This is a genomic window from Massilia genomosp. 1 (assembly GCF_011682185.1).
Taxonomy (GTDB): Bacteria; Pseudomonadota; Gammaproteobacteria; order Burkholderiales; family Burkholderiaceae_D; genus Telluria_A; species Telluria_A rubra.
Window position 1 is genome coordinate 1 of record NZ_WHJF01000048.1, and the last position, 50,810, is coordinate 50,810.

Genomic DNA, 50,810 nt, shown 5'->3' on the forward strand with positions numbered 1-50,810 from the left:
AAACCGCTTCATTGACTGTCCCGTTCAATTGGGTAGGGACGCTATCGCCCGCGACATTCCGATTTAAGTTGAAAAACTCCGGCATCGGAAAAGTGACGCTGCGGCGGCGGTTTATGCAACATTCAGGATAGAAAGGAATGGACATCACGACCGCGCCGACGACGTGGCGCGCTTTGCCTCACTGGGGATCAGCCAGATCCGCTACCCGCTGCTGTGGGAGCGGGTGGCGCCCGCCGGCCTGGCCGGCGCCGACTGGCGCTGGTGCGACCAACGCCTGCACGCCCTGCGCGAGGCCGGCGTCACCCCCATCGCCGGTCTGGTACACCACGGCAGCGGCCCGCGCCATACCTGCCTGACCGACCCGGCCTTCGCCGCCGGGCTGGCAGAATACGCCGGCGCCGTGGCCGCGCGCTACCCGTGGATCACCGACTATACCCCGGTCAACGAACCGCTGACCACGGCGCGCTTTTCCGGCCTGTACGGGCTGTGGTACCCGCATGGCCGCGACGACCGCAGTTTCCTGCGGGCGCTGCTGATCCAGTGCCGCGCCACCGTGCTGGCGATGCGCGCGATCCGCCGGGTCAACCCGCAGGCCCGCCTGATCCAGACCGACGACCTCGGCAAAACCTACAGCACCCCCGCCATGGCCCGCTGCGCCAGCTTCTACAACGAGCGGCGCTGGCTGGCCTGGGACCTGCTGTGCGGCAAAGTCGACCCCGGACACGCCTTGTGGGGCTACCTGACCGGCCACGGCGCCGATCCGGCCGAGCTGCTCTGGTTCCGCGACAATCCCTGCCCGCCCGACATCATCGGCGTCAATTACTATGTCACCAGCGAGCGCTGGCTCGACCACCGGGTCGAACGCTACCCGGCGCATTTTCGCGGCGACGCCGATGGCGTACACTGCGCCGACATCGAAACCGCGCGCGCCCTGGCTACGCCCACGCCCGGCATCGGCCCGCTCCTGCAAGAAATCTGGGACCGCTACGGCATCGCGCTGGCGGTGACCGAGGCGCACATCGACGCCAACCGCGAAGACCAGCTGCGCTGGCTGCTGGAAGTATGGGAAGCCGGGCAGCAAGCGCGGCGCAACGGGGTCGACCTGCGCGCCGTCACCGTCTGGGCCTTGCTCGGCTCGTTCGACTGGAACTGCCTGGTGACCGCCTGCCGCGGCTATTACGAACCGGGGCCGTTCGACGTGCGCGCGCCGCTGCCGCGTCCCACCGCGCTGGCGGCCATGATGCGCGAACTGGCCGCCGGGCGCGCGCCCACCCATCCGGTGCTGCGCGGCCAGGGCTGGTGGCGGCGCGCCGGGCGCTGCCTGTGCGCGCCCGTGGCCACGCCCGAAGCGCCAACCTCGATCACAGCCGACGGGCACAGCCTGGTCGGCACGGCGTCCGCCCCGATCCTGATCGCCGGCGCCACCGGCACCCTGGGGCGCGCCTTCGCCCGCATCTGCGCGCGCCGCAACCTGGCCTACCGGCTGCTCAGCCGCCAGCAGATGGACATCGCCGACCCGGTCTCGGTGGAGCGCGCCATGCAGCGCTACCAGCCCTGGGCCGTCATCAACGCCAGCGGCTACGTGCGGGTGGACGAGGCCGAGAACGATGTCGAACGCTGCTTTCGCGACAACGTGGCCGGCCCGGCGGTGCTGGCCGCCGCCTGCGCGCGCCACCGGCTACACCTGACCACCTTTTCCAGCGACCTGGTGTTCGACGGCCGCCAGCAATGCCCGTACGTGGAAAGCGACAAGGTCACGCCGATCAATATCTACGGCAAAAGCAAGGCCGCCGCCGAGCGCGCCGTCCTCGAGCGGCAACCGGGGGCGCTGGTAGTGCGCACCAGCTCCTTCTTCGGCCCCTGGGACAGCCACAATTTCCTGACCCAGGCGCTGGCCAGCCTGGAAAGCGGCGCCCCGTTCGCGGCCGCCAGCGACATCACGGTCACGCCGACCTACGTGCCCGACCTGGTCAACGCCTGCCTCGACCTGGCCATCGACAAGGAAAGCGGGCTCTGGCACCTGACCAACGGCGACCCGCTCACCTGGGCCGAGCTGGCCGGCAAGGCGGCGCGCCAGGCCGGGGTCGACGCCAGCCGGCTCGAAGCGCAGCCGGGGGCCGCCTGCCGCTACCTGGCGCCGCGCCCGGCCTACAGTGCGCTGCACACCGAGCGCGGCATGCTCATGCCGGGCCTGGATGACGCGCTCACCCGCTATGTGCAGCTGCGTGGCGAGCAGGCGCGCGGCGATCACATCGAACTGGCGCAGCCGATTCACTGCACCGATACGCGCCGGCAGGCCGAGACCGGGAGGCGCCAGAAAGCGAGCTGAACAAATCGCCTGGCCGGGCCTGTCCTGGCCGGGCCTGTCCTGGCCGGGCCTGTCCTGGCCGGGCCTGTCCTGGCCGGGCCGGCTATTCGAGCGGCCAGAACCAGATTTCCTGGGCTTGCCAGTAGCATTCGGTGCCGCAGGCCGGACTGCCGTTCGGGTCCGGATAAACAATATCGATATGGCCCTGGTCCGGCCCCTCGTCCTGGATGCGCCAGAACGACACGATCCCGCTGCGCTTGCCGATGGCCTGGCGCGCCCGGCCGCCGCGATAAATTTCCGGCAGGCCGAGCAGGTTACGGCGTTGCAGCAGGATCGACAGGCGCGCATGGCCGGGTTCGACCAGACTGCCCTTGTACTCGCCCTTGAGGATGGCCAGGCGACCCGGCAGGCGCATGCCCGAGCGCACCAGCGCCAGGCTGATCCGGGTGGCGCAGGTATTCTGGTAGGCCGTCACGCCAATCAGGGCATCCCAGCCGATCGCCTGGTACAGCGCGCTGCGGTCGGTGGAGGCGCGGCTGGGGTAATTGGTGCGGACGGCAAAAAACGAAGGCTTCATACAGACACTCCGATCAGGCGGCAGGTCCATCATCTTGCCTCACGGATACAACCAAGCTCTTGCGCGGTCGCAAGGCAAGGCCAAGCCGCCGAGCGCCGGCGCAGCCGCGCCAGGGCGACCGTGGGCGGCCGCCCACCTTTCTGCCAGCCACAGTCATAAACGCCCGCCACGCCGCACCCCCTGTTATAAAATGGCAAGTGCGACCAACCACACGACAGGCCCCACCCCGTGCAAGAGCAACACGCCTTCCCCTTCCTGCGGGAAATCCTCCTGTTCCTCTCGTTGGCGGGCATCCTGATTCCCACCCTGCAACGCCTGCGCATCAACCAGGTGCTCGGATTCCTGGCCGTGGGCGCCCTGCTCGGCCCGTTCGGCCTGGGCCTGTTCGCCGACACCCATCCCTGGCTGGCCTACCTCACCTTCCCGCGCGCCGAAGGCGTGGTCGCGCTGGCCGAGCTGGGGGTCATGTTCCTGATGTTCATGATCGGCCTGGAACTGTCGGCCGCCCGCCTGTGGTCGCTGCGGCGCTGGGTGTTCGGCGCCGGCACGGCCCAGGTCTGCATCAGCGCCGGCCTGCTCGGCACGGCCATCTGGCTGCTCGGCTACCGCACAGAGAGCGCCGTCATCCTCGGGATCGTGCTCTCGCTCTCCTCGACCGCCGTGGTCATGCAACTGATGAACGAGCAGCACAGCACCAACACGCCGCTCGGCCAGGCCGGTTTTTCCATCCTCATGCTGCAAGACCTGGCCGTGGTGCCGCTGCTGATCCTGATCGGGGTCATGGCCAAGGGCGAGTCCGACGGCATCGTCTCGCTGGTGGCCATCACCATGGTCAAGGCGGGGGCCGCCATCGCCCTGATCTACCTGGTCGGCGGGCGCCTGATCCATCCCTTGTTCCGCATCTTCACGCGGCATCGCCAGCCCGACGTGTTCATGGCCCTGGTGCTGCTCACGACCCTCGGCATCGCCGGCCTGAGCGCGGCGGCCGGCCTGTCGATGGCGCTCGGCGCCCTGATCGCCGGCCTGCTGCTGGCCGAAACCGAATTCAAGCACGAAGTCGAGCTGATGGTCGAGCCCTTCAAAGGCTTGCTGATGGGCCTGTTCTTCATGACGGTCGGCATGGGCATGGACGCGCGCCAGGTCATCGACGCGCCGCTGTGGCTGGCCGCCGCCGTGTTCGGCCTGATCGCCATCAAGGCGCTGGTGATCGCCGTGCTGTTCCGCATCGGCGGCTTGAGCTGGGGACGCGCGCTCGAAGGCGGCCTGCTGCTCGGCCAGGGCGGCGAATTCGCCTTCATCGTGATCGGCTACGCCACTGCCAGCAAACTGGTCGACGCCGACCTGGGCGCGCGCGTCATGCTCGCCGTCGGCCTGTCCCTGTTCGTCACGCCCATGCTGGCGCGCCTGGGGCGCGAAATCGGCACGCGCTGGGAGCCGCGCGGCGACGAGCAAGCGGCCACGCCCGACCAGGCGGCCCTTAGCGCCGCGCGCGGCCACATCATCATCGCCGGTTTCGGACGCGTCGGCCAGCAACTGGCCAAGCTGCTCACGACCGAAGGCATCGGCTACATCGCGTTTGAAAACGATGCGCGCCTGGCCACCAAGATGCACGGCCAGGGCTTGCCGGTCTACTTCGGCAACGCCGCGCGCGCCGAACTGCTGCGCCACGTGAACGCCGGCGAGTCGCCGGCGATCGTGCTCACGATGGACCATCCGGCGTCGGCCCTGCACGCGGTGCGCGGCATCCGGCGCGAATTTCCCGACGTGCCGCTGCTGGTGCGCTCGCGCGACGAACAGCATGCGCGCGCGCTCAAACGCGCCGGCGCCACCATCGTCGTGCCCGAAACGCTGGAGGCGAGCCTGCAACTGTCCGCCTTCGTGCTCGAAGCGCTCGGCATGGACGAAGACCAGGTCGACCGCATCGTCGACGGTGAACGCGACCTGTTCCTGGCCACGCTCGACGCCGAAGTGCATGCCCTCAAGCGCGACCCGGCGGTATCGGCATCATGAAAAACCTGGTCGCGGCCCTGACGGTCCTGTGTACGCTGCTGGCCAGCAGCGCGCCGGCCCAGGAGGTCACCGTCTACACCAGCGCCAGTTTCGCGCCGCTGATGCTGGCCGACGGGCGCGGCATGTACCCGGACCTGATCGACTACCTGAACGAGCGCAAGCTGGGCACCTTCACTTTCCGGCTGCGCTACATGCCGCGCAAGCGCCTGCAGGTCAAGCTGGAAGACGGCAGCATCGACGGCATGGTGATCGGCATGATGCCGGAATGGTTCGACGACGTGGCGCAGAAAAAATACCTGTGGTCGGCGCCCTTCGCCAGCGACCGTTATGCGCTGGTGTCGCTGGCGGCAAAGCCGGTCAGCCCGGACGCGCCGGCCGGCCTGGCGGGCGCCTCGGTCGGCGTCACGCTCGGTTACCACTATCCCGGCATCGACGCCTGGCTGGACAGCTCGCGCATGCTGCGCAGCGAAGGGCCGAGCGACGAGAAAAACCTCGAAAAGCTGCTGCTTGGCCGGCTCGACTGCGTCGTCGTGGCCGAATCGATGGCGCGCTACTACATGCGCGCGCGCGGCATGACGGCCAGGCTGCACCTGGTCACCCTGGCCAGCGCGCCCACCGAACGGCGCATGCTGGCGCCGCACAGCCAGCGGGCCGCTTTCGACAAAGTCGCGCCGGTGCTCAAGAAACTCAAGAACGATCCAGCCTGGCAGCGCATCGTCGCCACTTATCAGTAAACAGCAAGGAGCAAGCGGCAAGCGGCAAGCGCCTATTTCAACACCTTCAGCGCCGCTTGCACGCCCCACCACGCGGCCTCCTCGAACACCGAAAAGCCCGACAGGTCGGCGTGCGCGAACACGATCGGTCCATCCGCTTCGCGTAGCGCCGCCAGGCCCGCATTGCTGCGAAAGCCGGGCAGCGGCGCCGCCATCGCATGCCCGCGCAGGGTGATCTCGACCCGCTCGACGCAGGCCGCGAACTTCCAGCCGTAGGCGCTGGCCAGGTCGGCGCCGGCCAGCGCCACCAGGTCGGCGCCGCTGGCGCTCATCATCCATGTGCGCGCCGCCGCGGGCGTGCGGTCCGACAGCGCCACGTAGGCCGAAAACACGGTCTTCCCGGGCGGCGTGACGCGGATATCCTGGTGGGTCGAGACCACGTAGCCCAGGCCCGGCTCCTGGCACACCACATTGTCCCAGGCCAGCGGTGCGTGCGGCAGCTCGCGCGGGAAATCCTTCATCAGGAAGTTCGCCACCAGCCACGGCGCGTACGATGGGGTGTGGCGTTTGACGTCGAAGCCATAGGCGCCGATGTCCTCGACCACGCGCGCGGCCACGTACAGCGGCATCGCGCAAATCGCCTTGCGCGCCCGTACCAGATAGCTGCGCGCCACGCCGCCGTCGAGCGTGAAGCACAGCGCTTCCACGCCAGCCCCGCTGCGCTTGAGCGAGAAGGCGGTGCCGGGGCGGCGCCGCACGCCCGAGGCGGCGGCCAGCTTGTCGGCGACGGCCTGCATCCCGCCCGGCCAGGTCAGCCAGGCGCCGTTGCCGGCGTTGGCCGCCTGTCCGCCGCGGCTGGCGAAGTAATGCAGCCCGGCCCATGCCGACACCTTGTCGTAACGGGTGCCGTAGTCGTCGCGGCAGCAGTAGTTCAGGTACCAGTGCAGGGTCGGCGAGCGGTAGCCCTGCTGGTCCAGCCACGCCTTGAAGGTGATGCGGTCGAGCGCATCGAAGACCGGGTCGCGCGACGAGGAGACGCTCGGGAACACGAACGCGCGCCGTGCGTCGCTGCCGCGCAGTGTGCGCAGGCGCTCGACCTCGGCGAAAAAGCGTGCGTGCTCGGCGCGCTCTTGCGCGCTCACGCCGTCGGTCGGAATCAAGCCTTCCTGCCAGCGGCCGTTGAACAACACGCGCTCCGCCGGACCGTGCAGGATGACGCGCTCGTCGTAGCAGGGCTTGTCGCCGTACGGGTCGCGCGCAATGACCCCGAGGTCGAACAGGATCTCGCGCACATGCACCGATTCGGGCGACGGCAGCGGCAGGTAATGGCCGCCGGTCGGATACGCCAGTTCGCCGAAATGGCCGCCGGCGGCATTTCCGAACGGCTGCGGCCCGTCGATCATCAGGACCTTGCGCTGGCCTTCGCGCCCGAGCTTCCAGGCCGCGGCGAGGCCGGCGATGCCCGAGCCGAGGATCACGATGTCGGTCTCGATCACCTGGCCTGGCGCCGGCAGCTTGCCGCCCTCGCGCAAGAAATGGCCTTCGGCGCGGCCCGGATAATGCACGGCCGGCGTCATTTCCAGCCATTGCCGGAACAGCCCCGCGCTGGCCGCTGCGGCTCCCGCGCCGCCGGCCAGCGCCAGGAAGGTGCGCCGGTCCATCAGCGGATCACCCTGCGCCAGTCCTGGCCGAATTCGTGCACCAGCGACTGCGTATTGAGCCGGTTCGGCGCCATGTCCAGGCGCCCCATGTCGGGCGGGAAGGCGAACATCTCGCGCGTGGTCGCTTCGTTCAGGTAGCGCATCGGCAGCCGGTAGCTGGTCGGCGGCACATAGTCATGCCCTGGCGAGGCCATGATGAAGCCCCATTCGCCGAACGAGGGCACGTAGGCATGGTACGGCCAGGTGCGCATGCCGACCTCGCGCAGGGTGGCGTCGATGGTCCAGTAGGCGTGCGGCGCAAAGAAGGGCGAGGTCGATTGCACCACCACCAGCCCCTTGGCCGCCACGTGTTTTTGCAGCATGCCGTAAAACGGCACCGAATACAGCTTGCCGAGCGCGAAGCTGGACGGATCGGGGAAGTCGACGATGGCCGCGTCGAACATCTGGTCCGTGTTTTGCAGCCAGATCGCGGCGTCGGCATTGATGACCTTGACGCGCGGGTCGGAGAACGCGCCGCCATTGAGCTTGACCAGCTCCGCGCGGGTGGTGAAGGCCTGGGTCATGGCCGGGTCCAGGTCGACCACGGTGACCTGCCTGACGTTCGGGTAGCGCAGCACTTCGCGCAGCGCCAAGCCGTCGCCGCCGCCGAGCACCAGCACCTTGCGCGCCCACGGCAAGGCTTGCAGCGCCGGATGGACCAGCGCTTCGTGGTAGCGGTATTCGTCGCGCGAAGAAAACTGCAGGTTGCCGTTGATGTACAGGCGCGTGTCATCCTTCCAGCGCGTGATCACCAGGCGCTGGTACGGAGTGGTGGTGGAGTACACGATCTGGTCGCCGAACAGGCCATGCTCGCCCCACTGCACCATGCGGTCCGACAGGGCAAAGCCGATCACCAGCGCGAACATGACGAACGAGGCGCGCAGCACGCGCCCGCCGACGTCGCTCAGTTCGGCGCGGAACGCGTACAGGGTCCAGAAGGCCACGCCGACATTGAGCATGCCGAACAAAAAGCCGGTGCGCACCAGCCCCACGTGGGGCGCCAGCACCAGCGGGAACAGCAGCGACACCGCCAGCGCGCCCAGGTAGTCGAAGGTCAGCACGCGGCTGACCAGGTCATTGAAGGCAGTGTCGCGCGCGTTCAGGGCGCGCATCACCAGCGGCACTTCCATCCCGACCAGGGCGCCGACCATGAACACCAGCACATACAAGAGGGTGCGAAAGGGCGCCGTCATCCACGAAAACGTCATGAACAGCAGCGCCGCCGAGACGCCGCCGATCAGGCCCACGGCCAGCTCGATGTCGATAAAGCGCGACAGCACATCCTCTTCGGCCACGTACCTGGAAAAGTGCGCGCCCACGCCCATCGCGAACAGGTAGCAACCGATGATGGTGGAGAACTGGAGGATCGAATCGCCCAGCAAATAGCTCGACAAGGCGCCGGCAATGAGTTCGTAGGCCAGCCCGCAGGAGGCCACCACAAACACGGACAGTATCAAAATTCTTTTGGTCATCTGGTCTTTTTTGCTCTAAGATCGTCGTGCGCTGCCAATACGACCATCTTTCAGGGGGAAACTTCGTGCCCGCCATCCTAAACTATCTGCTCTACCTTGCAACAGCGGTTGCGCTGGTGATGGCGTTTTTTGTCATCTACACGCGCATGACGCCTTACGACGAAGTGACCCTGATCCGCGGCGGCAACCACGCCGCCGCGCTGGCCCTGGGCGGCGCCCTGATCGGCTTCTCGCTGACGATCTGCTCGGCCATGCTGCATACCCGCGACTATTATCAATTCCTGGCCTGGGCGGCCGGCGCCATGCTGGTCCAGGTGCTGGTGTATTACGTCGCCACGCGCCTGCTGAAAATGGCCTCCGAGCAGATCGAAGCCGACAATTCAGCCTTCGGCGGCCTGCTCGGCGCCATCGCGGTCTCGGTCGGCCTGGTCAACGCCGGCGCCGTGTCCTGAGCCGCCCTCCCCGCCCCCGCTTAACAACGCCTTCCCACCGGAGACCGACATGTCCCTTGGCTCATTCATCAGAAAACAGTTCATCGATGTCCTGCAATGGAACGAAGATAACGATGGCGTGCTGGCATGGCGCTTTCCCATGCAGGACTTCGAAATCCAGAACGGCGCCATCCTCAACGTGCGCGAGTCGCAGATGGCGCTGTTCGTCAACGAAGGCAAGATCGCCGACGTCTTCGGCCCCGGCACCCACACGCTGACCACCAACACCTTGCCGCTGCTGACCAACCTGAAAAACTGGGACAAGTTCTTCGATTCGCCGTTCAAGTCGGATGTGTATTTCTTCAGCACGCGCGTGCAGACCGGCCGCAAATGGGGCACGCCGCAGCCGATCACGATCCGCGACGCCGACTTCGACATGATCCGCGTGCGCGCCTTCGGCATGTACTCGTACCGCGTGGCCGACCCGCGCCTGTTCTTCACCGAAATCAGCGGCACGCGCGAAGTCTACACGCGCGACGAGGTCGAAGACCAGTTGCGCGGCATCCTGATGGCCAGCATGGCCAGTTCGCTCGGCAGCGCCAAAGTCGCCTTCCTCGACATGGCCGCCAACCAGGCGCTGATGGCGCAGCAGGTCAAGGGCGACCTGTACATCGCCTTCGCGCGCTACGGCGTGGTGCTCGACGAATTCAACGTCGCCAGCGTCAGCCTGCCGGAAGAACTGCAGGCCGCGCTCGACGAACGCATCTCGGCCGGCATGAAGGGCGGCCTGTCGGGCGAGAAGATGAGCGGGTTCACGCAATTCCAGGTGGCCACCAGCATTCCGCTGGCGGCGCAGAACGAAGGCGGCCTGGCCGGCCTGGGCGCGGGCCTGGGCGCCGGTGCGATGCTGGGGCACGCCATGGCGCAAGGCATGAGCGGCTCGCTGATCCCGCAGGTGCCGCCGGCGCCGACCGCGCCCTTGCAGGCCCCCGTGGCGCCGGTCGACCCGATCGAAGAGCGCCTGACGAAACTGAAGGGATTGCTCGACAAGGGGCTGATCTCGCAAGACGACTACAACGGCACCAAGACGGAGCTGCTGAAACAACTGCTCGGCTAAATGCACATTGTTTCCTGCCCCAGCTGCGGCGCCGAAGTCCGGTTCAAATCGCACGCCGCCGTCATGGCGGTGTGCGAGTTTTGTCGCGCCACCCTGCTCAAGGATGCCGACGCCGTCAAGAACCTGGGCACCATGTCGTCCGTGCTGGAAGACTATTCGCCGATCCAGGTCGGCACCAGCGGCGTCGCCGGCGGGCGTCATTTCACGGTGGTCGGGCGCATCCAGCTGCGCTATGACAGGGGCTTGTGGAACGAGTGGTACCTGCTGTACGAGGACGGCAGCAACGCCTGGCTGGGCGACTTTTCGGGCCTGTTCACCCTCACCAGCGTGCGCGCGGTCACACTCGCCCTGCCCGGTTTCAACGCCATCGGCGTGTCGCATGCCGTCCAGATCGACGGGGAGCGCTGGCTGGCGGCGGAAAAGCGCAGCGCCGAATGCATCGCCGGCCAGGGCGAGCTGCCGTTCAGGGTTGGCGAAGGCTGGCGTATCAGGGTGGCCGACTTTCGCAGCGGCCCGCGCTTTCTCACGCTCGACTACACCGACGGCGAGGTGCCGGTGGTGTACGCCGGGGTCGCGGTCACCCTGGCCGAGATGCGCTGCCAGCTGCTGCGCGACGATGAACAGATCGGCGCCAGCGCCGGCAAATACCGCGGCAAGGTCGACGCCCTCGACTGCCCTTCGTGCGGCAGCACCATCAGCTACCTGCCGGGGGTGGCGACCAACCTGGTTTGCCCGGCCTGCAAGGCGCAGCTCGACGCCGCCGGACCCGAAGCGCGGGTGCTGGCGGCCGGCGACAAGGTCGCGCGCATGCGCACCACGATCGAGATCGGCGCGAAGGCCAACATCGGCGGCAGCCAGTGCAGCGTGATCGGCGCCATGATCTGCGATACGGACGATGGGGAAAGCTGGACCGAGTATCTGCTCTACAGCACGCGCGCGAGTTTTTTCTGGCTGGTCGAAAGCGTCGATGGCTGGCATCGGGCCGACGTCATGAGCCATTGGCCGGCGTGGCATGCGGACCAAGCCGATGTGGCTTTGGCCGACAAGGTCGAATACAAAAAATCGGCCGATTACATGGGGCGGGTGGTGGCCGCCGCGGGCGCCTTCAACTGGCGCGTGCAGGCCGGCGACCGGACCCGCACGATGGAATTCAAATACGGCAAGACCACCCTGGCGGCCGAAGTCACCGACCAGGAGATGACCTGGTCGCGCTCCAAGCCCCTGGCGACCGACCAGGTGATGGCCTGGTTCGACGACCCGGCCAAGAAAGCCGGGCCGTCCAGCGCGCCGCGGGTACCCGCCGCGCCCAGGGACGCGCCACCCGCGCGCGGGGCGCCGCTGTCGAACATCCTGTTCAAGTTTTTCTTGTGGCTGCTCGGATTGAACCTGATTCCGCTGCTGGTCAACTTCGGCACATCCGCGCTGTTCCTGCTGGTGGGGCTGGCGGCCATTTTCCTGCCGGCGGGATTCACCCGCATCGCCAACAAGGATCAGCAATGAACGAACGGTATTTACTGTACGCGATCGCGGTGACGGTGCTCACGACGATCATCATCTGGGTCGCGATGTTCGACTCCATGTCCAACCAGCACACCGGTCACGGCGGCAATCGCGGTAGCGGCGGCAGCAGCTGGAGTTCGAACAGCGGCAGTTCCGGCGGCGGTTCCGGCGGCGGGCACAAATGACGATGGCCGCGCATCGCCCGGCCGGCATTCACCTGCTGGCCGATTTTCATGGCGTCGATCCGGCGCTGCTGACGTCCGGCGCCGATATCGACGCGCTGCTGCGCGCCGGCGCGCTGGCGGCCGGGGCGCGCATCTTGCACAGCCATTTTCATAGCTTTGGCGCGGCGATGGGCGTGACCGGCGTGCTGCTGCTGGCCGAATCGCACATCTCGATCCATACCTGGCCGGAGTACGGCTTTGCGGCGGCCGATATTTTCATGTGCGGGGACGCGCAACCGCAACTGGCCTTGCGGGTGATCGAGCTGGCCTTCAAGCCGGCGTCGCGCGTGGTGCAGACCATCGAACGCGGCGTGGCGCAAGTGGACATCAAGTCACCGTAAAGCTGAAGGTGCGGCGCAGCCGCTGCCCCGGCGCCAGGATCGTCAGGCCATGCCTGGCCGGCCCGCCCGCCATGTTGTGCGCGTCGATCAGGTGGTCGACCGGCTCGAAGCAGAAAAAATCCCCAGCGGCCGGCGCATACACAATGTAATACCCGCAGTCTGCCGCCATCGACAGAGTCAGGCCATTCTCCGGCCAGCGAATGCGCGCCTTGCCATCCCAGCCTTCGAAGACATTGTCGAGCGGGCCTTGCGGGAGCGCGCGCGCAAGCGCGAACGACCACGCTTCCGGCATCGCCTGCGCATGCGCATGCGACGGCAGTTTGTCCGCCCCGGCCATCCACACGCTGCGCGCCGCCGCCTGCAAGGTCGTGCCGGGACTGCGCGGCATCCACGGATGCAAACCCAAGCCGAACGGCAGCGCCAGCACGCCGGTGTTGGTGACCTCCAGCGTCACCACCAGCGCATTGCCGCGCAAGGCGTAGTCGAGCGAGGCGCGGTACGAAAACGGCAGGCCGTCGCGGCGCTCGAGCATCAGCAGCACCTGGCTGGCCGACTGGAAGGCCACGGTCCACGGCCGCAGCCAGCCTTCGCCATGCATCGGAAACGGATCGCCCTCGCGGTTCGGCGCGATGGCGTAACGCTCGCCGCCATACGAAAAACCGGCGGCCATGCGGTTCGACCACGGCACCAGCGGAAAGCAGGCCAGCTGGTTCGGTCGCGGCATGCCGCCGCCCGCGCCGCCGGCGTACGGGCGCAGCACCGGCACCGGCGCGCCATCGCCGCCGATCCAGTCCAGGCGCGACAAGGCGCCGCCGCAACCCGGAAGGATGGCGGCGGACAGCTGCGCGCTGCGCAGCACCAGCGGCGCCAGGCTAGTTATACTGCGGCCCGGTCAGCAAGAAGCCGCCACCCTGGTAGGTGATGGTGATGTCGTCGGCCGGCGCATAGCTGCCGCCGAAGGGGAACTTGTGTTCGAACCGGGTCGAGCTGTCCTTGGCCACGAATCCGAGATGGCGCGAATGACGGTCGTCCCACCATTTTGCCTTGTTGTCCGACACGCCGAACGCAATGGTGTGGCCCACGCGCGCGGCAAACAGCGAGCAGCGCAGCGCTTCGACCAGGTCGTCCAGGCTCAGGTAGGTAATCATCATGCGCGGGTTGGCCGGCTCCGGGAAGCACGAACCGATGCGCAGGCACACGGTTTCGATGCCGAAGCGGTCGAAGTAGTAGCGCGACAGCGATTCGCCGAACACCTTGCTCACGCCGTACATGCCGTCGGGGCGCGGCGGCATGTCGGCGTCGACCAGGTCGGTGGTCTTGTAGTAGCCCATCGTGTGGTTCGAGCTGGCGAACACCACCCGCTTGACGCCGCACTTGTGGATCGCTTCGTACAGGTTGGCCGTGCCGAGGATGTTGGCCTGCATGATCGCGTCGAATGGCGCTTCGGTCGACATGCCGCCGAAGTGCAGTACCGCGTCCACGCCGTCCATCAGCGCCAGCACGGCGGCTTTGTCGGCCAGGTCGCACTGCACGACTTCTTCGCCTTCGCCGGCCGGGCCGACATCGGCCAGGTCGGACAGGCGCACGATGTCGGCCCACGGTTGGATGCGCTCGCGCAGCTGGCGTCCAAGGCCGCCGGCGGCGCCGGTCAGCAGAATGCGTTTGAAGGGTTTGCTCATGATCAGGTCACCGGTGCAGGATTGAAAAGGGTCAGGGCGTTATGCAGCTTCCAGTGTTCGGCCCAGGTCTTGCGGCCGCTGGCCACGTCGAGCATCAGCTTGAACAACTCCCAGCCGACGTCTTCGATGCTCGCTTCGCCGCTGGCGATACGGCCCGCGTTCACGTCCATCAGGTCGTGCCAGCGGCGCGCCAGGTCGTTGCGCGTGGCCACTTTGATCACCGGGCATTCGGCCAGGCCGTACGGCGTGCCGCGCCCCGTGGTAAACACGTGGATATTCATTCCCGCCGCCAGCTGCAAGGTGCCGCAGATGAAGTCACTGGCGGGAGTGGCTGCGTAGATCAGCCCTTTCTGTTTGAGTTTTTCGCCGGGCGAGAGTACGCCGGTGATCGCGGACGATCCCGACTTGACGATCGATCCCATCGCCTTTTCGACGATGTTCGACAGGCCGCCCTTCTTGTTACCCGGCGTGGTGTTGGCGCTGCGGTCGACGCCGCCGCGCGTCAGGTAGGCATCGTACCAGGCCATTTCGCGGATCATGGCCTCGGCCACGTCGGCGTTGGCGGCGCGCGAGGTCAGTTGATCGATCCCGTCGCGCACTTCCGTCACTTCCGAAAACATCACGCTGGCGCCGGCGCGCACCAGCAGATCGCTTGCGTAGCCGACCGCCGGATTGGCCGTCACGCCCGAAAACGCATCGCTGCCGCCGCACTGTACGCCCACCACCAGGTCGGACGCCGGGCAGGTTTCGCGCTGGCGCGCGTTAAGCGCCTTGAGCTGCACGTCGGCGGTGCGCATGATCGAGTCGATCATCGACTGGAAGCCCACGTGGCCGTCGTCCTGCAGGCAGACATGCGCGGGGTCGGCGCCGGAGAGGATCGGGATCGAGCCTTTCGGGAACAGGCGCGCCGGCTGCAGTTTTTCGCAGCCCAGGCTGACCACCATCGCCTGGCCGCCGAAGTTCGGGTTCTGGGTGATGTTGCGCAAGGTGCGGATCGGGATCTCGGCGCCCGGCGCATCGATCGCCACGCCGCAGCCATAGGTGTGTTCGAGTCCGACCACGTCGTCCACGTTCGGGTAGTGCGGCAACAGTTCGCCCTTGATGCGCTTGACCGCGTGTTCGACCACGCCGGAGACGCACTGTACGGTGGTGGTAATGGCCAGGATATTGCGGGTTCCGACCGAGCCGTCGGCGTTCTTGAAGCCCTGGAAGGTGTAGCCTTCGAGCGGCTCCATGACCGGGGCGGCGCGGGTGGCGAGCGGCAAGCCTGCGAGTTCGCGCGCGGCCGGCATGCGCAGCACCGCTTCCGAAATCCAGCTGCCTTTCGGCAGCGCGCGGGCGGCATAGCCGATCGTCACGTTATAGCGCGTCACCGGGTCGCCCTCGGCGAGATCGCCCAGGGCGACCTTGTGCCCCTGCGGCACGGCGTCGACCAGCACCAGTCCATCGGGAAACACCGTCCCCGCCGGCAAGCCGCCATCGTTGACCACGATGGCCACGTTGTCGGCCGCGTGCATGCGGATATGGAGCGGGTTTTTTTCCGGTGTCGTCATTTTTGGTAGCCTTGTCTGCCTGTACCCGCATGAGCCCGGAAATGGCGGGCGCCCTTGCGGTCGGTTTCGCTCAGTATGCCAGCAAACGCTAAAATCGGCTAGTCCAATTAGAGTTATTGGTCTGACCAATTTAACTTTTCCTCACAAAATGGCCAGGGCGGTCCGGCCGCGTTCCACGCTTGGCCGCAGCGGCGCGCAAGCCGATATAATTGCTGCCTGATTTGCAACAAGGCAGACACAATGACTCAAGCATTTTCGGGCATGCCCAAGGCGCTCGGCCACATCCGCGTACTCGATTTGTCGCGCGTGCTGGCCGGTCCCTGGTGCTCCCAGAACCTGGCCGATCTCGGCGCCGACGTGATCAAGATCGAACGACCCGGCGTGGGCGACGACACGCGTGCCTGGGGTCCGCCGTACGCGCGCGACGCCGACGGCAACGACACCAGCGAGGCCGCCTACTTCCTGACCGCGAACCGGGGCAAGCGTTCCGTCACGGTCGATATTGCCACGCCCGAGGGCCAGGCACTGATTCGCGACCTGGCGCGCGAAGCCGACGTGGTGCTGGAAAACTACAAGGTCGGCCAGCTGAAACGCTACGGGCTCGATTACGACAGCCTGAAAGAGATCAAGCCGGACCTGGTGTACTGCTCGGTGACCGGCTTCGGGCAGGACGGGCCGTATGCGCACCGGGCCGGCTACGACTTCCTGATCCAGGGCATGGGCGGGCTGATGTCGGTCACCGGCGAGCGCGACGACCTGCCCGGCGGCGGGCCGCAAAAAGCCGGCGTGGCGCTGACCGACCTGATGACCGGCATGTACGCCACCGTGGCGGTGCTGGCCGCGCTGACGCACCGCGACCGCACCGGGCAAGGCCAGTACATCGACATGGCGCTGCTCGATACGCAAGTGGCGATGCTGGCCAATGTGGGCAGCAATTACCTTAACAGCGGCAAGGCGCCCAAGCGCTGGGGGAATGCGCATGCGAACATCGTGCCGTACCAGACGTTTGCGTGCGCGGACGGGCATCTCATCGTCGCGACCGGGAACGACGGGCAGTACCGCAAGTTCGTGGAAGCGGGCGGGCGCGACGACTTGCTGACCGACCCGCGCTTTGCCACCAATCCGCTGCGCGTGCAGCACCGCGATGTGCTGGTGCCGCTGCTGGCGCAGATGGTGAAAACGCGCACGCGCGACGAGTGGATTGCGCAGTTGGAGGCGGTGGGGGTTCCGTGCGGGCCGATCAACGATGTCGGTGAAGTGTTCGAGAACGAGCAGGTGAAAGCGCGCGGGGTGGCCATCGAGATGGATCATCCGGCGGCCGGCAAGGTGAAGCTGGTGCGCAGCCCGATGAAACTGTCGCTCACGCCCGCGCAGGCCGACTTGCCGCCGCCGATGCTGGGGCAGCATACCGATGAAGTGCTGCGCGATCTGCTGGGGCGCAGTGAAGAAGAGATTGCGGCGCTGCGGGCGAAAGGCGCAATCTGATTCGCTGTCGTCCTGTTGTTCAACCCCGAAAGCACATGCCATGAAATTCAACCGCTACATCTCCCGGATCGACAATGACGTCCAGGACCGGTCTTCCGATGCCTGGAAGGCGCTGTGCCGCTATATCGATGAACTCGAAGCGAGCGGCGCGGACGAATTCGCGCCGCGCGAGTCACTCGGGCCCGAACTGTACGCCGGCATTTTTACGTTGCCGGAATCGATCGGCAAGCTAAAACGCGTCACCAAGGTGCATCTCTACGGTAGCAAGCTCAAGCGCATTCCACCGGAAATCGGCGACATGACGGCGTTGACGCATTTCGACGTCTACACCTCGTATGGCTTGCAGTGGTTTCCGTATGAACTGACGCGCTGCAAAAACCTGGTCAACAGCCGGGTCAGCACTCGTGCCCTGTATGGGAACTACAAGCACCGCCTGCATTTTCCGCAACTGAAGGGCAATCCGGTCCGCTATCACGGCGACACGGTCAAGTGCAGTGTTTGCGGGACCGAAACCGGCTACGACAACATCCTGCAGCTCTGGATCAGCTTAAAAGTCGGCACCGACGTGTTTCCGATGCTGGTCAACTCCTGTTCCCGGCAGTGCTCGGAGTCCTTGCCCACGCCGCATCACAACTACGTACAGCAGGCGCACCGTGGCGGCACGTCGATTGCGCAGCCGCCCGACGAAAATGCAAGGTGGCAGTTGGAACAGCTTCAGGCCAAGGAGGAACCGGTGCCAGTGCCGGTGCAGCCCCCCGCCGCCGGCGACGCCGTGGAGCAAACACCAACACACGCGCGCCCCTTGCTCAAGCCGATATGGAAAATCTGGGAGAGGTAAGCACCAGCCTTCCCACCATCGCTGCGCTTAGGCGGCCTTCAAGCCGGCCGCCTCGATCGGCGCCAGCCCGCGCAAGCGCAGCGCCATCGCCAGGGCCAGGCCGAGGGCCAGCGCCAGCAGCGCCACCACGCCATTCCAGCCGGCCGCGCTCCACACCGTCCCCGACCCCGCACCAATCACGCTCGACCCGATATAGTAGAAGAACAGGTACATGGCCGAGGCCAGTGCCTGCGGCGCCCTCGCCCGCCGCCCGACCCAGCTGCTGGTGACCGAATGCGTGCCGAAAAAACCGAAGGTAAACATACTCATCCCCGCCAAAATCACGATCAGATGGCTGGACAAGGTGAGCAGCAGCCCGGCCAGCATGATCACCATGACCATCCACAGCACGTTGCGCCGTCCGATGCGGTCGGCCAGCCGGCCGGCCCACACGGAGCTGAACATCCCGATCAGGTACAGCACCGACATGGCCCCCACCGCGCTCTGGCTCAGCTTGAACGGGGCGGCCAGCATGCGGTAGCCGATGTAGTTATACAGGCTCACGAACACGCCCATCACCAGAAATCCCAGCGCGAACAGCCACGGCATGCCGTCGTCGCGCAGATGGGTACGCGCGCCTTCCAGCAAACCACGGACGCCCGGCTTGCCGCCCCTGAAATTGTGCGACTCGGGCAAGCTGCGCGCGAACTCCCAGGCCGCGACCAAGCCGGCGCCGCCCATCGCGCCGAGCGCCAGGCGCCACGAGTAATGGTCGCTCACGACCGAGGCGATCACCCGGCCCGCCATGCCGCCAAGCGCGGTGCCGCTGATGTAGAGGCCCATCGACAGCCCGAGCGACGGCCCTTCGATTTCCTCGCTCAGGTAGGCCATGGCCACCGCCGGCATGCCGCCCATCGAAAACCCCAGCAAGGCGCGCAGCACCAGCAGTTGTGCGTAGTTCTGGGCGACGGCGGTCAGCAGCGTGAAGACGGCGGCGCCGACCAGAGAAAACGTCATCAGCTTCTTGCGGCCGATGCGGTCCGACAGCGCGCCGCTGATCACCAGCGACACCGCCAGCGCCAACGTGGCGATCGACAGCGACCAACTGCTTTGCGCCGGCGTAAGCGCGAACTGCTGCGCCAGCAGCGGCATGAGCGGCTGCACGCAATACAGGAGCGCGAAAGCGGAAAAGCCGCCGCACAGCATGGCGCGGTTGATGCGCTTGAAAGCGGCAGACGAGGAGGAAAAGCCGGCGGTAACGGCGCTCGATGGCATGATGGGCAACCCGAAGTGAATAGACTGGAGTTATCTTAGGTTTGCGCTTTTATACTGTCCAATATATATTTAAGTCGTTTCTCATACATTGAATCGATTACCGACATGGAATTTCGCCAGCTTCGCTACTTCATCGCCGTCGCCGAGGAACTGCATTTCACGCGCGCCGCCGAGCGCCTGCACATTGGCCAGCCGCCACTGAGCCACGCGATCCAGATGCTCGAAGCGGACGTCGGCGCGCAGCTGTTCGAGCGCACCAAGCGCTGGGTGAGGTTGACCGAAGCGGGCAAGCTGTTCCTGGACGATGCGCGCCGCATCGTGGCCTTGTCGGAGCAGGCGGCCAGCACCGCGCGCCGGGCCGAACGCGGCGAGGCGGGCGAACTGCGCATCGGCTTCACCTTCTCGACGCCGCTCACGCCCCTGTTTGCGAACGTGATCAACCGCTACCGCCAGCAGTATCCGGCGGTCACCTTGACGCTGCACGAAATGGCCACCGTGCCGCAGATCGAGATGCTGGCGCGGCGCGAACTCGACCTGGGATTCGTGCGCCCGCCGGAAGATACGCTGCCGGACAATATCGGCGTGACGGCGCTGCGCGAAGATCCGCTGGTGGCGGTGCTGCCCACCGGGCTGGCCCTGGCGAGAAAAGAGGCGATCGCGATCAGCGAGTTGGCCGAGCTGCCGTTCGTGATGTATCCGCACAGCGCGGGGACCGGGATTTATCCGCAGATTTTCAGGTTGTGCCGGGATGCCGGGTTCGTGCCGAGGGTGGAGCAGACGGCGGGGGAAGCGTCGACCATTATCGGGCTGGTGGCGGCGGGATGCGGGGTGTCGGTGCTGCCAGGGTCGTTCGAGCGGATCAGGATGGACGGGGTGTGCTATCGGCCGCTGCTCGATGCGGGGGCGACCACCACCTTGCTGCTGGCGCAGAGGAAGGGCGAGCATGCGCCGCTGGTGCAGGCGTTTTTGGCGTTGGCGAGCAGCGCTGCACTTTGATTCGCCCCAACCCGTCGTTCCCGCGAAGGCGGGAATCCATAGCACCTTTGCTCACAGGTGCTATGGATTCCCCCCTTCGCGGGAACGACGGAGCGAAGTACAGTGGCCTTAGCCGTAATCGGCATCGAGCTCCGACCCCGCATAATTTTCGAACTCGGCGAACAAGGTTTTCATCGCCGTGCGCGTGCGGATTTTCTGGATCACGGTGCAGTTGGTGCGGTACGATTCAATCCGCTCCGCAATCACCGGCTGGTGCTGCGCCGGGACCTGCTTCATCAGCGCCGCCCAGCCCTCTTCATAATCGGGCTTGTTCTTGCGGACCGACTTCACCAGGCGCTCAAAATCGGCCTGCCCGGTGCGCGCCACGATCCGCCCGCCGCCTTCGATCGCAAAAATGATCGCCACCGCAATCACGCCTTCGGCATTGAGGTCGGCGTCGTTGATCGGCCCCGCGTAGTGATGGCGGCGCAGCCAGCCGGCCGCGCGCACGATCGCCTGCACCGCCTTGCGCTGCCTGTACTGGACCTCGAATTTTTCGAACCCGGCCCAGTTCTGGTACGGATCGGCGCTGCAGATGTCGACGAACAAGTCCTTCAGGCGCCGCTGCGCGTACACCGGATCCTGGTCGTACTCGCCCACCAGCGAATCCTCCGGCAAGGCGGCCAGGTCGCGCACCATGCGAAAACCGGCCTGGAACGCATGCTCGGCACCTTCTTCGACCAGGAAATCGAGCGCCGTGTCGTCATCTTCTTCCCCCAGTTCGTGTTCGAGCCCCAGCGACACGCAGCCCACCGTCAGCAGCAAGGCCTTCTGGATGCCTTCGGCGGTGCGGTCGTTGGTGAACTTTTCGGCCACCATGGCGGTGATGCCGGCCAGTTCGTCGGCCAGGATCACCGACTCGTCGCCGATCGCGCGCGCGGACAGGCAGCGGATCGCCCGCACCAGCAGAGGCAGGCGCTCGACGACGATGGCCGGCAGCGTGTTTGGCGCCGCCTCCATCACGAGAAGATTCCCGTGCCGATGCTCTTGCGCACGCCGCGCTTGGGCACATTGCTGCGCGAGGACGGCACCTGCTTGCGCAAGCGGTACAGCAGTTCCTTGGTGCTGCGCATCAGGAACTGCTGCTCTTCGTCCGGGTCGTCGGTGTATTCGGCGTCGGCAATGTCGCCGCTGTGGCGGAAGTCCGGGAACAGTTCGAACAGGGCGCGGTCCCAGCCATCCTCGCTGGCCTTGGCCAGCTCGATCGCCAATGGCGCCACGTCGCTGTCGGACGAGGTCTGGCTGGTGATGTACGGGCCCTTGGCCAGTACTTCGCCGGCCAGTTCCAGCATCTCTTTCGGCGCCATCGAGAACAGGATCGCGAACACGGTCGCGCCATGATCGGTGGCCGAGGCCTCCATCAGCAGTTCGGCGCGGCGCTCCGGGTCGTCGGCCGAAAACACGATGCCGTGTACGTGCGCGAACAGGGTTTCGGCGACGCGCTCAGGGTCGTCTTCGATCATGTCGTCCGACCAGGTGGCGGCAAAAAACGCCAGGCTGTCGGCCCAGGCCTTGGGCGGCACCAGCAGGGTCGCCAGCGAGGTCTTGCCGCCGTCGAAACCGGACAAGTGCAGGGCCGTGACCTGCGGCGCGAGGGTGGAGAGCACCTCCGCCACGGCCAGGTCGCCATGCGTCTCGACCGCTTCGGAAAACGCCTGCTCGGCATGCGACAGCGAACCGGCCAGTACCAGTTCGCTGATCTGTTTCGACAGCGCGGGCAGATTGCTGTTGTCGCTCATGCTCAATCTCCTTCCTTGTCGAACATCTGGGCGAAGTCGTCGGTGACGCCGTCGTCGTCGTCGTCGTGGCGGTCGTCGCCGTCATCGTCGCGCGAGAGCTGTTCGAGCGATTCGTCGTCCTCGTCCCACAGGCGCGGGTGCTTGAACAGGAACGCGGTGATGATGGCCTGGCGCGCCAGTTCCGGATGGTTGGCGGTCATGGCGGCGTACATGGCTTCGGCATCGCCCTCGCAGGCGGCCATGGCGAAGACGTTTTCGGGGCTGCCGCCTTCGTACTCGCCCGCTTCGGCCAGCAAGCCCTTGGGATCGCTGAAGGTGATGTGATCGACCAGCGCGAAGCTCATCATGTTGACGTCTTCGATGCCGCCGCCGCTGGTGTATTCGCTCACCAGGGCACCGACCATCATGTCGTAGTTCTTGCGGTTCGGCGGGTCGCCCAAAATGCCGTCGATCTGGCCGCCGAGTTCACGCGACTGGTAGGCAAATTCGGGATGTACTTTTCTCATTTTCTGGTCCTGTTGGTAATGCGTATCGACTGTTGAAGCGAAGCGCGGACGCACGGCGCCTTGGGCAAGCGCGTGCCATGTCCGGAAGTTGGGGGCGGTGCTTACACCGGCAAGCTCACGCCATTCAGGCTGAACAGCGAACGCCACAAGGCGAACGCCTCTTCTTCCGCATCGATGATGATGCGGTGGTTGACGCTCTGGTTGTATTCCTCGCGCCTGGCCGGGTCGGACAGGATTTCGTAAGCCTTGACGATGCTCTTGAAACGCACTTCCGCACCGGGCGCGTCGTTGCGGTCCGGATGGAAACGCATCGCCAGCGAGCGGTAAACCTTCTTGATCTCGTCGTCGGTCGCATTCGGCGCCACGCCGAGGGTGGTGTATAAATTGTCCACGGGAAACTCCTGCTGCCGAAACTGTAAAGCGAGATTATCCTATAGAACGGCATCAAAGGGGCGGAACGCGGCTGCCGGTACCAGGACAGGCGCCCTTTGACTCTGATAGCAACACCTATTTGCGTTAAAATGACACAACCTTATCATTCGCAAAGCATCCCTCCATGAGCAACGAAAAAAACACTGCGGCGCCGGCTGCGAATGCCCCGTCGCCGAACTTCCTGCGCGCCATCGTCGAGCACGACCTGGCCGCCGGCGCGCACGTCCGTGAGGGCTTGCCGCCAGTTATCACCCGCTTTCCGCCCGAGCCGAACGGCTACCTGCACATCGGCCACGCCAAGTCGATCTGCGTCAACTTCGGCCTGGCGCGCGACTACCAGGGCCGCTGCCACCTGCGCTTCGACGATACCAATCCGGCCAAGGAAGAACAGGAATACGTCGACACCATCATCGACAGCGTCAAGTGGCTCGGTTTCAGCTGGGAACAACAAGGCGAGAGCCACCTGTACTACGCGAGCGACTATTTCGAGCGCCTGTACGCCATGGCCGAATACCTGATCACGGCCGGCTTCGCCTACGTGGACAGCCAGAGCGCCGACGATATCAAGAAAAACCGCGGCAATTTCGGCACGCCGGGCACCAACTCGCCCTTCCGCGACCGCACGCCCGAGGAATCGCTGGCGATGTTCCGCGACATGAAGGCAGGCAAGTACCAGGACGGGGAACACATCCTGCGCATCAAGATGGGCGCCGATTCGATGGCCTCGCCCAACATGACCAACCGCGACCCGGCCATTTACCGGATCCGCCATGCCCACCATCACCGTACCGGCGACGCCTGGTGCATTTATCCGATGTACGACTTCACGCACCCGATTTCGGACGCGCTGGAAAACATCACCCATTCGGTCTGCACGCTCGAATTCCAGGACCACCGCCCGTTCTACGACTGGCTGCTGGCCACCCTGGCCGACGGCGGCTTCTTCCAGAAGCCGCTGCCGCACCAGTACGAATTCGCGCGCCTGAACCTGACCTACGTGGTCACCAGCAAGCGCAAGCTGCGCGACATGGTGGTCAAGGGCATCGTCTCCGGCTGGGACGATCCGCGCATGCCGACCATCGTCGGCTTGCGCCGGCGCGGCTACACGCCGGAATCGATCCAGCTGTTCTGCGAGCGCATCGGCGTGTCCAAGGCCGACGGCTGGATCGACATGAGCACGCTCGAAGGCTGCCTGCGCGACGACCTCGACCCGAAAGCGCCGCGCGCCACCGCCGTGCTGCGTCCGCTGAAGTTGATTATTGATAACTTTCCGGAAGGCGAATCGGTCGAATGCAACTCGCCCGTACACCCGCACTTTCCAGAGCGCGGCCTGCGCACTTTCCCTATCACGCGCGAGCTCTGGATCGAGCAGGATGACTTCATGGAAGTGCCGTCAAAAGGTTACTTTCGGTATTTCCCGCCGATCGGCGACGCCCCCGGCAGCCGGGTGCGATTGCGCCACGGCTACGTGACCGAATGCACCGGTTTCGACAAGGATGCTGAGGGGAATGTTACCGCCGTTCATGTGAAGTATTTTGAAGACAGCAAATCGGGCACCGAAGGTTCGAACACCTACAAGGTCAAAGGTAACATTCACTGGGTCAGCGCCGCCACCGCGCTCGAAGCCGAAGTGCGCCTGTACGACCGCCTGTTCACCGAGCCGCAGCCGGACGCCGGCGGACGCGAATGGGAGCCCTTCCTCAACCCGAACGCGCTGGAAGTGGTGACGGCCTACCTGGAGCCGGGCATGAGCGCGGCCGAACCCGGCCAGCGCTTCCAGTTCGAGCGCCACGGCTACTTCGTCGCGGACCGTGTCGACTCCACCCCGGGCAAGCCGGTATTTAACAGAGTTACTACTTTGAAAGATAGCTGGGCAAAATAAACGTTGCCGAAACGCGACACTTTCGCCCCCACCGAACCCCGCCCCGGCACTGCCGCGGCGGGGTTTTTTCTATATTCAGACTTTTCCGATCTCCATACCTAGCAGGATCAATAGGTATTATGACAACTAACTTCCGGTTAATGTGGATCAAACAATGCATCGCCATTTGGGGCTACCGAAAGGAATGCAAGGCACCATGCTTACTCTAAAGACAACTATAAAAACATTTTCGATGGCTCGTCCCGCCCTTTGGGTCGGCTTGCCCTTTTCCCTGGCGGTGGGTTTGGTGCTTTACCTGGCCACCGCCAATTCTATTCAAACCGATTCGCGCGCCCGTTTCGCCGGCCTGGCGCAAAATGCCCGCAACACCATCAACGCCCGCATCAAGTCGTATACCGACGTGTTGCGTGGCACGGTGAGCGTATTCCAGATCAGCGAGCCGCTCACGCGCCGCCAGTTCCACGGCTACGTCAACGGGCTGGGACTGGCGCGCAATTTCCCGGCCATCGAAAACATCAATTTCGCCCAGATGCTGCAGGAGGCCGACCGCGATGCCTTCCTCCAGCGCGTGCGCAAGGAACGCGCGGCCGACGGCGCCGACGGGGCGGAGGAGTTCACCATCAAGCCGCCCGGGCGCCGTCCTTCCTACACGGTGGTCACCTTCGTGGAGCCGGAAGTGCGCTGGGCCGCCACGCTCGGCTACGACCTGTTCACCAATCCGCTGATCGTCGACACGCTCGACGAGCTGCGCGACACCGGCAAGCTGTTCACCTCGGGCTTGCCGATTTCCTTCATTTCGGGACCGGGCCGCACCGGGCTCGGCATGCGCCTGCCGGTCTACCGGCCGCATGCGCCGACCGCGACCGTTGCGCAGCGGCGCGCCGCTTATCTGGGCACGGTCGGGATCGCCTTCAGCGTGCAAAAGCTGGTGCAGGGCGTGATCGACGAAGTGCCGATCAAGAATGTGCGCATGATGCTGGTCGATAACGCCATCGGCCCGGACATGCTGCGCGGGCGCGTGCTGTTCGACAGCGGCGGCGGCGACGAAACGTCCCTGCCCGCCGTGCTGGGGCCGGAACGCTTCCACGCGACCTTGCCGATCGACTTCAACGGCCGCCAGTGGGACGCCACCTTCAGCGTCGCCGCGACCGAGCTGTACACGGGCTTCGAGGAATTCGCGCCGTGGCTGGCGATGATGGCCGGCTCGGTCAGCTCGATGCTGTTGTACGCCCTGTTCCATGCGCTGACCTCGTCACGGCGGCGCGCCATCAAGATGGCCAAGGGCATGACGCGCGAACTGCGCGACAGCCAGGCCAAGCTGCAACTGTCGCACCAGAACCTGCGCCGCCTGGCGGCCCACGCCGACCAGATCAAGGAAGGCGAGCGCAAGCGCATCGCGCGCGAAATCCACGACGACCTCGGCCAGAACCTGCTGGCGCTGCGCATCGAAGCGGACATGCTCAGTTCGCGCACGCGCGAGCGCCATCCGCGCCTGCACGCGCGCGCGCGCTCGACCTTGCAGCAGATCGACGCCACCATCAAGAGCGTGCGCCAGATCATCAACGACCTGCGCCCGAACGTGCTCGACCTGGGGCTGTCGGCGGCGGTCGAGTGGCAGATCGCCGAATTCAAGCGCCGCACCGGCATTGCCTGCGAACTGATCGACGAACCGAAGGAAGTGGCGCTCGGCGACCATGCGGCCACGGCCTTTTTCCGCATCCTGCAAGAATCGCTGAGCAACATCGTGCGCCATGCACAGGCCAGCCGGGTCAGGGTCGAACTCAAGCTGGGCGGCAACCGCCTGTCGATGACCGTCAGCGACAACGGCATCGGTTTGCAGGCCGGCGAACGGGCCAAGGTCGGCTCGTTCGGCCTGGTCGGCATCGAGGAGCGCATCAGCATCCTCGGCGGCTCGTTTTCCATCACCAGCGATAGCGGCGGAGGGACCACAGTCTGCGTGAGCGTCCCTTTGCACAATGAGCCCGCACGTGGCCACGCCACCGCTGCGTCCAGCAAAAATGAAACGCATGCCGCGTTTGTCTGATGACGACGGGCATTGTCCTAAACAGATTCCTCCTCGATGGCTTGCGGCACAGTCAGTGCATCCGCGATGCGCTAGGAATATCCCCGAGTAATGCTTGAGCAAAGTCAACAAGTCGGCAGCGGACCGGCGCAACATCCTCAAACAGTAACGGAAATCAATGTAATCGGGCAATTGATTGACCGAAAGAAAGAAAGGAGACAGGCAGCTTGTAGTACCGGTAACACCCGCAAGTCCAAACAGGGAATGTAGTCACATAAACCAATCACAACTCTATAAAAGAGGCCTAATCATGATGACCAACGACGCAATCAAAGCAATTTCGGAACTCGATCTGGACCCGATCAAATTCAAGCTCACCCATGCCGAATCCGGTGAAGGCTGGTCGCAGGAAAAAGCCGATGCGGTGGAAGTGGAATATCGCCGCTTCCTGTACCTGATGAAGGCATTCCCGGAAGACGAAACCGCGCCGATGATCGAAGTCGACATCTTCTGGCACTACCATATTCTGGACACCATGAAGTACGCGAAGGATTGCGAGCACGTGTTCGGCTATTTCCTGCATCACTATCCGTATGTGGGCATGAGCGGCGAAGAAGAAGATACGCAGCACCTGCAGGACTGCGGCAACCGCATGCGCGACCTGTATGAAAGCAGCTTCGGCGAAGTCTATGGCGCCCGCGCCGCCGCCTGGTGCACGCGTGCCGTGGAAGAGACGCCGCTGCAGGCAGGCGGCGCGCAATCGGCATGGTGTACCCGCACTGCGGAAGGTGAAACGGCGGTAGCGGCCGGCGCCAAAGCCGCATGGTGTACCCGGACCAATGCCGAAGCAGCCAAAGCCGCATGGTGTACCCGGACTACCACCGGTAGCGCTGCCTCGGCTTGGTGTACGCGCACCGTATCGGCCGACACCAAAGCCGCATGGTGTACCCGTACTACCACCGATAGCGCAAAGTCCGCCTGGTGCACGCGCACTGCAACGCCGGAAGCGAAAGCCGCCTGGTGTACGCGCACTACCACCGACAGCGCAAAATCGGCATGGTGTACGCGCACTGCAACGCCGCAAGCAACATCGGCCTGGTGTACCCGCACTGCGACGCCGCAAGCAACATCGGCCTGGTGTACCCGCACTGCGACGCCGCAAGCAACATCGGCCTGGTGTACGCGCACCAGCGCAAAGGCAGTGAAATCGGCATGGTGCACCAGGGCCATGCCAGCGGCTGTGCAATCGGCCTGGTGCACGAGGGTCTCGGGCGAGCCTATGGTTGTGACCGCCGCCACATCGGACCTGCTGCTATCGATCAGCAAGGGCGTGGCGCAGTCGGCTTGAACAAGTCAGGCTACGCCGGACGCCGGCAATGAGTAATGCCTGGCCGCTCGCGCAGCCTGCGCCACGGCCCGCGCAAGAGTACTAAACCAGAAAGGTAAGGCCGATGCGCTGCAACGCGGACCGGCATTGGCATCCCAAGGGGCACATGGTGCCCCTTTTCTTTTGGCTCGCCTCAGGTGTTGAGATTGATGCTCACTGCCGGCACACCCATCATGGCGCGCAATTCCCGGATACTGAAATCGCTGATCTCATGCATGCGCAACAGGATGGTCGCGCCGATCGGCAACGTGCGGTGGCGGATTTTACTGATTACGGGTGGCGCAACTTCGAGCGCGCGCGACAGGGCCGCATCGTTCTTGAGCTGCAAGCGTTCGATGATAGCGTCGAGCACCTTGTTCGGATCGTAAGTCGGTTCTTCAGGAAATCTGCGATTGGTCATGAATTTAAGTCTCTCGAAATTCGCGCCCGTGGCATATTCGCCAGGGCACTATCTTTACAGTCGATTAGTAAGCGGTGATGGCAAAAACAGTCTGAATATGCGGCTGCTTAGGCATGGGCTTGCATCATACACCTAAGTGTTGACATTCGCTCAACCAACAGAACTTAAACTCAATACACTTTGTATTTAAGGCAATATTTGGTGAGAATGTGTCCGGCGTGCGGCGCGCCGCGCGGGCGCAAACAGCCAGTACAGGGCAATCTGCGTGGCCAAACAACTGTAGTTGGTGGGAATCAGATAGAATTCGATGAGCAAGCGCTCACTATCGGCGCGGACAAGGTGCCAGCCGAGCTGGCGGCGGATCTCGTCGGGCGGCGGCGGCGGGCGACGCGCGCCCTCGCGCCGGGCCATATAGGCGCGTACTTGTTCCTTGGATGGCTGGATGATCCGATGTGGCACGGCGGTAGGCACGGCGGTAGGCACAGCGGTAGGCACAGCGGTAGGCATGGCGGTGAGCACAAGTGAGCAATGGAGAGACGACATCGCACACAATACGACCAAGCCGCGCCCAGAACTTGATGGCTGTCAAACGAGCGCGGGAATTGGCCCATTGACAGCCGGGTTTCTGCCTATTTCTTCTGGCTTGCCAGGTACAAAGCCTTGGCATCCTGATGCGCGCGGTCCACGGTGCGCATGGCTTCCTTCTCGTCATGCTCGACGAAAAATTCGGCATCCTGCGCTTTCACGACCAGCTTGATCGCGGCGGCATCGCTCAGGTTGTACTTTTCGGTGATCAGGGTGGTTACTTCATCAAGATATTCTTCGTAGGTCATCGCGCTTCCTTAGTGAGGACCGTCATTTTACCAGCGCCATCGCCGCCACCGCCGGCGCCACTTGCGGATAACGCAGGCGCATGCCCAGTTCCTGCTTGATGCGCTGGTTGCTCATGCGCCGCGACTCGGACATGAACGACAGCAACATCGGAGAAACCGAAGCAACTAGTTGCGATCGCGCAACGCGAGGCGGACGCGCCATGCCGAAGGCGTCCGCCACGGTATCGAAATAATCCGCCATTTTCATATGGGTATCGTCGACGGCATGATAGATGCGTCCCGGCAATGTCCTGTACAAGGCCAATGCGACAATCCGCGCCAGGTCGTCGGCGTGGATATGGTTGGTGAACACGTCCTCTGCGGCCAGCAGCGCGGGCGTACTCTGCTCCAGGCGGCGCAGCGGCAAGCGCTCGCGCGCGTAGATGCCGGGCACGCGCAGGATCGCCAGGCGCGCGCCGCTGCGGCTGGCCCAGGCGCGCAGGACCCGTTCGGCATCGACCCGGCGCTGGGCGCGCGCATTGCGCGGGGCCACGGTGCGGGTTTCATCGATCAGCGCGCCGCCGCAATCGCCGTACACCCCGGTGGTACTGATATACACCATGCGCGCGCCAGACGGCAGCACTGCGCACAAGTTGCGCGTGCGCGAATCGGTGCCGCCTTCGCCTGGCGGCGGCGCCATATGCACCACCCAGTCGGCCAGGCCGGCCAGGCGTTTCAGGCTGGCCGGTTGGTCCAGGTCGGCAATGATGGGAATCGCGCCGGCCGCGCGCAACTCGGCGCAGCGTTCGGCATTGCTGGTCACGGCGAAGACGCGAAAGCGCGCGCGCACCAGCGGCAACAGGCGCATGCCGACGTCGCCGCAGCCGAGAATCAGGAGACGCGGCCGTTTGAAGGGTGAAGAGGTCATCATGTGAATGGAAGATTATCGATGGCGTAGCCGGACAATATACAAGATAAAGACAGCGCCGGTGGCGCGGCCGGGGCTGGCGGGCTGTTGCACGCGGCGCCGGCCGGAGTGCATGTAAAATACCGGCAACCGTCGGTCGTCGCGGCAGAAGTGGTTCAACCGGCACGATCGACCCCGACCACGTAGTACTTATTGATGATGACGATATGACGTTTCAGATTACTGTCCAGCCGAGCGGCCACCAGTTTGCCTGTGAAGCGGACGAAACCGTGCTGGCGGCGGCGATCCGCGCCGGCGTCGGCCTGCCCTACGGCTGCAAAAATGGCGCCTGCGGTTCCTGCAAGGGCAAGCTTGTCTCCGGCACGGTCACGCACAAGGCGCACCAGCAGCGCGCCCTGAGCGACGACGAAAAAGCCCAGGGTTTTTCGCTGTTCTGCTGCGCCACCACGGCGGCCGACCTGGTGATCGAAGCGCGTGAAGTGGGCGGCAGCACCGATTATCCGGTGCGCAAGATGCCATCGCGCGTGGCCAGCATCGAAAAACCGGCGCCGGACGTGGCCATCGTCACCCTGCAACTGCCGGCCAATGAAGCGCTGGCCTACCGTCCGGGGCAATATATCGAGTTCATGCTACGCGACGGCAAGCGGCGCAGCTACAGCATGGCAAGCGCGCCCAGCCAGGGCGGTCCGCTGACCTTGCACATCCGCTACATGGCGGGAGGCCTGTTCACGGAGCAAGTATTCAACACCATGAAAGAGCGCGACATTTTGCGTTTCGAAGGGCCGTTCGGCACCTTTTACCTGCGCGAAGACAGCGACAAGCCGATCGTGCTGCTGGCGTCCGGCACTGGTTTCGCGCCGGTCAAGGCGCTGGTCGAGCACCTGATCCACCTCGGCTCCACCCGTCCGGTCAGCCTGTACTGGGGTGGACGCCGGCCAAGCGACCTGTACATGAACGCGCTGTGCGAAGAATGGGCGGCCACCCTGCCCCAGTTCAAGTACGTGCCGGTGGTGTCGCACGCCTTCCCGGAAGACCACTGGAGCGGGCGCACCGGCTACGTCCACGCCGCCGTGATGCACGACTTTCCCGACCTGTCCGGCCACCAGGTATACGCCTGCGGCGCGCCGGTGGTGGTCGACGCGGCGCGCCGCGAGTACGTCGAGCAATGCCGCCTGCCCGCCGAAGAATTCTACGCCGACGCCTTCACCAGCGAAGCCGACCTGGCCTGATCGGGCCGCGCCCCAATCGGGGTCAGAGCTTCGCCCCACTCCGGGGTCAGAGCTTTAATTAGCAATAAATTGCTAATTAAAGCTCTGACCCCGGTTGGTGCTGACCCCGGTTGGTGACCCGGTTGGTGGATTATTTGCGCTTGACTGAGCTGGCGTCGAACTGCTCGCTGTTTTTGCCGGTCACGCCGCTGTAGAACTGCTGGATCTCGGCCATGTCGAACGTGATGTCGCCCGTGGTCTGGAACATGCGGCCAATGCCGCCCGTCTTGCGCTTGAAGTCCAGGTAGGCCAGCGCGATCGGTACGTTGGCGCCGTGCGCAATGTGATAAAAACCCGTCTTCCAGTGCGTTACCTTGCCGCGCGTGCCTTCCGGCGCGACAATCACCGCCAGCCGCTCGCGCCTGGCGAACGCGTCAATCGTGTTCTGGACCGTGTTGTTCGACGCCGTGCGGTCGATCGCTATCCCGCCCAGCCAACGCGAAAGCGAGCCGATCGGCCATTTGAACAAACTCGACTTGGCCATCCAGTACACCCGCAGCCGCAAGGCGAAACACACCATCAGCGTCATCGGGAAATCCCAGTTGCTGGTGTGGGGCGCGGCAATCAGGACGTACCTGGAATAGCCGGCAATCTGCTCCGGGGTCAATCCTTCGGTTCGCCATCCAAGCAAGCGCAAGGTCAGCAGCGAAAAGCCTCTCATCAGGGTGTTGACGACAGGGGTGTCAAATATGGTGTTCTGCATAAAACGATAACGACAAGGAAGGGGCACAGCCAGCAGGGTCGGGAAACATCGGGCACAATGCCATGTTGATGATTCCAGAAAGAATCATTTTACCCTACCCGCGTAGCCAGTCCCGAAAGTTCCTATGTCAGTGATGTCACCGTCCAACGGTTTCAGTGTTTTGCGCAATCGAAATTTCTCGTTTTACCTTGCGGCGCGCGTGTTGGGCACCCTGGCGGTACAGATGCAAAGCGTGGCCATTGGCTGGCAGGTGTATCAAATGACCGGCAGCCTGTTCGACCTGGGCTTGATCGGCCTGGCCCAGTTCGCCCCTTTCCTGGTGTTGATCTTGCTGGCCGGCCACACGGCCGACCGCTACAACCGGCGCCTGATCATCATCATCTGCCTCCTCACGCAGTTGCTGTGCGGTTTGCTGTTGCTGGCCTTCACCGTGAGCGGGATCGGGGTGGTGTGGCCGGTGTTCGCGGTCCTGGTGCTGTTCGGCAGCGCTCGCGCCTTCATGATGCCGGCCACCCAGGCGGTGCTGCGCAATATGGTGCCGAACGAGCGCTTCAGCCAGGCCGTCGCCCTCAGTTCCTCGGCCTTTCACGTCGCCGTCATTGTCGGCCCCGTGCTGGGCGGCTTGCTGTACATCGCCGGGCCGTCCACCGTGTACCTGGCCGCCGCCGCGCTGCTGGTGCTGTCGGTGATGCTGATGGCGCTCACCACCAGCGCGCCGCAGGCGGTCAACAAGGATCCGGCGACCTGGCACACGGTGCTGGAAGGCTTGCGCTTCGTGTGGTCGCGCCCGATCATGCTGGGGGCAATTTCGCTCGACCTGTTCGCGGTGCTGTTCGGCGGCGCCACGGCGCTGTTGCCGGCGTACGCGCACGATGTGCTGCAGGTGGACTCGGCGGGCCTGGGCCTGCTGCGCACCGCGCCCGGGGTCGGCGCCGCGCTGTGCTCGGTGTTGCTGGCGTTTTATCCGATCCGCCGCCGCGTCGGCGCGTGGATGTTCGGCGGCGTGGCCGTGTTCGGCCTGGCCACCATGGTGCTGGGCTGGAGCGCGAGTTTTCCGGTCGCGCTGGCGGCCCTGTTCCTGCTCGGCGCGGGCGATATGGTCAGCGTCTACGTACGCCATCTGCTGGTGCAGTTCGAAACGCCGGACGAGATCCGCGGCCGCGTGAGCGCGGTCAATGCGGTGTTCATCGGCGCATCCAACGAGCTCGGCGAATTCGAGTCGGGCCTGACCGCAGGCTGGTTCGGCCTGACCCGCGCCATCTTGTTCGGCGGCGCCGCCACCCTGGCGGTCACGGCGATCTGGATCGTCAAGTTCCCGGTGCTCTCGCGCATGGACCGCTTTCCCCATCATGAAAACGAAGAGGCCGCCGCGCGCGACGCCAAGGCCCTGCCATGACGCTGGCCACCCATCTGCACGCGTTCGGCGCGCGTGCCCCGGCGCCGGGCGATGCGCCGTTCCTGGCGCGCCTGTATGCCTCCACGCGCCAGGACTTGCTCGGCAGCGGCGGCGCCGATCCGACCCTGGCCGCGTCGCTGATATCGATGCAGCAGCGCCTGCAAGGAGCCGATTACCGCGCGCGCTTTCCCGATGCCCTGTATCTGATCTTGCACGAGGGCCAAGAAGCGCTGGCGCGCATCGTCGTCGACCATGGGCCGCTGGCCGTGCGCCTGGTCGATATCGCCCTGCTGCCGCATGCGCGCGGACGCGGCATCGGCAGCGCCGTGCTGCGCGCACTCCAGCAATGGGCGGCCGGGCATGGCCTGCCGCTGACCTTGTCTGTGCATCGCAGCAATCCGCAGGCGCGCCGTTTGTACCTGAACATGGGCTTCGCCATCGAGCGCGTCGACGCGCTGGCGGACGCCCTGCGCTGGCCACCGGCATGACCCGATTTCATTTGCACGGAGCAATATCAACGAAAGGTGTAAGATAGGTCGTGTGCTTAACGAAGTGCCAACCCTGGCGTGGCGCAGCAATGCGCGCAAGCCGCACATGCAGGTAGAATGGGTTGTGCCAGTACCTTTATGAACAGCCGGGAGTGAGCTTATGCAAATCAACATCAATACAGATAAAACGATCGAACGTCATCAAGGCCTCGACGATCATGTGCAATCCGTGGTCTCCGCCGCCGTTTCCCGTTTTAGCGAACACATTACCCGTGTTGAAGTCCACCTCAGCGACGAAAACAGCCAGAAATCGTCGGATGGCGGCAACCGCTGCCTGCTTGAAGCGCGCGTGACCGGCTACCAGCCGATCGCCGTCAGCGACCACGCGGTCAGCTTGCACCAGGCCATCAGCGGCGCTGCCGACAAGCTCAAGCGCGCCATCGACAGCGCCCTGGGCCGTCTGCATGACAAACAGCTGCACGCCACGCCGAAACTGGTGCCTGAGCCGGACGAAGTGAGCGAGTAATTTACCTGGCAATCGCCAGCTGACAGGCCAGCGCCTGCCGCACGGCAGGCTGGCCTGCATCGGCGCGACGCAAACCAGCATGGCATCGCGCTGCCCCGCTCAGAACATCGACGCCGACTGCGCCATCGCGCGCAGGTAGCGCAAACCAGCCAGCGAACGGCTGCCGTACCACGACATCATTTCCCCATCGACCAGATACACCGGCTTGCCGATCTGCTTTTCCAGCGCGTCCGCGTGGACCTCCGTGAAGCGATACGGTTCGGTCGACAGCAGCACGCCGTCGATGCGCGCCACCAATTGCTCGGACCAGGTAAAACACGGGTAACGGGTGGCATCGCGCGCCGGGTCGCCCAGTTGCGGCACGCTCCAGCCGATCTCGGCCATCATGCGGGCGATGTAGGTATCGGCCGAAATGCTCATCCATGGATCTTGCCAGATGCAGTACAGCACGGTTGCCGGACGTCCCTTGGGCAAGGCTTGCAGCGCCGCGTACTCCGCTTCGAAGTCCGCGCACCATGCTTCGGCCTTCTCGCCGGCGCAAAAAATCCCGCCCATCAGGCGCGCCAGTGCAAGGTTGTCGCGCGGCGCCACCGGATGGGTGACGACGATGTGCGGCACGAATGCGGCCAGCGCGTCGACGGTCGGCTTTTCGTTTTCGTCGATGTTGACCACCAGATGGGTCGGTGCGAGCTTGCGGATCTTTTCCAGGTTCACATCCTTGGTGCCGCCAATCTTGGCAATCGAGGCCACCTGTGCGGCCGGATGGATGCAAAAACCGGTGCGCCCGACCACTTGCCCGGCCAGCCCGAGGTCGCACAGCAATTCGGTAATCGAGGGCACCAGCGACACGATCCGTGCCGCCGGGTCGGGCTGAAATGGGGTGCCGAGGGCGTCGGTAAAGTACATGGAATGAACGGTTCAATTCGAATGACGCTATTGGAACACTGATATGATGCAAACGCCAATGGTTATAGCGGCGCACATTTGACCGGAGAGACTATGTTGGAACAGATCGGCACCTTCGCAGCATCGGGCTACACCATCCGCGACTTGCATTTGTTCCGCGACATCGACGACCAGCAGATCGCGTGCGCCCTGGGCGGGTGCGCCGTGGTACGGCTCGACACCGGCGCCAAGGTCGAAGACAGCAACCGCGCGCGCCTGTACATCGTGCTGCGCGGCGCCCTGGCGGTCGAAGCCGACACCCGCAACGGCATGGCCGACGGCACCGTCAGCAAGATTTTACCGGGCGAGAGCGTGGGCGAGCAATCGGTGCTGGACGAAGCGGCCAACCTGGCCTCGATCAGCGCGCTGGAAGAATCGGAACTGCTCGTCATCGAGGGCGAGCTGGTGTGGAAGCTGATCGACCAGTCGAACGGCCTGGCGCGCAACCTGTTGCGGCTGTTGTCGTTCCGCATCCGGGCCGCCAACGCGCTGTTGCGGCGGCGTCAGAAGCTGGGCGAATTCTACCGCCAGCTATCGATGAACGATGGCTTGACCGGGCTCTACAATCGCGCCTGGATGAACGACATGCTGCCCAAGCTGATCGCCACCGCGCACCGCGCCGGCACGCCGCTGGCGCTGGTGATGCTCGACCTCGATCACTTCAAGTTGTTCAACGATTCCCACGGCCACCTGGCCGGCGACGACGCCCTGCGCGCGGCGGCCGACGTGATTTCGACGGCGCTGCGCCCGTCCGATTTCGCATTGCGCTACGGCGGCGAGGAATTGATGGTGATCCTGCCCGAAACGGCCGAACCGCTGGCCGTGATGGTGGCCGACCGCTTGTGCGCACGCATGCGCGAAGCGCCGATTTTCCGCGATATGCGGGTTCCGCTGCCGCACATCACGGCGTCGTTCGGGGTGGCCATGCTGGAAGCGGGCATGGATGACAGCGCCCTCATCGCAGCGGCCGACGCCGCCTTGTACCGCGCCAAGGATGGCGGACGCAACCGGGTCGCACGCTGAAAGCACGCCCCAAGGCGGCGCCAATCTGTGTACCATATGGGTCCGCCCCCGATAACGCCGACGTTTCGGCCCTGAAATTCAGAGCCCGTCATTCCCGCGAAGGCGGGAATCCAATGCACGTACACTCAGCGACGGCGCCTTGGATTCCCGCCTTCGCGGGAATGACGGCTCCAGGGCCAACGGTGTCAGGGTCCGCCCCGAGGCGCACGTCCCAGGGCTGCTACTTATTGATCAAAGTTCCATGACCACCCATACCTTTCTCTGGCACGACTACGAAACCTTCGGCGCCCAGCCGCGCCGCGATCGTCCGGCGCAGTTCGCCGCGATCCGTACCGATGCCGCCCTGAACGAAATCGGCGAGCCGATCATGCTGTACTGCCAGCCGGCGCCGGATTTCCTGCCCGACCCGCAATCGTGCCTGATCACCGGCATCACGCCGCAGCAATGCCTGGAGCTGGGTGTGCCCGAGCACCAGTTCGCGGCCACCATCGAAGCGGCCTTCAGCCAGGCCGGCACCATCGGGGTGGGCTACAACACCATCCGTTTCGATGACGAGATCACGCGCTTTTTGTTCTGGCGCAACCTGATCGACCCGTACGCGCGCGAGTGGCAGCACAATTGCGGGCGCTGGGACTTGCTCGACGTGGTGCGCATGACCTACGCGCTGCGCCCGGATGGCATCGTTTTTCCTCCGCGCGTGGAAGACGGGAAGCCAAGTTTCAAGCTCGAGCACCTGGCCAAGGCCAATGGCTTGCTGCACGAGTCGGCCCACGATGCGCTGTCGGACGTGCGCGCCACCATCGCCCTGGCGCGCCTGGTCCGCGACAAGCAGCCCAAGCTGTTCGATTTTTGCCTGGCCTTGCACAAGAAAGACAAGGTCGCCTCGGAAATGGGCATGCACCTGGCGGCGGCCCAGCGCCAGCCCTTCCTGCACGTGTCGGGCATGTTCCCGACCGAGCGTGGCTGCATCGGCCTGGTATGGCCGCTGGCGACGCATCCGACCAACAAGAATGAAGTGCTGGTGTGGGATTGCAGCCATGACCCGGCCGAGCTGTTCGGGCTCGATGCGGACACGATCCGCCTGCGCATGTTCACACGTTCGGCCGATTTGCCGGAAGGCATGACGCGCTTGCCGATCAAGAGCATCCATTTGAACAAGTCACCTATGCTGGTGGGCAATCTCAAGACGCTCACTACAGACATGGCGCAGAAGTGGGGCATCGATATCGCGCAGGCGCGCGCGTTCGCGGCCGTGGTGGCGGCGGGGCCGGATATGGGGGCCTTGTGGGCCCAGGTGTACCAGCGCCCGGGCGCGCAAGAGGCCGTGGATGTGGACGAGGACTTGTATGGCGGGTTTATCGGCAACGGCGACCGGCGCAAGCTGGAGTCCTTACGGGCCGAGACCCCCGAGAAGCTGGCCAAGGCCAAGCCATCGTTTGAAGACCAGCGGCTGGTGGAACTGGTGTTCAGGTATCGCGCGCGCAATTTCCCGGACTTGCTCAGTGAAGCGGAAGCGCAGCAGTGGGAAGATCATCGCGCCGCCAGGCTGTTCGACGGGCAAGGCGGGGCGCGGACGATCGAGCAGTTGTTTGCCGAGATCGACACCTTGTCGGAAGACGCCGACGAGCGTGCCGAGGAGATTTTGGGGACCTTGTACGATTATGCGGAGGCGATTGCGCCGAGCAGGTACTAGTCTCTGTCGTTCCCGTTCTGACTGTTACCGTCATTCCCGCGCCAAGGCGGCCCTTGGCGCGGGAACGACGGTTTTGGAGCTAGCGGGAACGACGAGTTAGCGATACAAATTGATCGCGTCCCTTGTTTCTGTCGCCACCCGGCGCGCTGCCGCCGCAAAATCCTCGCTCCCCTGCGCCGTCGCGTACAAAATCGCGCGCGACGAGTTGATCATCATGCCGGCGCCGCTGGCCGTGCGGCCCGACCTGACGGTCGCTTCCACATCGCCACCCTGCGCACCCACACCCGGCACCAGCAGCGGCATCTCGCCCACGATCGCCCGCACCTGCGCCAACTCGTCCGGAAAAGTCGCCCCCACCACCAGCGCGCACTGCCCGTTCGTGTTCCACTTCTCCGCCACCATGCGCGCCACATGCTGGTACAGCGGCTTGCCATCGGCCATCAGGAACTGCAAATCCGATCCGCCCGGATTGGACGTGCGGCACAGCACAATGGCGCCGCGATCGGTCCACTCCATGTACGGCTCGACCGAATCGAAACCCATGTACGGATTGAGCGTGACCGCATCGGCCCCGTAGCGGTCGAACGCTTCGCGCGCGTACTGGCGCGCGGTGGCGCCGATGTCGCCGCGCTTGGCGTCGAGAATGAGGGGAATGTGCGGATAATGCTGGCGCGCATACGCGCAAATGCGCTCCAACTGCCCCTCCGCGCCCAGCGCGGCAAAGTAAGCGATCTGCGGCTTGAACGAACAGGCCAGGTCCGCCGTGGCGTCGATGATTTCCTTGCAAAACAGGAAAATCGCTTCGGGCTCCTTGGCCAGTTGGGCCGGAAAACGCGCCAGGTCGGGGTCGAGACCGACGCACAGCAGGGAGTTGTTGGTGGTCCAGGCGGCGGACAGCTTGTTGATAAAGTTCACAGGACAGCCTCGTAGTCGATTACAAACCCGCCATTGTAGCGCGTCCCCCGCCCCTCCCCGCTCGCCGGCACGCACGTTTGAAAAGTCATCTTGTTGGCATTTAGGGTATATTTTTGACCATTCGACAACTTGCTACGGACGGAAATACCATGAAAAACACTGCATTCGCACGCTGCGCACGGGTGCTGCTGACCCTGGCACTGACAGGAACCTTGCTGTCCGGCTGCGGCTACAACGAGTTCCAGACCAAGGATGAAGCCACCAAGGCCGCCTGGGGCGAAGTCGTCAACCAGTACCAGCGCCGCGCCGACCTGATTCCGAACCTGGTCAATACGGTCAAGGGTTACGCCACCCACGAAAAAGAAACGCTGGAGTCGGTCACGCGCGCGCGCGCCGCCGCTACCAGCATCCAGGTCACCCCCGAAGTGCTGAACAATCCGGAAGCGTTCAAGAAATTCCAGGAGGCGCAGGGCCAGCTGACCGGCGCCTTGTCGCGCCTGATGGTGGTGGCCGAAAAATATCCCGACCTGAAGGCCGACGCCAGCTTCCGCGACCTGCAGTCGCAACTCGAAGGCACCGAGAACCGCATCACGGTTGCGCGCCAGCGTTACATCGTCACGGTGCAGGATTACAACGTTCAGGTGCGTAAGTTCCCGACCAACCTGACGGCGAAAATGTTCGGCTATGACACCAAGCCGTCGTTTACCGTCGAAAACGAAAAAGCGATTTCGACCGCCCCGGCTGTGAACTTTGGCAAGTAAGCCGATGAAGCTGCTGCCTTATCTCTGGATGCTGGCCCTGGCCCTCGGCCTGGGCTTCGGCACGGCCGCGCACGCGCAATTGGCGCCGGTGCCGACCTTGAGCACCCATGTCACCGACCAGGCCGGCATGCTGAGCGAAGAACAGCGCGCCAAACTGGAAGCCGTGCTGACGGATTACGAAAGCAAGACCGGCAGCCAGATCGCGGTGTTGCTGGTCAAGAGCACGGCGCCGGAACAGATCGAGCAGTACAGCATCCGCGTGACCGATGCCTGGAAGCTCGGCCGCAAGGGCGTCGACGATGGGGTGCTGCTGGTGGTGGCGCCCGACAATCCGGCCGCCCTGCGGCGCTTGCGCATCGAAGCCGGGCGCGGCGTGCAAGGCGTGCTGACCGATGCGCAATCGAAGCGCATCTTGCAGGATGTAATCGCACCGCATTTCCAGCAGAAGCAGTTTTATGACGGCCTGGTCGCCGGCGTGGGCGCGATTGCCACGCTGCTCAACGCGGAACAGTTCCCTGCCCCGCCGCCGCAACAGCGCCAGGCGCAAGAGTCGGGCGGCGGCGGCATGCTGGTGCCGCTGATCCTGTTCGGCGCCGTCGCGCTGGCATCGATGTTCCGGCCACGGCGCGCGCGACTTGGCAGCGGCGGCTGGAGCAGCGGCGCGACCGGCCTCATCATCGGCAGCGCGCTGGGCGGCCTCGGTCGTGGCGGCGGCGGTGGCGGTGGCGGCGGTTTTTCCGGCGGCGGGTTTTCCGGCGGCGGCGGCAGTTTTGACGGCGGCGGCGCCTCGGGAGATTGGTAATGAGTCAGTCCGCCACATCAAGCAGCGGTTCGCGCCTGGCGCCTCGCATGGCGCGCATGTGGCGCCACTGGCGCAGCACGGCCGCCAAAGGCCGGCGCGCGTTTCCGCCGGAAACGCTGGACGCGATCGGCAAGGCCATCACGGCCGGCGAGCAAACCCATCGCAGCGAGCTGCGCCTGATCGTCGAGCACGCCATGCCGTTCGACGCCTTGTGGGCCGGCATGGGGATTCGCGAACGCGCGATTGCCTTGTTTGCCGAATATGGCATCTGGGATACGGAAGACAATTGCGGCGTGCTGATCTACGTGAACCTGGCCGAGCATCGAGTCGAAATCGTGACCGACCGCAACGTCGGGCGCAAGATCGACAATATCGTCTGGAAACGCTTGTGCGCCTTGATGACGCAGGGTTTTGCGCAGGGTCAATTCCACGCCGCCACCCTGGCGGCATTGGAACAAGTCAACGCTTTGCTGGCCGAACACTTTCCGGCCAAGGGCGCGCGCGCCAATGAGTTGCCGGATCGCCCCATCATGTTATGACGCAGCGCAAAAAACCCAACGCCGGGCGCGCTGTGTGGTTAAAATTCGCTATGTCCGTATCACATTGAAAGCACTACATGAGACTTGAGCAAAAAGTAGCGATCGTCACCGGCGCCACCCAAGGCATTGGCCTGGCCTGCGCCCAGCGCCTGGTGAAGGAAGGCGCGCGCGTGATGCTGGTCGATATCAAGGCCGACGGCGCCGCCGCGGCCGAAGCGCTCGGCGAGAACGCCCGCTTCTTCGCCGCCGACGTCAGCCAGAAGGCCGATGTCGACGCCATGATCGCCGCCACCGTGGCCGCCTTCGGCCGTATCGATGTGCTGGTCAACAACGCCGGCGTGACGCACGCCGCCGATTTTCTCGACCTGACCGAAGACGATTTCGACCGCGTCATGCGGATCAACCTCAAGTCGATGTTCCTGTGCGGTCAGGCGGCGGCGCGCCACATGGTGAGCCAGCAGCACGGCTGCATCATCAACATGTCGAGCGTCAATTCGGAAGTGGCGATCGCCAACCAGGTGCCGTACGTGGTTTCCAAGGGCGGCATCAACCAGCTGACCAAGGTGATGGCGCTGAACCTGGCCGGCTACGGCATCCGCGTCAACGGCATCGGCCCCGGCACCATCCTGACCGAACTGGCCAAGAAAGCCGTGCTGGGCAGCCCGGAAGCGCGCAACACGATCCTGTCGCGCACCCCGCTGGGACGCTGCGGCGAGCCGGACGAGATCGCCTCCGTGGTGGTGTTCCTGGCCAGCGACGACGCGTCCTACATGACCGGCCAGACCATGTATGTCGACGGTGGCCGGCTTGCCCTCAACTACACGGTGCCGGTGAAGGAATGAGCCAAACCAAACAGCCGCTGCCGGCGGGGATCAACATGCTGGCGCTGGAAAACCAGTTTTGCTTCGCGCTGTATTCGGCCTCGCACGCGATGACCAAGACCTACAAGCCGATGCTCGACCGGCTCGGCCTGACCTACCCGCAATACCTGGTGATGCTGGTGCTGTGGGAACAGGATGCAATCCTGGTCAAGGATATCGGGGCGCGCCTGTTTCTCGATTCGGGCACGCTCACGCCGCTGCTCAAGCGCCTGGAAGCGAACGGCCTGCTCTCGCGCAACCGCGATCCGCATGACGAGCGCCAGGTGCGCATCGTGCTGACCGCGCAAGGCAAGGCGCTGCGCGCGCAGGCCGAAGCGATTCCGGAACAGGTGCTGTGCGCCAGCGGGCAGGAACTGGCCGCGCTGGGACGCATGCGCAAGGAGCTGTCGGGCGTGCGCGACGACTTGTTCAAGGCGATGGAAGAACACGACTGAACTGGCGGCGGGGGGAGGGCGGCCCCCGCCAGCGCGGGCAAAGAATTTGACTAAATTGATTGCGCACAATTGAATTGTTCGCTATAGTTATTCCATCGGCACAGCGTTGCCGCCCCAACCCAAGCAAGGAGTTAGCATGCAAGTTCTCTACACAGCACACGCAACAGCAAGCGGTGGTCGCGATGGCCGCGCCGTTTCCGATGACAACGTCCTGGATGTCAAACTGTCGACCCCGACGTCGCTGGGCGGCGCCGGTGGCGCCGGCACCAATCCTGAGCAACTGTTTGCGGCAGGCTACGCGGCGTGTTTCCTGTCGGCCCTGAAACTGGTCAGCGGCGCCCTCAAGACCCCGGTTCCTGCCGACACCAGCATCGATGCGTCGGTCGGCGTGGGCCCGAACGACAAAGGCGGCTTCGGCCTGACCGTCAAGCTGGTCGTGAAGACGCCCGGCATGGACCTGGCGACGGCCCAGGCGGCGGTACACAAGGCGCATGAAGTCTGCCCGTACTCGAACGCGACACGCGGCAACATCGACGTCGACCTGAGCGTCACCGTCTAAGGCGAGCGGGGGAGATATAAGTGAGGCGCATGTCTGATATCCGAAATGGCAATTAGACATATAATTGCCCGGGCCGCATAATTGCACCTGTCTCCACTATCTTCCTCCAAGAAAATAGTTTAAGCCCGCTTTCATCAGCGGGCTTTTTTTTGCCTGTGCCGGTGGTGCGCGGCCGGAGCGCATGCCGGCGGACATCTTTTTCCTCGCTTTCCCACATTGTTGCGCAGTGTCATAACTGGGTAACATTCCCTGCCTATACTTGCTTCATCTGCTGTACACGTAACCGATATGCGTGACTGGCAGCCAGGTGTGTCGACCCGGAGGGCGGCACACCACTCCGAATTGACGATCTCTTGGCCCGATCTTGGGTTTAGCCCGCTCCCACAAGCGGGCTTTTTTTTTGGCGCAACACTTTTCCCTGTTCCTTTGACTAGGACAGGCGAAAAGATGACGCAAAGGCTTGAAGCTGGCGCTTATTCATCTATCATGAAGTTCCTCGAGCTTTTTTCATAACCATTGGCCAGCCAAGCGGAGCGATAAGAATGAGTGAATATGTCCTTGATGCACTATCCGAGCCACTTTATCAACAGGCAAACGCCAGCCGCCGCCAGCGCCACACGCCGGACGACACGCTCGTCCTTACCGAACTCCATCCCAGCACCGTTGTCGACCACCTCGACAGCGATAACGCCCCGGTCGAACTGATCACCTTCGGCACGGTGCGCGAGACTTGCCCGAAGTGCAACCATACCCACCTCAAGCTGGTCCTGCGCCAGCGCGCCGTCCGCGTCGCCCATCTGTTCTGCGCCGAATGCCACGGCTGTTTCGACGCGCGCTACCCCAATGGCGCGCCCGCCCTGAGCATCTGACCCCCTGGGCAAACAACATGCCGGTCGCGCACGCGCGACGGCCGGCATGGTAAGGTGGCGGTTTTCCCTCACGCCCCCCAACATGTCCGCCCTGCTTTCCCTGCTTGTTCTTGATGAACGCCTGCGCAAATTGCGCTACCGTACCGCGCTGGCGATCTACGCCGCCATTCTCGTCATGGGTTCCCTGCCCGGTGCGCGCGCCGAGATTGGCACCGTGGCGTCCGGCATCGTGCTGCACTCGCTGGCCTACGGCATCATCACCTTCCTCTTGTTCACCGGCAGCCTGGGCAGTGCGCGCGAACGCGCCATCAAATCGGTGCTGACCGTGATGGTCATGGGCGCGCTGGACGAACTGGTGCAGAGTTTTCTACCGTACCGCACAGGCGCGGTCGGCGACTGGATGGTCGATTGCAACGCCGCGCTCGTCACTGCCGGCCTGCTCTGGGCATTTCTGCCGCAAACGCGCTCCCGCTAACGCTGGCGCGCCGGGCGCGGTATCGCCAACGCCAGCGCCAAGCTGGTGCGATTGCGCCACGCGCACCAGGCGCCGCACCGCCTGTTCTGAGTGATGATGCGCGCGCAGGCTGGCGACGCTCGATTCCATCGAAGCGACCAGCTCGATGATCAGGCTGGAAAGTGAAGTGGCAGGCATGACGCGCTTTCATAAATTTCAGTAGGAAAATTATTACCCGTTCAAAGCAGCGGGTATTTGCGCTGTATCAAGCGCACGCAGCGCTGTCTTTGCGCGAGCACTGCACCTTCCGAAAAATTCAAGACGATCTGCGCATTGTTTGACCTGTGTCAAAAGGCCGATGAATGCATGGGAACGTTAGTCGAATCGTTGGCTCTTACCGGTGTGGCACGCGGGATTGTCACGCACACAAGGAAGACACCAAGCAAAGGAGTTGATCATGAAGCGTATCGAACAAAGCGTGCTTCTGGCGGGCTTGCTGGCGCTGGCGGCCTGCAGTTCCACCGGCATGAATGGCAGCGACACGGCCAGCGGGACCAGCGGCGACAGTCCGGCGAGCACGTCGTCGACAGGCAGCGGCACGACCGACAGTGGCGGCACGGCGGGAAGCGGCGCCGGTAGCGCGGCAATGGGCGGCGCTGCCCAGTCCAGCGGTGGCGCCAGCGCCACCGGAGGCAGCGGCAGCATGGCGGGCACCGGCACGGGCAGCACGACGGGCTCGGGTAGCTCCGCTAGCGCCACAGACACCAGCATGGACAGTTCCATGGCCGGGATGGGTAGCTCCGCCGCGACGGGCGGCGCCCAGTCGGGCGGCAGCATGGCCAGTGGCGCGGGCGCCCCGGGAAACGCGCCCAACAGCACCGTGAGCAAGATCGAAGTCGTGCCGCGCCAGGGCAGCGGGACTACCGCTAGCACAGGGTCGGTTGGCGGCACCGGCAGTGCCGGCAGCACGGGCGCCAGCGGCGGCGCCATGAGCGGTGACCGCGTCTACCGCATCACGCTGAAGATGGACGACGGCGTGACCCAGGTCGTCACACAGGAAGCGGCGCCATCGTTCGCCACAGGCGACCGCGTGCGCGTGTCGGGTGGTGCGATCCAGCGCTAATGATGTATGCAGACATGATCGTGAATTTCTAGCGAACAGAAGCGGGCGCCTTGCACGGCGCACGCCGCGACGCCGTGCGCGCATTGCCTGCGGTGGGCAAGGCGGCAAGGCGCCGCTTAGGGCCGCTGGACAGCACAAAATGGATGCGCATCTATTTGGAAGCGCCCGCCAACGGGACTGGCCCGTGACTGGCGCTACCCTTTTTAGTGTCCCGAGTTAGAAATTCGTTGATGATTAAATGTGGTGAAATCGTAAAGAGACAAGGAACAAAGCGCAGGCAGGCCGAGGCCTGGCGAGCATTTGTGACGCAGTATCGGTGCGATTGTCGCCATATTTATTCAACGAATTTCTAACTCGGGACACTAGCTTGTCGCCGCTGCTACGTCTTCATCGCCAAAACGCCTTACTTACCGACACCGTCAACGTCGTTTCCGCGTCAAGGGTGACAGTGATCGCAATCTGAAACGCTTTGAGTTGACCTCCGAGGGCTGCCTTGGCGCGCGAGCTCAACGCTTGCTCACTCCGACCCGACGTTCTGCGCCGCATCGGCACGCTGGCGCAGCACCGCTTCCGCCGCCTTCTTGCCGGCGATGAAGGCATGGTCGGAGTTGTAGTACTCCCATTCGCTGTAACGCCCCGCCAGCACGATGTCGTAACGCGCCAGCCATGCCTTGACCAGCGCCACGTTGGCCGCGCGCGCGTGGTCGTACACCACATACGCGTACGGCATGTCGACCAGGTTGGCGCTGATGATGCGATCGTCGGGCCTGAGCATGGTGACCTTGACGCAGTCCTCGATGCAGCGCTCGATCAGCGCCTGGCCGTCGAGCGGCAGCGGCTTCCAGGGGGAATACGAAATCTCGCAGCTCAGCCCGAACCCACCGGGCGGATTGCAGTGCGGACTGGCGTTTCCCTGCACAAAAATGCGGTGGAAAATCGTGTCTTCTGGATAGTAGACCCAATGCTTGTCGGTGATGTTTTCGCGCGCCACGCCAAGGTTGACGCAGCGGACCGACAAGTGACGCAGGCCCTCGGCCGCCGCCCGCACCTCGGGCGGCGCTTCGCTGCCGGTCAGCTTGATCAATTCGGGCAAGGGCATGGTGCTGATCAAGTGGTCGTAACGGTAGCGGCTGCCGTCGGCCATCACCAGCACGTGTTCGCGCGGCAGCAGCTGGGCCGCTTCGGCGTTCATCTCGATCTTGCCTTTGATATGCGGCAGGAAACCGGACATCAGCGCCTGGAAACCGCCCGAGAGCGGATAGCCGAAGCGGGCATTCGGCCCCATCGGCTTGGCGACCGGTTCCAGCGCGCCTTCGATGATCTCTTCCAGGTCCGGCAGCGGCACCCTGCCCCCGAGCCAGGAAGTTTCCATCTCGGAAAGCGGCACCGTCCACAGCTTTTTGTTGTAGGGAATGGCGAAGTGCTCGGCGATGCCGCGACCCCAGACCTTGTAAATGAAATCTTCGAAATTCTGGCTGTCGCGCTTGCGCGGCGCGATGCTGGCCGTGCCGTGGGCCAGCTCGACCGTGCCATCGGCGCAGCAGTCTTCCACCGGCTTGACCGCGCACGGCGCTGGTGCCGGCGCGGCCCCGTCGATGCTGCCGAAGCGCGCTTCCACCGCGCCGATGATGCATTCGGTGATCACTTTGGGCGGCAAGCCGTACAGCGCGCCCTGGAAGGGGTAGCGCGTGTATACCTGCTTGCTGTAAACCCAGGCTTCGCGATCCTGCCAGTGCAGGTTGGGGCCGAGCAGCATCTCGTACAGCGAAAGCACATAGGGATCGTTCGAGAACATGATGTGCCCGGCATGGTCGAACGTGAAGCCCTGGTCGTGGATCGAGCGGCACCAGCCGCCGACGCTGCTGTTCTTGTCGAGCAGCAGCGCGCCCTCGCCCAGATGGTAGGCGGCGGACAAGCCGGTCGGGCCGGCGCCGACGATGACGGTCTGCACGTTCTGCGCACCAGTCTGCGAGCGCAGCGGGTTGACCGTGGCGCCGCTGCCGGTGGCGCCGGCGCCCGCGTTGGCGGCGCCCGCATTGCCGGCGCCCGCGTTGCCGGCCCCGCCAAAGCGCCCCGTGCTGCGTCCCGGGGCGGTCTCGGCCAGCAGGCGGCGCATCGCATCGACGGTGACGTCCCACGAGGTGCCCGCCACGATACCGCGCATGGTGGCGCACATGGCGGCGCGCCGTTCGGGCGTCATCGACAGCGCCGCTTCGCACGCCGCCCTGAAGTCGGCGCGGTCGTGCGCGATCGCCACCACATGGCCATACGGCCGGGCGACGTCGGCGATAGCGGTGCTGACGATCGGCAGTTCGGCGGCCATGTATTCGAGCACCTTGGTCGGGCTGATGAAGCGGGTCGCCTCGTTCAGCAAGAACGGCAGCAGGCACACATCCCAGCCGGCCAGCAGGCCGGGCAGCGCCTCGTACGATTGCTGCCCCAGGTAGTGGATGTTGGGGCGCCGCGGCAGGCTGGCCGGGTCGATTTTCATGACCGGGCCCACCATGAGCAGTTGCCAGTCGGGATGCGCATCGGCCAGCGCGCCGATCAGGGGCGCGTCGAAGCGCTCGTCAATCACGCCATAAAAGCCCAGGCGCGGCACGCCGATGCCGGCCTGGAGCGGATGGTTGCGGTCGCGCTCGAGCGCGCGCTCGAAATGGCGCACGTCCACGCTGCTGGGAAAGCAATGCGCGTTCGGATGGCGTTCGCGCTTGGCCTGGTACAGGCTCGGCCCGCCGGCGAACACCAGGTCGGCCAGGTTCAGCAAGGCGGTTTCGCGCTGCAGGAGCTGGCGCGGCGGGTTTTTGAACGCCGCCAGTTCGTCCATGCAGTCGTACACCACCAGGCTGGCGCGCAGTTCCTGCAGCAGCGGCAGGGCCATCGGCGTATAGAACCAGACGATGGGCCGCTCGCCGGGCGGCGCCAGGCCGGCCAGCATCGGTTGCAGCAGGCGGATCTGGTCGTCGTGAAAGCCCGGCGCATGCACCGGCGTATGCGGCCGCAACACGGTCACGTTCGGGACAGGGCGCGATTGTTCCATGAAGCTGTCGCCATCATCGTGAACGGGCTCCTCCACGAAGAGGATGCGGAAATGGTGCGCCAGCCGCGATAACAACTGCTGCGGCCGCTGGTAGACAGAGTCCCAGCGCAAGTGGCAAAAAACGATGATGGTCGACATGTGATCTCCTTTCGCCCGTCGCGGGCGTATGTTCGCTGGTAGTGTGTCCTGCGGACCGGCGGCGCCGTCCCGCGCGGGTGAGGTGGGCGGCTGCTCAGGTAATTCCCGGATCGCACTCCTCCTTCTCGTGGTCGTTGAGCGTGGCGGCGCGGATCAGTTCGAGCGGGACCTTGGGCGTGCGGTCGGCGCACAGCAGGCCGTTCGCTTCCTGGAAGGTGTCGCTGAACTGGGTGTAGCAAAAGCCGCTGAACATGGTGGTGGTGTTGACCACCGCCAGCAGGCGCCGGTACAGGTCGAGGAAGCTGTCTGCGGTGTGGGCGCGCGAATAGCCCCAGGTGGGCGCGCCGGCGCCCTGCTTGTCGAAGGCGACGCCGCCGAACTCGGTCAGCACGATCGGCTGGCCGCGATGCGGAAAGCCGTCCAGCGTCAGGATGCGTCCGCCCGGGCGGCGCTGGTCGAACAGGGTGCGGGTCGGCTCGCTGGTGGTGTAGCGCGCCGCCAGCCGCTCGGGATTGCAGTCGTAGTCGTGGATGCCGAGGATGTCGGTGGCCGACGCCTCCCAGCCATCGTTGCCGATCACCGGGCGCGTGGCGTCGAGCGTGCGGGTCAGGTGGTACAGGGCCTCGACCGCGTTGCGGTGGGCCTGGGTCAGGGTCAGGTTCGGCACGCCCCACGATTCGTTGAAGGCGACCCAGACGATGATGCACGGGTGGCTGTAGTCGCGCTCGATCGCCTCGGTCCATTCGCGCACCATGCGCGTGATGGCCTTGGGACTGAAGCGGTAGGCCGAGGGCATTTCTTCCCACACCAGCAAGCCGAGCCGGTCGGCCCAGTACAAATAGCGCGGGTCTTCGATCTTCTGGTGCTTGCGCACGCCGTTAAAGCCCATCGCCTTGGCCAGCTCGACGTCGCGTTTCAGGGCCGCGTCGGACGGCGCCGTCATCAGCGACTCGGGCCAGTAACCCTGGTCGAGCACCAGCCGCAACGCGTAGGCGCGCCCGTTCAGCATGAAGCGGTCGCGGTTGATCGCCACCGACCGCAGCGCCGTGTACGAACGCACCACGTCGAGCACCTGGCCGCGATGGTGCAGCGTCACTTCGGCATTGAGCAGGGTGGGACGCTCGGGGCTCCACAGCAGTTCGTTGCGCGAATCGTCGATGCCGGGGTCGGACAGGGAAATCTTGCGGTTGGCCTCGTGCCCGAGCAGCTTGTAGTGGTCGTCGGCCAGCAGGCTCTCGCCATGCCAGATCTTGACTTCGACGAACAGTTCTTCGGAAATATCGCCGGTGGCAACGATTTCGCAACCGATTTCGTAGGTCTCGAAAATCGGCGTCCAGCGCAGGCTCTGGATGTAGGTCGACGCCACCTGTTCGATCCACACCGTCTGCCAGATGCCGGTGGTGCGCGGATACCAGATCGAGTGCGCTTCGAGCAGCCAGTCCTGCTTGCCGCGCGGCTTGGCCAGGTCGTGCGGGTCGTCTTCGACGTACACGGTCACGACCTGCGCGCCCTCCTCCTTGAGGGCGCCGCTGATATCGGCCGAAAACGGCGTGTGCCCGCCCTCGTGCTCGGCCACCAGGTGCTGGTTGACCCAGATCCGGGCGCGGTAGTCGACCGCGCCGACATGCAGGATGGTGCGGCCGGCGTGCGGCCGCAGTTCGACGCTGCGCTCGTACCAGCACACCGAATGAAAGCCGGTGTCGCCCAGGCCGCTGGCGCGCGCTTCGGGCGCGAACGGCACTTCAATCTGGTGCGTCCATTCGGTCGCGCCATCGGGCATGCGTAAGCGGTCGCTCAGCGGCGTTATTGCGCGACCCGATGGCGATCTGGAGAATGCATCCCTGGTGACAAACGAATCCCAGGGAGATGGCAATGGACGCAGGTAAGCGGGCAGTCAAGCGGGTGAA

The 50,810-nt window shown here is 64.7% G+C and carries 49 protein-coding genes; 29 read left to right on the forward strand and 20 right to left on the reverse strand.

Going from position 1 to position 50,810, the window contains the following annotated elements:
• Positions 1–163 precede the first annotated feature (163 nt).
• Positions 164–2,329, forward strand: a complete 2,166-nt coding sequence (locus F1735_RS18145; protein WP_373888543.1) for a sugar nucleotide-binding protein — start codon at positions 164–166, stop codon at positions 2,327–2,329.
• An 82-nt stretch (positions 2,330–2,411) separates the two neighbouring features.
• Here F1735_RS18145 and F1735_RS18150 read toward each other — a convergent pair whose 3' ends face one another.
• Positions 2,412–2,885: a T6SS effector amidase Tae4 family protein gene (locus tag F1735_RS18150; RefSeq protein WP_167238245.1), complete on the reverse strand. Its 474-nt coding sequence runs from the start codon at positions 2,883–2,885 to the stop codon at positions 2,412–2,414.
• Between the two features lie 228 nt (positions 2,886–3,113).
• On the opposite strand from F1735_RS18150, the gene F1735_RS18155 reads away from it, so the two are divergent.
• Positions 3,114–4,895, forward strand: coding sequence for a cation:proton antiporter domain-containing protein (locus tag F1735_RS18155; protein WP_167238246.1), 1,782 nt, complete (start codon positions 3,114–3,116; stop codon positions 4,893–4,895).
• On the forward strand, positions 4,892–5,629 hold the full coding sequence (locus F1735_RS18160; RefSeq protein WP_167238247.1) for a substrate-binding periplasmic protein: 738 nt from the start codon (positions 4,892–4,894) through the stop codon (positions 5,627–5,629). Before F1735_RS18155 ends, F1735_RS18160 begins: the two co-directional genes overlap by 4 nt.
• A gap of 32 nt (positions 5,630–5,661) precedes the next feature.
• Here F1735_RS18160 and F1735_RS18165 read toward each other — a convergent pair whose 3' ends face one another.
• Both F1735_RS18165 and F1735_RS18170 read right to left on the reverse strand, forming a co-directional pair.
• Positions 5,662–7,269: an NAD(P)-binding protein gene (locus F1735_RS18165; RefSeq protein ID WP_167238248.1), complete on the reverse strand. Its 1,608-nt coding sequence runs from the start codon at positions 7,267–7,269 to the stop codon at positions 5,662–5,664.
• On the reverse strand, positions 7,269–8,780 hold the full coding sequence (locus tag F1735_RS18170) for a polyamine aminopropyltransferase (RefSeq protein ID WP_167238249.1): 1,512 nt from the start codon (positions 8,778–8,780) through the stop codon (positions 7,269–7,271). Before F1735_RS18170 ends, F1735_RS18165 begins: the two co-directional genes overlap by 1 nt.
• 65 nt (positions 8,781–8,845) lie before the next feature.
• Between F1735_RS18170 and F1735_RS18175 the strand changes: the two genes are divergently transcribed.
• The 5 genes from F1735_RS18175 to speD are packed head-to-tail and all read left to right on the forward strand — an operon-like array spanning position 8,846 to position 12,393.
• Positions 8,846–9,232: a DUF350 domain-containing protein gene (locus tag F1735_RS18175; protein ID WP_167238250.1), complete on the forward strand. Its 387-nt coding sequence runs from the start codon at positions 8,846–8,848 to the stop codon at positions 9,230–9,232.
• A 49-nt stretch (positions 9,233–9,281) separates the two neighbouring features.
• Positions 9,282–10,328 carry an SPFH domain-containing protein gene (locus F1735_RS18180; protein WP_167238251.1) on the forward strand — a complete coding sequence of 349 codons (1,047 nt, stop codon included), beginning with the start codon at positions 9,282–9,284 and terminating at the stop codon, positions 10,326–10,328.
• Positions 10,329–11,828, forward strand: a complete 1,500-nt coding sequence (locus F1735_RS18185; protein ID WP_167238252.1) for a DUF4178 domain-containing protein — start codon at positions 10,329–10,331, stop codon at positions 11,826–11,828. It begins immediately after the preceding gene.
• Positions 11,825–12,013 (forward strand): hypothetical protein, encoded by a 189-nt coding sequence (locus tag F1735_RS18190; protein ID WP_167238253.1) that lies wholly within the window; start codon positions 11,825–11,827, stop codon positions 12,011–12,013. The genes F1735_RS18185 and F1735_RS18190 overlap by 4 nt, the downstream gene beginning before the upstream one ends.
• Positions 12,014–12,015: 2 nt before the next feature.
• Entirely contained in the window at positions 12,016–12,393 is a 378-nt protein-coding gene (gene speD / locus F1735_RS18195) for an adenosylmethionine decarboxylase (protein ID WP_373888545.1), read from the forward strand.
• Here the strand turns inward: speD and F1735_RS18200 are convergent.
• Genes F1735_RS18200 through garD form a run of 3 tightly spaced genes read right to left on the reverse strand, consistent with a single transcriptional unit; the run spans position 12,380 to position 15,625 of the window.
• On the reverse strand, positions 12,380–13,252 hold the full coding sequence (locus tag F1735_RS18200) for an aldose 1-epimerase (protein WP_167238255.1): 873 nt from the start codon (positions 13,250–13,252) through the stop codon (positions 12,380–12,382). The two genes, speD and F1735_RS18200, sit on opposite strands and share 14 nt — an antisense overlap.
• Positions 13,253–13,265: 13 nt before the next feature.
• Positions 13,266–14,072 carry an NAD-dependent epimerase/dehydratase family protein gene (locus F1735_RS18205; protein ID WP_167238256.1) on the reverse strand — a complete coding sequence of 269 codons (807 nt, stop codon included), beginning with the start codon at positions 14,070–14,072 and terminating at the stop codon, positions 13,266–13,268.
• Positions 14,073–14,074: 2 nt separating this feature from the next.
• Positions 14,075–15,625, reverse strand: coding sequence for a galactarate dehydratase (garD, locus tag F1735_RS18210; protein WP_167238257.1), 1,551 nt, complete (start codon positions 15,623–15,625; stop codon positions 14,075–14,077).
• A gap of 240 nt (positions 15,626–15,865) precedes the next feature.
• On the opposite strand from garD, the gene F1735_RS18215 reads away from it, so the two are divergent.
• Together F1735_RS18215 and F1735_RS18220 are read left to right on the forward strand one after the other, a co-directional pair.
• Positions 15,866–17,110 (forward strand): CaiB/BaiF CoA transferase family protein, encoded by a 1,245-nt coding sequence (locus tag F1735_RS18215; RefSeq protein WP_229505843.1) that lies wholly within the window; start codon positions 15,866–15,868, stop codon positions 17,108–17,110.
• A gap of 40 nt (positions 17,111–17,150) precedes the next feature.
• Complete coding sequence (locus F1735_RS18220) at positions 17,151–17,948, forward strand: leucine-rich repeat domain-containing protein (protein ID WP_167238258.1); 798 nt, start codon at positions 17,151–17,153, stop codon at positions 17,946–17,948.
• Between the two features lie 27 nt (positions 17,949–17,975).
• Here the strand turns inward: F1735_RS18220 and F1735_RS18225 are convergent, their stop codons facing one another.
• Positions 17,976–19,202: an MFS transporter gene (locus F1735_RS18225; RefSeq protein ID WP_167238259.1), complete on the reverse strand. Its 1,227-nt coding sequence runs from the start codon at positions 19,200–19,202 to the stop codon at positions 17,976–17,978.
• 105 nt (positions 19,203–19,307) lie between these two features.
• On the opposite strand from F1735_RS18225, the gene F1735_RS18230 reads away from it, so the two are divergent.
• Complete coding sequence (locus F1735_RS18230) at positions 19,308–20,198, forward strand: LysR family transcriptional regulator (RefSeq protein WP_167238260.1); 891 nt, start codon at positions 19,308–19,310, stop codon at positions 20,196–20,198.
• A gap of 108 nt (positions 20,199–20,306) precedes the next feature.
• On the opposite strand, the gene F1735_RS18235 is transcribed toward F1735_RS18230, so the two are convergent.
• From F1735_RS18235 to F1735_RS18250, 4 genes are all read right to left on the reverse strand, one after another.
• Complete coding sequence (locus F1735_RS18235) at positions 20,307–21,197, reverse strand: DUF6178 family protein (protein WP_167238261.1); 891 nt, start codon at positions 21,195–21,197, stop codon at positions 20,307–20,309.
• Complete coding sequence (locus F1735_RS18240; protein ID WP_167238262.1) at positions 21,197–21,976, reverse strand: hypothetical protein; 780 nt, start codon at positions 21,974–21,976, stop codon at positions 21,197–21,199. Before F1735_RS18240 ends, F1735_RS18235 begins: the two co-directional genes overlap by 1 nt.
• A gap of 2 nt (positions 21,977–21,978) precedes the next feature.
• Positions 21,979–22,482, reverse strand: coding sequence for a hypothetical protein (locus F1735_RS18245; RefSeq protein ID WP_167238263.1), 504 nt, complete (start codon positions 22,480–22,482; stop codon positions 21,979–21,981).
• A 101-nt stretch (positions 22,483–22,583) separates the two neighbouring features.
• Complete coding sequence (locus tag F1735_RS18250) at positions 22,584–22,874, reverse strand: J domain-containing protein (protein ID WP_167238264.1); 291 nt, start codon at positions 22,872–22,874, stop codon at positions 22,584–22,586.
• 164 nt (positions 22,875–23,038) lie between these two features.
• Here F1735_RS18250 and F1735_RS18255 point away from each other — a divergent pair, with 164 nt between their 5' ends.
• The 3 genes from F1735_RS18255 to F1735_RS18265 all read left to right on the forward strand — a co-directional run bounded on the left by F1735_RS18255 (position 23,039) and on the right by F1735_RS18265 (position 28,167).
• Complete coding sequence (locus F1735_RS18255; RefSeq protein WP_167238265.1) at positions 23,039–24,796, forward strand: glutamine--tRNA ligase/YqeY domain fusion protein; 1,758 nt, start codon at positions 23,039–23,041, stop codon at positions 24,794–24,796.
• Positions 24,797–25,028: 232 nt separating this feature from the next.
• A complete protein-coding gene (locus tag F1735_RS18260; RefSeq protein WP_167238266.1) occupies positions 25,029–26,840 on the forward strand; it encodes a sensor histidine kinase in 1,812 nt (603 codons plus the stop codon).
• 292 nt (positions 26,841–27,132) lie between these two features.
• Positions 27,133–28,167 carry a glycine-rich domain-containing protein gene (locus F1735_RS18265; protein ID WP_167238244.1) on the forward strand — a complete coding sequence of 345 codons (1,035 nt, stop codon included), beginning with the start codon at positions 27,133–27,135 and terminating at the stop codon, positions 28,165–28,167.
• A 172-nt stretch (positions 28,168–28,339) separates the two neighbouring features.
• On the opposite strand, the gene F1735_RS18270 is transcribed toward F1735_RS18265, so the two are convergent.
• The 4 genes from F1735_RS18270 to F1735_RS18285 all read right to left on the reverse strand — a co-directional run bounded on the left by F1735_RS18270 (position 28,340) and on the right by F1735_RS18285 (position 30,346).
• The gene (locus F1735_RS18270) at positions 28,340–28,606 is read right to left on the reverse strand and encodes a hypothetical protein (protein WP_167238267.1); all 267 of its coding nucleotides are present in this window, start codon (positions 28,604–28,606) and stop codon (positions 28,340–28,342) included.
• Positions 28,607–28,792: 186 nt separating this feature from the next.
• Positions 28,793–29,077, reverse strand: a complete 285-nt coding sequence (locus F1735_RS18275) for a hypothetical protein (RefSeq protein WP_373888544.1) — start codon at positions 29,075–29,077, stop codon at positions 28,793–28,795.
• 158 nt (positions 29,078–29,235) lie between these two features.
• Positions 29,236–29,439, reverse strand: coding sequence for a hypothetical protein (locus F1735_RS18280; protein ID WP_166878928.1), 204 nt, complete (start codon positions 29,437–29,439; stop codon positions 29,236–29,238).
• Positions 29,440–29,461: 22 nt separating this feature from the next.
• Positions 29,462–30,346: an SDR family oxidoreductase gene (locus F1735_RS18285; protein WP_229505844.1), complete on the reverse strand. Its 885-nt coding sequence runs from the start codon at positions 30,344–30,346 to the stop codon at positions 29,462–29,464.
• 206 nt (positions 30,347–30,552) lie between these two features.
• On the opposite strand from F1735_RS18285, the gene F1735_RS18290 reads away from it, so the two are divergent.
• Positions 30,553–31,575: a CDP-6-deoxy-delta-3,4-glucoseen reductase gene (locus tag F1735_RS18290; protein ID WP_167238269.1), complete on the forward strand. Its 1,023-nt coding sequence runs from the start codon at positions 30,553–30,555 to the stop codon at positions 31,573–31,575.
• 130 nt (positions 31,576–31,705) lie between these two features.
• On the opposite strand, the gene F1735_RS18295 is transcribed toward F1735_RS18290, so the two are convergent.
• Entirely contained in the window at positions 31,706–32,317 is a 612-nt protein-coding gene (locus F1735_RS18295) for a lysophospholipid acyltransferase family protein (RefSeq protein WP_167238270.1), read from the reverse strand.
• Positions 32,318–32,441: 124 nt separating this feature from the next.
• On the opposite strand from F1735_RS18295, the gene F1735_RS18300 reads away from it, so the two are divergent.
• The 3 genes from F1735_RS18300 (at position 32,442) to F1735_RS18310 (ending at position 34,727) form a co-directional block, all read left to right on the forward strand.
• Entirely contained in the window at positions 32,442–33,713 is a 1,272-nt protein-coding gene (locus tag F1735_RS18300) for an MFS transporter (protein ID WP_167238271.1), read from the forward strand.
• Entirely contained in the window at positions 33,710–34,201 is a 492-nt protein-coding gene (locus F1735_RS18305; protein WP_167238272.1) for a GNAT family N-acetyltransferase, read from the forward strand. The genes F1735_RS18300 and F1735_RS18305 overlap by 4 nt, the downstream gene beginning before the upstream one ends.
• A 160-nt stretch (positions 34,202–34,361) precedes the next feature.
• On the forward strand, positions 34,362–34,727 hold the full coding sequence (locus F1735_RS18310; RefSeq protein ID WP_167238273.1) for an HPF/RaiA family ribosome-associated protein: 366 nt from the start codon (positions 34,362–34,364) through the stop codon (positions 34,725–34,727).
• A gap of 99 nt (positions 34,728–34,826) precedes the next feature.
• On the opposite strand, the gene F1735_RS18315 is transcribed toward F1735_RS18310, so the two are convergent.
• The gene (locus F1735_RS18315; RefSeq protein ID WP_167238274.1) at positions 34,827–35,633 is read right to left on the reverse strand and encodes a helical backbone metal receptor; all 807 of its coding nucleotides are present in this window, start codon (positions 35,631–35,633) and stop codon (positions 34,827–34,829) included.
• Between the two features lie 96 nt (positions 35,634–35,729).
• Here F1735_RS18315 and F1735_RS18320 point away from each other — a divergent pair, with 96 nt between their 5' ends.
• Both F1735_RS18320 and sbcB read left to right on the forward strand, forming a co-directional pair.
• Positions 35,730–36,695: a GGDEF domain-containing protein gene (locus F1735_RS18320; RefSeq protein WP_167238290.1), complete on the forward strand. Its 966-nt coding sequence runs from the start codon at positions 35,730–35,732 to the stop codon at positions 36,693–36,695.
• Positions 36,696–36,936: 241 nt separating this feature from the next.
• Positions 36,937–38,388, forward strand: coding sequence for an exodeoxyribonuclease I (gene sbcB, locus F1735_RS18325; RefSeq protein WP_167238275.1), 1,452 nt, complete (start codon positions 36,937–36,939; stop codon positions 38,386–38,388).
• Positions 38,389–38,484: 96 nt separating this feature from the next.
• Here the strand turns inward: sbcB and pyrF are convergent, their stop codons facing one another.
• On the reverse strand, positions 38,485–39,303 hold the full coding sequence (gene pyrF / locus F1735_RS18330; protein ID WP_167238276.1) for an orotidine-5'-phosphate decarboxylase: 819 nt from the start codon (positions 39,301–39,303) through the stop codon (positions 38,485–38,487).
• A gap of 149 nt (positions 39,304–39,452) precedes the next feature.
• On the opposite strand from pyrF, the gene F1735_RS18335 reads away from it, so the two are divergent.
• The 9 genes from F1735_RS18335 (at position 39,453) to F1735_RS18375 (ending at position 45,725) form a co-directional block, all read left to right on the forward strand.
• Positions 39,453–40,064 (forward strand): LemA family protein, encoded by a 612-nt coding sequence (locus F1735_RS18335; protein WP_167238277.1) that lies wholly within the window; start codon positions 39,453–39,455, stop codon positions 40,062–40,064.
• A 4-nt stretch (positions 40,065–40,068) separates the two neighbouring features.
• The gene (locus F1735_RS18340; protein ID WP_167238278.1) at positions 40,069–40,866 is read left to right on the forward strand and encodes a TPM domain-containing protein; all 798 of its coding nucleotides are present in this window, start codon (positions 40,069–40,071) and stop codon (positions 40,864–40,866) included.
• Entirely contained in the window at positions 40,866–41,405 is a 540-nt protein-coding gene (locus F1735_RS18345; protein ID WP_167238279.1) for a TPM domain-containing protein, read from the forward strand. Before F1735_RS18340 ends, F1735_RS18345 begins: the two co-directional genes overlap by 1 nt.
• Before the next feature lie 77 nt (positions 41,406–41,482).
• The gene (locus F1735_RS18350; protein ID WP_167238280.1) at positions 41,483–42,247 is read left to right on the forward strand and encodes an SDR family NAD(P)-dependent oxidoreductase; all 765 of its coding nucleotides are present in this window, start codon (positions 41,483–41,485) and stop codon (positions 42,245–42,247) included.
• Entirely contained in the window at positions 42,244–42,720 is a 477-nt protein-coding gene (locus tag F1735_RS18355; protein ID WP_166896913.1) for a MarR family winged helix-turn-helix transcriptional regulator, read from the forward strand. The genes F1735_RS18350 and F1735_RS18355 overlap by 4 nt, the downstream gene beginning before the upstream one ends.
• A 136-nt stretch (positions 42,721–42,856) precedes the next feature.
• Positions 42,857–43,279: an organic hydroperoxide resistance protein gene (locus F1735_RS18360; protein ID WP_167238281.1), complete on the forward strand. Its 423-nt coding sequence runs from the start codon at positions 42,857–42,859 to the stop codon at positions 43,277–43,279.
• 542 nt (positions 43,280–43,821) lie between these two features.
• A complete protein-coding gene (locus F1735_RS18365; RefSeq protein WP_167238282.1) occupies positions 43,822–44,148 on the forward strand; it encodes a hypothetical protein in 327 nt (108 codons plus the stop codon).
• Positions 44,149–44,230: 82 nt separating this feature from the next.
• Positions 44,231–44,623 (forward strand): VanZ family protein, encoded by a 393-nt coding sequence (locus tag F1735_RS18370; protein WP_167238283.1) that lies wholly within the window; start codon positions 44,231–44,233, stop codon positions 44,621–44,623.
• Between the two features lie 436 nt (positions 44,624–45,059).
• Positions 45,060–45,725, forward strand: coding sequence for a hypothetical protein (locus F1735_RS18375; protein WP_167238284.1), 666 nt, complete (start codon positions 45,060–45,062; stop codon positions 45,723–45,725).
• Between the two features lie 517 nt (positions 45,726–46,242).
• On the opposite strand, the gene F1735_RS18380 is transcribed toward F1735_RS18375, so the two are convergent.
• Together F1735_RS18380 and F1735_RS18385 are read right to left on the reverse strand one after the other, a co-directional pair.
• Positions 46,243–48,903 (reverse strand): NAD(P)-binding protein, encoded by a 2,661-nt coding sequence (locus F1735_RS18380; RefSeq protein ID WP_167238285.1) that lies wholly within the window; start codon positions 48,901–48,903, stop codon positions 46,243–46,245.
• Positions 48,904–48,997: 94 nt separating this feature from the next.
• Positions 48,998–50,683 (reverse strand): glycoside hydrolase family 2 TIM barrel-domain containing protein, encoded by a 1,686-nt coding sequence (locus F1735_RS18385; protein WP_167238286.1) that lies wholly within the window; start codon positions 50,681–50,683, stop codon positions 48,998–49,000.
• Between the last annotated feature and the right edge of the window lie 127 nt (positions 50,684–50,810).

Coding starts and splice junctions, on each gene's coding strand:
- F1735_RS18305 (WP_167238272.1), top strand. CDS start 33,710: ATGACGCTGGCCACCCATCTGCACGCGTTCGGCGCGCGTGCCCCGGCG.
- F1735_RS18245 (WP_167238263.1), bottom strand. CDS start 22,482: ATGAGAAAAGTACATCCCGAATTTGCCTACCAGTCGCGTGAACTCGGC.
- F1735_RS18300 (WP_167238271.1), top strand. CDS start 32,442: ATGTCAGTGATGTCACCGTCCAACGGTTTCAGTGTTTTGCGCAATCGA.
- F1735_RS18385 (WP_167238286.1), bottom strand. CDS start 50,683: ATGCCCGATGGCGCGACCGAATGGACGCACCAGATTGAAGTGCCGTTC.
- F1735_RS18240 (WP_167238262.1), bottom strand. CDS start 21,976: ATGAGCGACAACAGCAATCTGCCCGCGCTGTCGAAACAGATCAGCGAA.
- F1735_RS18185 (WP_167238252.1), top strand. CDS start 10,329: ATGCACATTGTTTCCTGCCCCAGCTGCGGCGCCGAAGTCCGGTTCAAA.
- F1735_RS18165 (WP_167238248.1), bottom strand. CDS start 7,269: ATGGACCGGCGCACCTTCCTGGCGCTGGCCGGCGGCGCGGGAGCCGCA.
- speD (WP_373888545.1), top strand. CDS start 12,016: ATGGCCGCGCATCGCCCGGCCGGCATTCACCTGCTGGCCGATTTTCAT.
- F1735_RS18360 (WP_167238281.1), top strand. CDS start 42,857: ATGCAAGTTCTCTACACAGCACACGCAACAGCAAGCGGTGGTCGCGAT.
- F1735_RS18270 (WP_167238267.1), bottom strand. CDS start 28,606: ATGACCAATCGCAGATTTCCTGAAGAACCGACTTACGATCCGAACAAG.
- F1735_RS18150 (WP_167238245.1), bottom strand. CDS start 2,885: ATGAAGCCTTCGTTTTTTGCCGTCCGCACCAATTACCCCAGCCGCGCC.
- F1735_RS18375 (WP_167238284.1), top strand. CDS start 45,060: ATGAAGCGTATCGAACAAAGCGTGCTTCTGGCGGGCTTGCTGGCGCTG.
- F1735_RS18290 (WP_167238269.1), top strand. CDS start 30,553: ATGACGTTTCAGATTACTGTCCAGCCGAGCGGCCACCAGTTTGCCTGT.
- F1735_RS18230 (WP_167238260.1), top strand. CDS start 19,308: ATGGAATTTCGCCAGCTTCGCTACTTCATCGCCGTCGCCGAGGAACTG.
- sbcB (WP_167238275.1), top strand. CDS start 36,937: ATGACCACCCATACCTTTCTCTGGCACGACTACGAAACCTTCGGCGCC.
- F1735_RS18335 (WP_167238277.1), top strand. CDS start 39,453: ATGAAAAACACTGCATTCGCACGCTGCGCACGGGTGCTGCTGACCCTG.
- F1735_RS18285 (WP_229505844.1), bottom strand. CDS start 30,346: ATGACCTCTTCACCCTTCAAACGGCCGCGTCTCCTGATTCTCGGCTGC.
- F1735_RS18190 (WP_167238253.1), top strand. CDS start 11,825: ATGAACGAACGGTATTTACTGTACGCGATCGCGGTGACGGTGCTCACG.
- F1735_RS18370 (WP_167238283.1), top strand. CDS start 44,231: ATGTCCGCCCTGCTTTCCCTGCTTGTTCTTGATGAACGCCTGCGCAAA.
- F1735_RS18310 (WP_167238273.1), top strand. CDS start 34,362: ATGCAAATCAACATCAATACAGATAAAACGATCGAACGTCATCAAGGC.
- F1735_RS18365 (WP_167238282.1), top strand. CDS start 43,822: ATGAGTGAATATGTCCTTGATGCACTATCCGAGCCACTTTATCAACAG.
- F1735_RS18280 (WP_166878928.1), bottom strand. CDS start 29,439: ATGACCTACGAAGAATATCTTGATGAAGTAACCACCCTGATCACCGAA.
- F1735_RS18380 (WP_167238285.1), bottom strand. CDS start 48,903: ATGTCGACCATCATCGTTTTTTGCCACTTGCGCTGGGACTCTGTCTAC.
- F1735_RS18160 (WP_167238247.1), top strand. CDS start 4,892: ATGAAAAACCTGGTCGCGGCCCTGACGGTCCTGTGTACGCTGCTGGCC.
- F1735_RS18205 (WP_167238256.1), bottom strand. CDS start 14,072: ATGAGCAAACCCTTCAAACGCATTCTGCTGACCGGCGCCGCCGGCGGC.
- F1735_RS18295 (WP_167238270.1), bottom strand. CDS start 32,317: ATGCAGAACACCATATTTGACACCCCTGTCGTCAACACCCTGATGAGA.
- F1735_RS18235 (WP_167238261.1), bottom strand. CDS start 21,197: ATGGAGGCGGCGCCAAACACGCTGCCGGCCATCGTCGTCGAGCGCCTG.
- F1735_RS18170 (WP_167238249.1), bottom strand. CDS start 8,780: ATGACCAAAAGAATTTTGATACTGTCCGTGTTTGTGGTGGCCTCCTGC.
- F1735_RS18255 (WP_167238265.1), top strand. CDS start 23,039: ATGAGCAACGAAAAAAACACTGCGGCGCCGGCTGCGAATGCCCCGTCG.
- F1735_RS18345 (WP_167238279.1), top strand. CDS start 40,866: ATGAGTCAGTCCGCCACATCAAGCAGCGGTTCGCGCCTGGCGCCTCGC.
- F1735_RS18260 (WP_167238266.1), top strand. CDS start 25,029: ATGGCTCGTCCCGCCCTTTGGGTCGGCTTGCCCTTTTCCCTGGCGGTG.
- F1735_RS18180 (WP_167238251.1), top strand. CDS start 9,282: ATGTCCCTTGGCTCATTCATCAGAAAACAGTTCATCGATGTCCTGCAA.
- F1735_RS18315 (WP_167238274.1), bottom strand. CDS start 35,633: ATGTACTTTACCGACGCCCTCGGCACCCCATTTCAGCCCGACCCGGCG.
- F1735_RS18220 (WP_167238258.1), top strand. CDS start 17,151: ATGAAATTCAACCGCTACATCTCCCGGATCGACAATGACGTCCAGGAC.
- F1735_RS18340 (WP_167238278.1), top strand. CDS start 40,069: ATGAAGCTGCTGCCTTATCTCTGGATGCTGGCCCTGGCCCTCGGCCTG.
- F1735_RS18355 (WP_166896913.1), top strand. CDS start 42,244: ATGAGCCAAACCAAACAGCCGCTGCCGGCGGGGATCAACATGCTGGCG.
- F1735_RS18350 (WP_167238280.1), top strand. CDS start 41,483: ATGAGACTTGAGCAAAAAGTAGCGATCGTCACCGGCGCCACCCAAGGC.
- F1735_RS18215 (WP_229505843.1), top strand. CDS start 15,866: ATGACTCAAGCATTTTCGGGCATGCCCAAGGCGCTCGGCCACATCCGC.
- F1735_RS18225 (WP_167238259.1), bottom strand. CDS start 19,202: ATGCCATCGAGCGCCGTTACCGCCGGCTTTTCCTCCTCGTCTGCCGCT.
- F1735_RS18265 (WP_167238244.1), top strand. CDS start 27,133: ATGACCAACGACGCAATCAAAGCAATTTCGGAACTCGATCTGGACCCG.
- garD (WP_167238257.1), bottom strand. CDS start 15,625: ATGACGACACCGGAAAAAAACCCGCTCCATATCCGCATGCACGCGGCC.